The organism is Myxococcus sp. AB056, assembly GCF_006547365.1.
Taxonomy (GTDB): Bacteria; Myxococcota; Myxococcia; order Myxococcales; family Myxococcaceae; genus Myxococcus; species Myxococcus virescens.
On sequence record NZ_VHLB01000037.1, the window covers coordinates 1 to 57,671 of the forward strand.

The 57,671-nt window shown below is 68.8% G+C and carries 47 protein-coding genes and 1 pseudogene (1 of these 48 running past the window's edge); 26 read left to right on the top strand and 22 right to left on the bottom strand.

Annotated features, from left to right (window positions below; all coding sequences use genetic code 11):
- Positions 1 to 698 (top strand): hypothetical protein (locus FMP39_RS17720; protein ID WP_141591555.1); only part of this gene is annotated, 698 nt, incomplete at its 5' end.
- Here the strand turns inward: FMP39_RS17720 and hemH are convergent.
- The 6 genes from hemH to FMP39_RS17750 all read right to left on the bottom strand — a co-directional run bounded on the left by hemH (position 643) and on the right by FMP39_RS17750 (position 8,995).
- Entirely contained in the window at positions 643 to 1,737 is a 1,095-nt protein-coding gene (gene hemH / locus FMP39_RS17725; protein WP_141591556.1) for a ferrochelatase, read from the bottom strand. The genes FMP39_RS17720 and hemH overlap by 56 nt on opposite strands.
- On the bottom strand, positions 1,737 to 2,123 hold the full coding sequence (gene apaG, locus FMP39_RS17730; RefSeq protein ID WP_141591557.1) for a Co2+/Mg2+ efflux protein ApaG: 387 nt from the start codon (positions 2,121 to 2,123) through the stop codon (positions 1,737 to 1,739). Before apaG ends, hemH begins: the two co-directional genes overlap by 1 nt.
- A gap of 70 nt (positions 2,124 to 2,193) precedes the next feature.
- Entirely contained in the window at positions 2,194 to 3,144 is a 951-nt protein-coding gene (locus tag FMP39_RS17735) for a TerC family protein (RefSeq protein ID WP_090484325.1), read from the bottom strand.
- A gap of 128 nt (positions 3,145 to 3,272) precedes the next feature.
- Positions 3,273 to 5,414, bottom strand: coding sequence for a glycogen debranching protein GlgX (glgX, locus tag FMP39_RS17740; protein WP_141591558.1), 2,142 nt, complete (start codon positions 5,412 to 5,414; stop codon positions 3,273 to 3,275).
- Entirely contained in the window at positions 5,411 to 8,512 is a 3,102-nt protein-coding gene (gene treY / locus FMP39_RS17745; RefSeq protein ID WP_141591559.1) for a malto-oligosyltrehalose synthase, read from the bottom strand. The genes glgX and treY overlap by 4 nt, the downstream gene beginning before the upstream one ends.
- A 165-nt stretch (positions 8,513 to 8,677) precedes the next feature.
- Complete coding sequence (locus tag FMP39_RS17750; RefSeq protein ID WP_011551643.1) at positions 8,678 to 8,995, bottom strand: SWIB/MDM2 domain-containing protein; 318 nt, start codon at positions 8,993 to 8,995, stop codon at positions 8,678 to 8,680.
- 347 nt (positions 8,996 to 9,342) lie between these two features.
- Between FMP39_RS17750 and FMP39_RS17755 the strand changes: the two genes are divergently transcribed.
- The 5 genes from FMP39_RS17755 to FMP39_RS17775 all read left to right on the top strand — a co-directional run bounded on the left by FMP39_RS17755 (position 9,343) and on the right by FMP39_RS17775 (position 18,150).
- Positions 9,343 to 10,323 (top strand): NAD(P)-dependent oxidoreductase, encoded by a 981-nt coding sequence (locus FMP39_RS17755; protein ID WP_141591560.1) that lies wholly within the window; start codon positions 9,343 to 9,345, stop codon positions 10,321 to 10,323.
- 91 nt (positions 10,324 to 10,414) lie between these two features.
- Entirely contained in the window at positions 10,415 to 11,080 is a 666-nt protein-coding gene (locus FMP39_RS17760) for an HAD family phosphatase (RefSeq protein WP_011551641.1), read from the top strand.
- A 13-nt stretch (positions 11,081 to 11,093) separates the two neighbouring features.
- A complete protein-coding gene (locus FMP39_RS17765) occupies positions 11,094 to 12,704 on the top strand; it encodes a lactate racemase domain-containing protein (RefSeq protein WP_011551640.1) in 1,611 nt (536 codons plus the stop codon).
- 8 nt (positions 12,705 to 12,712) lie between these two features.
- On the top strand, positions 12,713 to 17,125 hold the full coding sequence (locus FMP39_RS17770; protein ID WP_141591561.1) for an AMP-binding protein: 4,413 nt from the start codon (positions 12,713 to 12,715) through the stop codon (positions 17,123 to 17,125).
- On the top strand, positions 17,122 to 18,150 hold the full coding sequence (locus FMP39_RS17775; protein WP_141255560.1) for an NAD-dependent epimerase/dehydratase family protein: 1,029 nt from the start codon (positions 17,122 to 17,124) through the stop codon (positions 18,148 to 18,150). Before FMP39_RS17770 ends, FMP39_RS17775 begins: the two co-directional genes overlap by 4 nt.
- Before the next feature lie 148 nt (positions 18,151 to 18,298).
- On the opposite strand, the gene FMP39_RS37450 is transcribed toward FMP39_RS17775, so the two are convergent.
- Positions 18,299 to 18,469, bottom strand: a complete 171-nt coding sequence (locus tag FMP39_RS37450) for a hypothetical protein (RefSeq protein ID WP_194858442.1) — start codon at positions 18,467 to 18,469, stop codon at positions 18,299 to 18,301.
- 3 nt (positions 18,470 to 18,472) lie between these two features.
- Entirely contained in the window at positions 18,473 to 19,354 is an 882-nt protein-coding gene (locus FMP39_RS17780; protein ID WP_026113815.1) for a GGDEF domain-containing protein, read from the bottom strand.
- A 255-nt stretch (positions 19,355 to 19,609) separates the two neighbouring features.
- Between FMP39_RS17780 and glgC the strand changes: the two genes are divergently transcribed.
- Positions 19,610 to 20,839, top strand: a complete 1,230-nt coding sequence (glgC, locus tag FMP39_RS17785; protein ID WP_011551635.1) for a glucose-1-phosphate adenylyltransferase — start codon at positions 19,610 to 19,612, stop codon at positions 20,837 to 20,839.
- Between the two features lie 7 nt (positions 20,840 to 20,846).
- On the top strand, positions 20,847 to 21,368 hold the full coding sequence (locus FMP39_RS17790; RefSeq protein WP_141591562.1) for a GNAT family N-acetyltransferase: 522 nt from the start codon (positions 20,847 to 20,849) through the stop codon (positions 21,366 to 21,368).
- Here the strand turns inward: FMP39_RS17790 and FMP39_RS17795 are convergent.
- From FMP39_RS17795 to add, 4 genes are all read right to left on the bottom strand, one after another.
- Positions 21,365 to 21,907 (bottom strand): hypothetical protein, encoded by a 543-nt coding sequence (locus FMP39_RS17795; protein ID WP_141591563.1) that lies wholly within the window; start codon positions 21,905 to 21,907, stop codon positions 21,365 to 21,367. The genes FMP39_RS17790 and FMP39_RS17795 overlap by 4 nt on opposite strands.
- A gap of 30 nt (positions 21,908 to 21,937) precedes the next feature.
- On the bottom strand, positions 21,938 to 23,362 hold the full coding sequence (locus FMP39_RS17800; protein ID WP_141591564.1) for an RtcB family protein: 1,425 nt from the start codon (positions 23,360 to 23,362) through the stop codon (positions 21,938 to 21,940).
- A 161-nt stretch (positions 23,363 to 23,523) separates the two neighbouring features.
- Entirely contained in the window at positions 23,524 to 24,303 is a 780-nt protein-coding gene (locus FMP39_RS17805; protein ID WP_141591565.1) for an SDR family oxidoreductase, read from the bottom strand.
- A gap of 81 nt (positions 24,304 to 24,384) precedes the next feature.
- Complete coding sequence (add, locus tag FMP39_RS17810) at positions 24,385 to 25,545, bottom strand: adenosine deaminase (protein ID WP_090484346.1); 1,161 nt, start codon at positions 25,543 to 25,545, stop codon at positions 24,385 to 24,387.
- 35 nt (positions 25,546 to 25,580) lie between these two features.
- Between add and FMP39_RS17815 the strand changes: the two genes are divergently transcribed.
- Positions 25,581 to 26,672, top strand: coding sequence for a PQQ-binding-like beta-propeller repeat protein (locus FMP39_RS17815; RefSeq protein ID WP_141591566.1), 1,092 nt, complete (start codon positions 25,581 to 25,583; stop codon positions 26,670 to 26,672).
- A 28-nt stretch (positions 26,673 to 26,700) separates the two neighbouring features.
- Here the strand turns inward: FMP39_RS17815 and FMP39_RS17820 are convergent, their stop codons facing one another.
- Positions 26,701 to 27,165 (bottom strand): hypothetical protein, encoded by a 465-nt coding sequence (locus FMP39_RS17820; protein WP_141591567.1) that lies wholly within the window; start codon positions 27,163 to 27,165, stop codon positions 26,701 to 26,703.
- A gap of 105 nt (positions 27,166 to 27,270) precedes the next feature.
- Entirely contained in the window at positions 27,271 to 29,619 is a 2,349-nt protein-coding gene (locus FMP39_RS17825; RefSeq protein WP_090484352.1) for an ATP-dependent helicase, read from the bottom strand.
- Positions 29,620 to 29,736: 117 nt separating this feature from the next.
- Between FMP39_RS17825 and FMP39_RS17830 the strand changes: the two genes are divergently transcribed.
- The 4 genes from FMP39_RS17830 to FMP39_RS17845 are packed head-to-tail and all read left to right on the top strand — an operon-like array spanning position 29,737 to position 32,724.
- Positions 29,737 to 30,222, top strand: coding sequence for a PaaI family thioesterase (locus FMP39_RS17830; protein WP_090484353.1), 486 nt, complete (start codon positions 29,737 to 29,739; stop codon positions 30,220 to 30,222).
- Between the two features lie 3 nt (positions 30,223 to 30,225).
- Positions 30,226 to 30,993, top strand: a complete 768-nt coding sequence (locus FMP39_RS17835) for an RNA polymerase sigma factor (protein ID WP_090484355.1) — start codon at positions 30,226 to 30,228, stop codon at positions 30,991 to 30,993.
- A complete protein-coding gene (locus FMP39_RS17840; RefSeq protein ID WP_141591568.1) occupies positions 30,986 to 31,540 on the top strand; it encodes a zf-HC2 domain-containing protein in 555 nt (184 codons plus the stop codon). Before FMP39_RS17835 ends, FMP39_RS17840 begins: the two co-directional genes overlap by 8 nt.
- Positions 31,541 to 31,551: 11 nt before the next feature.
- Positions 31,552 to 32,724 (top strand): AraC family transcriptional regulator, encoded by a 1,173-nt coding sequence (locus tag FMP39_RS17845; RefSeq protein WP_141591569.1) that lies wholly within the window; start codon positions 31,552 to 31,554, stop codon positions 32,722 to 32,724.
- Between the two features lie 50 nt (positions 32,725 to 32,774).
- On the opposite strand, the gene FMP39_RS17850 is transcribed toward FMP39_RS17845, so the two are convergent.
- Complete coding sequence (locus tag FMP39_RS17850; protein WP_141591570.1) at positions 32,775 to 33,962, bottom strand: hypothetical protein; 1,188 nt, start codon at positions 33,960 to 33,962, stop codon at positions 32,775 to 32,777.
- Positions 33,963 to 34,010: 48 nt separating this feature from the next.
- Complete coding sequence (locus FMP39_RS17855) at positions 34,011 to 34,679, bottom strand: RNA polymerase sigma factor (RefSeq protein WP_140788585.1); 669 nt, start codon at positions 34,677 to 34,679, stop codon at positions 34,011 to 34,013.
- A gap of 433 nt (positions 34,680 to 35,112) precedes the next feature.
- Here FMP39_RS17855 and FMP39_RS17860 point away from each other — a divergent pair, with 433 nt between their 5' ends.
- The 4 genes from FMP39_RS17860 (at position 35,113) to FMP39_RS17875 (ending at position 39,281) form a co-directional block, all read left to right on the top strand.
- On the top strand, positions 35,113 to 35,820 hold the full coding sequence (locus FMP39_RS17860; RefSeq protein ID WP_141591571.1) for a metallophosphoesterase: 708 nt from the start codon (positions 35,113 to 35,115) through the stop codon (positions 35,818 to 35,820).
- Between the two features lie 289 nt (positions 35,821 to 36,109).
- A complete protein-coding gene (locus FMP39_RS17865) occupies positions 36,110 to 37,879 on the top strand; it encodes a VWA domain-containing protein (RefSeq protein ID WP_141591572.1) in 1,770 nt (589 codons plus the stop codon).
- Between the two features lie 30 nt (positions 37,880 to 37,909).
- Positions 37,910 to 38,899 (top strand): hypothetical protein, encoded by a 990-nt coding sequence (locus tag FMP39_RS17870; RefSeq protein WP_141591573.1) that lies wholly within the window; start codon positions 37,910 to 37,912, stop codon positions 38,897 to 38,899.
- A gap of 10 nt (positions 38,900 to 38,909) precedes the next feature.
- Positions 38,910 to 39,281: a Mov34/MPN/PAD-1 family protein gene (locus tag FMP39_RS17875; RefSeq protein ID WP_225888602.1), complete on the top strand. Its 372-nt coding sequence runs from the start codon at positions 38,910 to 38,912 to the stop codon at positions 39,279 to 39,281.
- A 4-nt stretch (positions 39,282 to 39,285) separates the two neighbouring features.
- Here the strand turns inward: FMP39_RS17875 and FMP39_RS17880 are convergent, their stop codons facing one another.
- From FMP39_RS17880 to nfi, 3 genes are all read right to left on the bottom strand, one after another.
- On the bottom strand, positions 39,286 to 39,792 hold the full coding sequence (locus FMP39_RS17880) for a DUF2267 domain-containing protein (protein WP_194858443.1): 507 nt from the start codon (positions 39,790 to 39,792) through the stop codon (positions 39,286 to 39,288).
- A 107-nt stretch (positions 39,793 to 39,899) separates the two neighbouring features.
- Positions 39,900 to 42,245: a GMC oxidoreductase gene (locus FMP39_RS17885; RefSeq protein WP_141591575.1), complete on the bottom strand. Its 2,346-nt coding sequence runs from the start codon at positions 42,243 to 42,245 to the stop codon at positions 39,900 to 39,902.
- 196 nt (positions 42,246 to 42,441) lie between these two features.
- Complete coding sequence (nfi, locus tag FMP39_RS17890; protein WP_141591576.1) at positions 42,442 to 43,149, bottom strand: deoxyribonuclease V; 708 nt, start codon at positions 43,147 to 43,149, stop codon at positions 42,442 to 42,444.
- 413 nt (positions 43,150 to 43,562) lie between these two features.
- Between nfi and FMP39_RS17895 the strand changes: the two genes are divergently transcribed.
- The 5 genes from FMP39_RS17895 to FMP39_RS17915 all read left to right on the top strand — a co-directional run bounded on the left by FMP39_RS17895 (position 43,563) and on the right by FMP39_RS17915 (position 47,975).
- A complete protein-coding gene (locus tag FMP39_RS17895) occupies positions 43,563 to 44,504 on the top strand; it encodes a hypothetical protein (protein ID WP_141591577.1) in 942 nt (313 codons plus the stop codon).
- A gap of 143 nt (positions 44,505 to 44,647) precedes the next feature.
- Positions 44,648 to 45,955 (top strand): S8 family peptidase, encoded by a 1,308-nt coding sequence (locus FMP39_RS17900; protein WP_141591578.1) that lies wholly within the window; start codon positions 44,648 to 44,650, stop codon positions 45,953 to 45,955.
- Between the two features lie 163 nt (positions 45,956 to 46,118).
- On the top strand, positions 46,119 to 46,367 hold the full coding sequence (locus FMP39_RS17905; protein ID WP_026113817.1) for a hypothetical protein: 249 nt from the start codon (positions 46,119 to 46,121) through the stop codon (positions 46,365 to 46,367).
- 9 nt (positions 46,368 to 46,376) lie between these two features.
- Positions 46,377 to 46,949 (top strand): ThiF family adenylyltransferase, encoded by a 573-nt coding sequence (locus FMP39_RS17910; RefSeq protein ID WP_141591580.1) that lies wholly within the window; start codon positions 46,377 to 46,379, stop codon positions 46,947 to 46,949.
- 270 nt (positions 46,950 to 47,219) lie between these two features.
- Complete coding sequence (locus FMP39_RS17915) at positions 47,220 to 47,975, top strand: hypothetical protein (protein WP_228558078.1); 756 nt, start codon at positions 47,220 to 47,222, stop codon at positions 47,973 to 47,975.
- A 100-nt stretch (positions 47,976 to 48,075) separates the two neighbouring features.
- On the opposite strand, the gene FMP39_RS17920 is transcribed toward FMP39_RS17915, so the two are convergent.
- Positions 48,076 to 49,149, bottom strand: coding sequence for a PQQ-binding-like beta-propeller repeat protein (locus FMP39_RS17920; RefSeq protein ID WP_228558079.1), 1,074 nt, complete (start codon positions 49,147 to 49,149; stop codon positions 48,076 to 48,078).
- Between the two features lie 165 nt (positions 49,150 to 49,314).
- Positions 49,315 to 49,503, bottom strand: a pseudogene (locus tag FMP39_RS37970) (hypothetical protein); the annotation flags it as partial.
- Between the two features lie 167 nt (positions 49,504 to 49,670).
- Here FMP39_RS37970 and bla point away from each other — a divergent pair.
- From bla to FMP39_RS17940, 4 genes are all read left to right on the top strand, one after another.
- Positions 49,671 to 50,546 carry a subclass B3 metallo-beta-lactamase gene (bla, locus tag FMP39_RS17925; RefSeq protein WP_141591582.1) on the top strand — a complete coding sequence of 292 codons (876 nt, stop codon included), beginning with the start codon at positions 49,671 to 49,673 and terminating at the stop codon, positions 50,544 to 50,546.
- 457 nt (positions 50,547 to 51,003) lie between these two features.
- Positions 51,004 to 54,198 carry a tetratricopeptide repeat protein gene (locus FMP39_RS17930; protein ID WP_141591583.1) on the top strand — a complete coding sequence of 1,065 codons (3,195 nt, stop codon included), beginning with the start codon at positions 51,004 to 51,006 and terminating at the stop codon, positions 54,196 to 54,198.
- Entirely contained in the window at positions 54,195 to 55,073 is an 879-nt protein-coding gene (locus tag FMP39_RS17935) for a sigma factor-like helix-turn-helix DNA-binding protein (RefSeq protein ID WP_141591584.1), read from the top strand. The genes FMP39_RS17930 and FMP39_RS17935 overlap by 4 nt, the downstream gene beginning before the upstream one ends.
- A gap of 100 nt (positions 55,074 to 55,173) precedes the next feature.
- Positions 55,174 to 56,442 (top strand): matrixin family metalloprotease, encoded by a 1,269-nt coding sequence (locus FMP39_RS17940; protein ID WP_141591585.1) that lies wholly within the window; start codon positions 55,174 to 55,176, stop codon positions 56,440 to 56,442.
- Between the two features lie 438 nt (positions 56,443 to 56,880).
- Here the strand turns inward: FMP39_RS17940 and FMP39_RS17945 are convergent, their stop codons facing one another.
- Positions 56,881 to 57,671: the 3' portion of an FAD-dependent monooxygenase gene (locus FMP39_RS17945; protein WP_141591586.1), read on the bottom strand. Its footprint extends 688 nt past the window's final position; 791 of the gene's 1,479 nt are visible here — the last part of the coding sequence; the start codon falls outside the window, past its right edge — the gene reads right to left on this strand; the stop codon is at positions 56,881 to 56,883.

Sequence of the window (57,671 nt, forward strand, 5' to 3'; positions counted from 1 at the left end):
CCGCGGCCCCGCCCGGGCCCGTCACCTACTTCATGGAGCGGACCGACTCGGGTGACTACCGCCTCCGCGTCGTCCCCGTGGGGAGCAACGTCGACGCGGACACGGCCACGCTGAGCGAGCGCGGCTTCGTGCTCGACGGCCTGCAGGGCGCCACCCGCAACACCGCCACCCTGGTCCTGGAGCTGCCGAGAGATCCGGTGGGCACCGGTGACGCGTGGTCGCTCGGCACCGAGCTGATTCTCATGGAGGCGCTGGGGCCCCAGTTCCAGGCCGGCCAGCCCGAGCGGAGCAACCGCGTGAAGCTCGCCAGCCTGACGCCCGCCGACGGGGGCGAGCAGGTGGCCACGCTGGAGTACGACATCTCCGAGAAGCTGGCCGGCAAGGTCCGCGCGAAGGATGAGCCCGCCACCTCGCCCGCGCGCGCCGCGGAGGAAGACGCGGAGGCGGACGAGGCGGGACGCCCCCGGCCCCGGACCACGCCCGAATCCAGCGCCAGCGCCGAGGTGAGCATCACCGGCCGCGGCGAGTTCCTGGTGAAGGCCGGGCGGTGGCGCTCCTGGGAAGGCACCATCACGTCGGTGACGAAGGGCGGCTTCCCCGCCGCCGCGCTCCAGGTGCCCACCGGCGCCCTGAAGCTGCGCCTCACCGCGGTGGAATCGGCTCCCGCGCCAACGCCGACGGCCCAGCCACAGCAGTAGGCGGCCCGTCCGACTCGCGCACCATGCGCACCACGGCGTCCACCCAGGCCGGGTGGGCGTTGAGGGAGGGGACCAGCGTCAGCGACTCCCCTCCCGCCTCCAGGAACTGCTCCCGCGCGCGGAGGCCAATCTCCTCCAGCGTCTCCAGGCAGTCCGCCACGAAGGCCGGGCACATCACCGCCAGGCGCTTCACGCCCTTCTTCGCCAGCTCCGGCAACACCACGTCCGTGTACGGCTTCACCCACGGCGTGCGGCCCAACCGCGACTGGAAGGACACGCTCCACCCATCCGCCGGCAGGCCCAGCCGCTGGGCCAGCCCCCGCGCCGTCGCGTAGCTCTGCGCGCGGTAGCAGTGGCGGTTGGCGTCCGTCATGGCGTCACAGCATGAGGCGGTGGACAGGCAGTGCGTCCCCGTGGGGTCGCTCTTGCGCATGTGCCGCTCCGGCAGGCCATGAAAGCTGAAGAGGACGTAGTCGGCGCGCGCGTCGTCAATCACCGGCCGCGCCACGGCGGTGAAGGCATCCAGGAAGCCTGGGTGCTCGAAGAAGGCCGGTACCGCGCGCACGAAGGGCACGTCCCACGACTGGGCCAGCACCTCGTAGGTGCGCGCCAGCGAGGACGCGGTGGAGGACGCGGCCTCCTGCGGGTACAGCGGCAGCACGGTGAACTCCGACACGCCGCGCGCCTTGAGCGCCGCGATGCCGTCGGGGATGGAGGGCGAGCCATACCGCATGGCCAGCACCACCTCGTACTCCCCCGCCAGCCGCTCGGCCACCTGGGCCGCCAGGGCCTGGCTGTACACGAGCAGCGGCGAGCCCTCCTTCATCCAGATTTTGCGGTACGCCTCCGCGCTCTTCGCCGGACGCGTCGGGAGGATGATGAAGTTGAGCAGCGCCCAGCGACCCAGCGGGTGGATGTCGATGACGCGCGGGTCATTGAGGAACTCGCGCAGGTAGCGGCGCACGGGCCCCGTCTGCGGAGCATCCGGCGTCCCCAGGTTGACGAGCAGCAGCCCTCGCTTCGAAGTGGGCGTTGGCATCAGTGCAGGGAGTTGGGAAGAGTGAGCGCGAACTCGGCGATGCGCGCCTCGAAGTGCGCGCCGTCCGGCCGCACCATGTCATAGGTGCCGCGCATGGTGCCGAAGGGCGTGCGCAGCATGGCCCAGCTCGTGTACTCGAACCGCTCTCCGGGCCCCAGGTGGGGCTGGCGGCCCACCACGCCCTCGCCCCTCACCTCTTCCACCTTGCCCGTGGCATCGGTGATGACCCAATGGCGCGCCTTGAGCTGCGCCGGCGCGTCGCCCTCGTTGGCAATCTCCACCGTGTACATGAAGGCGAACTGCCCGGACTCCGGAGCGCTGCGCTCCGGCCAGTAGGCGGGCTTCACGGTGATGCGGATGCCGTCGGTGATGGCGCTGGAGGACATGCCCCCAGATTTGGCGGCAACGGCGGCCACTTGCAAGGAAAACGCTGGGTTGGAAGCCCCAGCGCCCTGCCTACGTCTTCGCGCTTTCCCGGTCCTGTCCCGGCTCCGGCTGCTTCGGCCACACCAGCGAGGCGACGATGGCCGCCACCAGCACGCCGGCAATCACGCCCAGGGAGATTCCGATGGGGACGTGGATGTCGAAGAAGGTGATGAGCATCTTCACGCCCACGAAGCCCAGAATCGCGCTCAGGCCCACCTTCAGGAAGTGGAACTTCTCCATCAGGCTGGCCACGACGAAGAACAGCGAGCGCAGGCCCAGGATGGCGCACACGTTGGACGTGTAGATGATGAAGGCGTCCTGGCTGATGCCCAGCACCGCGGGGATGGAGTCCAACGCGAAGAGCAGGTCCGTGGCCTCCACCACCAGCAGCACGATGAACAGCGGCGTGAACTTGCTGCGGCCATCCTCCTGCACCATGAAGCGGCTGCCTTCACCCAGCCGGGCCACCGGCAGCACCCGGCGCGCGAACTTCACGATGCCCTTCTGCTCCGGGTCCATCTCCTCGTCCTTGGACACCAGCATCTTCACCGCGGTGAAGACGAGGAACGCGCCGAACAGGTAGATGAGCCAGTGGAACTGCTTCACCAGCGCCGTGCCGGCGATGATGAGGCCAGCGCGCATGACGAACGCGCCCAGGATGCCCCAGAAGAGCACCCGGTGCTGGTGCTCGGGCGCCACCCGGAAGTAGCTGAACACCATCAGGAAGACGAAGAGGTTGTCGACGGAGAGCGCGTACTCCACCACGTACGCCGTCAACCACTGGAGCCCCACGGTGGGCCCCTGGTAGTGCCAGATGCCCGCGCAGAAAATCAGGCTGAGGGTAATCCACACCAGCGTCCAGAGGCCCGCCTCCTTCGGCGTCACCGCATGGTCCTTGCGATGGAACAGCCCGAGGTCCAGCGCGAGCATCGCGAGGACGAAGACGTTGAAACCCACCCAGAGCGCGACTTGCGTGTTCACGTAGCAATCCTGTTGCAGGGTATGACGGGGCGCACCCTACCGGCGGGCTGACTGGGCGTCGACCCCTCGCGTGAAACCCGCTGGACCTCCTGCTTTCGTCCAGCGGGCCCCTTCCGGCCCCGCGGGGGCTACTCCGTCGCCGGGCGGCGCAGCACCGCCAGGGAGCGGCCCACCACCTGCACGGTGCCCCCCGCCGGCGTATGCGTGCGAGGCGACTCCCCCGCCAACGCCGTGTCCACCACCAGCTCCCAGTCCGCGCCCCATTCGACAGCGGGCAGCCTGAAGGTGATGGGCTCGTGGTGGGCATTCATCAGCACCAGGATGGTGTCCCCCACAATCCGGTTCCCTTCATCGTCCGGCGCGGTGATGGCGTCACCGCCCAGCAGGAATCCCAGGGAGCGCACGTAGGGCTTCTCCCAGTCGTCCTTGCGCATCTCCTGGCCGTCGGGCCGGAACCACGCCAGGTCCTTCAGCTCGCTGTCCCACATATGGGCGCCGCGGAAGAAGCGCCGCTTGTGCAGCACCGGCTGCTCACGCCGCAGCTTGGTCAGGGCGCAGGTGAAGTCCAGCAGCGCGCGCTGCGCGTCGTTCAGCTCCCAGTCCACCCACGACAGCTCGTTGTCCTGGCAGTAGGCGTTGTTGTTGCCCTTCTGCGTGCGGCCCATCTCGTCGCCGGCCACCAGCATGGGCACGCCCTGGGACAGGAAGAGCGTGGCCAGGAAGTTGCGCTTCTGCTGTTCGCGCAGGGCGTTGATGTCGGCGTCGGTCGTCTCGCCCTCCACCCCGCAGTTCCAGGAGTGGTTGTCGTTGGCGCCGTCGCGGTTCTCCTCACCGTTCGCCTCGTTGTGCTTGTCGTTGTACGTGACCAGGTCGTGCAGCGTGAAGCCGTCGTGCGCGGTGACGAAGTTCACGCTCGCGGCGGGCTTGCGGCCGGACAGTGAGAACAGGTCCGAGCTGCCGGTGAGGCGGTAGCCAATCTCCGCCGCCTGCCGGTCATCGCCCTTCCAGTAGCGGCGGATGGTGTCGCGGTACTTGCCGTTCCACTCGCTCCACAGCACCGGGAAGTTGCCCACCTGGTAGCCGAAGTCGCCCACGTCCCAGGGCTCGCTGATGAGCTTCACCCGGCTGAGCACCGGGTCCTGGTGGATGATTTGGAAGAAGGCGGCGCGGGTGTCGTAGCCGTGCCTGTCTCGTCCCAGCGTGGTGGCCAGGTCGAAGCGGAACCCGTCCACGTGCATCTCCTCCACCCAATAGCGCAGGGAGTCGGCGACGAGCTTCAGCGCGTACGGGTGCGTGGCGTTCCACGAGTTCCCACACCCGGTGACGTCCAGGTAGTAGCGCGGGTCCTTCTCCGTGAGCCGGTAGTACGCCGCGTTGTCCACGCCCTTGAAGGACAGCGTGGGGCCCAGCTGGTTGCCTTCGCAGGTGTGGTTGTAGACGACGTCGAGCAGCACCTCGATGCCAGCGCGGTGCAACTGCTTCACCATGCGCTTGAACTCGTCCACCTGCCCGCCCAGCGAACCCGAGCCGCTGTAGCGCGCGTCCGGCGCGAAGAACCCCAGCGTGTTGTAGCCCCAGTAATTGACCTTCTCGCGCTGGATGAGGAAGGGCTCGTCGACGATGTGCTGGATGGGCAGCAGCTCCACCGCGGTGACACCCACCTTCTTCAGGTGCTCGATGCTGGCCGGGTGCGCCAGCCCCGCGTAGGTGCCCCGCAGCGCCTCCGGGACGCGCGGGTGCAGCTTGGTGAAGCCCTTCACGTGGACTTCATAGATGAGCGTGTCGTGCCACGGCACGCCAGGCGGGGTATCTCCCTCCCAGTCGAAGGTGTCCGCGCCCATCACCACGCCCTTGGGCACGGCGGCCGCGTCATCGCGCGTGTCGAACGCGAGGTCGTCCTCCTTGGTGCCCGGCGTATAGGCGTAGATGGGGGCCTGGTAGTCCACCTGACCGTGAATGGCCCGGGCATACGGGTCCACCAGCAGCTTGTGGGGGTTGAAGCGCAGCCCCTTCTTCGGCTCGTAGGGCCCGTGCACGCGCAGTCCGTAAAGAGCGCCCGCGGCCAGGCCAGGCACGTAGCCGTGCCACACCTGGTGCGTCGTCTCCAGCAAGGGAAAGCGGCGCGTCTCCTTCGCGGGGTCCTCCGGGTCGAAGAGACAGACCTCGACCTTCTTCGCGTGCTCGCTGAAAACGGCGAAGTTGACACCGTGCCCATCGAACGTGGCGCCCAGGGGATACGGCTTCCCTGGAAGCACCTCGGCCCTCCTCATCCGGCGCTCCTCTCCAGCAGAATCACCGGAAACTCCGCCAGGAGCGGCCCCAGGGGCAACACCGCACCACCCGGTCCACGCTCGGGCCGCACCTGACGGCCGGTGAACACATTGCGGAACATCATGCCCGCATATGCCTCCGGAAGGTCCAGGAACGTGCTGCCGTAAGCGCCCGCCAGCCCTTCGGGGGACTGCAGGGCGGACAGGGTGTAACGCGGCGCGCAGGCCACCAACACCGTGTCGCCGTGCTCGCGGGCGAAGGCCACCGCCGCTTTCGCCCGGGCGCCGGTCAGCTCGAGCGCCCGGTAGCCGCCCTTCCGGAAGAGGGCCGCCTGCCGCTGGCGCAGCCGCAGGGACTCCGCCAGGACGTAGAGCTTCACCTGGCCGTCATCGAGGTTCGCCGCCAGCCGTGCGCTCAGCGCGGCCCGGTCCTTCTCCGCCTCGGCGTCCAGCGTCTCCAGCAGCCGCGCGCGCAGCCCGAAGTCCACCGGCCGCCGGTTGTCCGGGTCCACCAGCGACAAGTCCCACAGCTCGCAGCCCTGGTAGGTGTCCACCACGCCGGGTGAAGCCATCTTCAGCACGAGTTGCCCCAGCGCGTTGTACTGGCCCGCGCGCTCGATGGAGCGCTTGAATTCCCGCACGTCCGCCAGGAAGGAGCCCGTCACCTTCGAGTCGAAGCAGGCGTCCACGTAGCGCGCCACTGCGTCGTCATAGGCGCTGTCGGGGTTGGTCCACGAGGTGCGGACCTTGGCCTCCTTGAGGGCCTTGCCCATGTACTCGCGCACCCGGCGCTGGAAGTCCGCCAGCTCCTCCGCGGAGTGGGCGTCGCCCATGGGCCACGCCCCCACCACCGTCTGGAAGAAGAGGTACATGTCATTGGCCGTGGGCGCCGGACCGGACGGCAGTTGGGACACCGCCTTCTCCGTCTGGCGGGCCCACTTCTTCACCCGCTTGCGCCACTCCTCCGGCACCTCCGTCAGCACGTTGATGCGCGCGCGCACGTCCTCGCTGCGCTTGGTGTCATGGGTGCTGGAGGTGAGCTGGCTGGACGGCCACCGCTCCGCGCGCTCCTGGTTGCGCAGGTGGAAGGTGTTGGCGTGGACGCCGAAGCGCTCCGGCTCGCCGCCCACCTCGTTGAGGCTCACCAGCCGGTTGTAGATGTAGAAGACGGTGTCCTCCAGGCCCTTGGCCATGACGGGTCCCGTCACCTGTTGCAGCTTCATGGCGAAGCGCAGCATCTCCGCCCGCTCGCGCGCATCCGCGTGCTCCGGGTAGCGGCGCAGGAGGATGTCGCGCAGGAAGTCGAAGATGGACGCGTTGGTGGTGGCGTTGCGCTCCTTGGCGCGCTGGATGGTCCACTCGATGTACTGCACGTCGCGCCCGTCCAGCTCCGGGCGCCAGCCGTCCACGTAGGTGCGGTAGACGGGGAACAGGGCGATGAACTCCACCAGCGCCCGCCGCAGCGAGTTGAGCGTGAAGTCGCGCGTGCGCCGGTTCATCTCCGAGATGCCGTTGAGCGCATGCGCCAGTACGTTGATTTCGCTGGCCATGGACACGCGCATGATGAGCAGCTTCTTCTGGTAGACGAGCTCGGCGAAGTCCGCCTGCCCTCCCACGAAGCGCTCGTATGTCTCCGTCAGCGCCTTCTCCGCGTCCGGCTGGACGAACACGCCGCTCACCGCGTTGGCGTAGCGGTAGCCCGTGGTGCCGTGCACGGCCCAGGATTCGGGCATGCGCTCGCGGCCGCCCTGAATCTTCTCCACCACCACGTACAGCGCCTTGCGCAGCCGGCTGTCCGGCTGCTGCGTCACCTCCGCGCGCCAGCGCTCGCGCAGCGTGGACTCCACCGCCGGCCAGCGCGTGTCATCCTCCGCATGCGTCTGGAGAAATAGCGCGTGGGCCCGCTCCACGAAGTACGCCTCCTGCAGGTCCAGGAAGTAGGCGGTCGGGTCGAAGAGGCCGTCCGGGTGGTCGATGCGCAGCCCCGTGACGAGCCCCTCGCGCAGCCAGCGGAAGATGAGCGCATGCGCCTCCTGGAAGACGTCCGGGTCCTCCTCGCGCAGCGCGGCCAGGCCGTTGATGTCGAAGAAGCGCCGGTAATTGATTTCCTCGCCCGCCACCCGCCAGTGCGCCAGCCGGTAGCTGCACGCCGCCAGCACCGAGTCCAGCAGGTCATAGGAGCGCGGGTTGCCCGGCTCGCCATTGAAGACGCGGACGTTGTCCTCGATGTAGGCCAGCATCTCCGGGAACTCCGCCGTCACCGCGGCCAGCCGGCGCTTGATGACCTCCTTCTCCCGGTGGCGCTCCACCACCTTCGGCCGCTCCACCTCGGTGCGCGAGGGCAGGTAGTCGATGGCGGTGAGGATGGACAGGAACTCCAGCATGCCGGGGTGCTCCCCCCCCAGCCGCGACTCCAGCCGCTCCAGGCCATGGCGGAGGATGCGGGAGTACTGGCGCGGCGCCACCGGCAGCAGGTGGTCGTAGTAATGGAGGAAGAAGGCGCCGTCGCGGAAGGACAGCTTCAGCTCGCCTCGCTCCAGGACGATGCCGTACTGGTCCCCCAGAATCGGCAGCAACACCCTGTCCCGCAGCTCCTCCTTCACCGGCGACCAGTCGATGTCGAAGAACTTCGCGTAGATGGAGGACGGGCCGTTCTCCAGCACGTCGAACCACAGACGGTTGTCCCGCTCGATGCCCATGTGGTTGGGCACCACGTCCAGCACCTGCCCCATGCCCTGCTCGCGCAGGGCCGCGCAGAGCGCCGCGTGCGATTCGGGCGTCCCGACTTCGGGATTCAACTGTTGGTGGTCCACGCAGTCGTAGCCGTGCGTGCTTCCGGGCGTGGCCTTCAGATAGGGCGAGGCATAAAGGTCACTCACCCCCAGGCGGGCCAGGTACGGCACCACCTGCCGCGCGTCCTCGAAGGTGAAGCCCTGGTGGAACTGCACTCGGTACGTGGACAGGGGCGTGTGCGGACGCGCATCCAGCTCCGCCTGGATGCGTGCGTAGAGCCCTTCGGCCAGGGCCTCCGCCGTCATCGTGGCGCCACCCGCCCCATTCGAGGCGGACCCCTCTTCTTCCAAGGCGTCGAGCAACATGTGGCGCAGAGGTAGGCCGCCCGACCGCCGACCGCCAGCACGCAGAAACGCGTCCGCCCTCTATCCAACGCTCCGCGCCGACACGCCAACCCCTGGAAATGCAAAGGGCCCGCCGCTTGTCGCGGCGAGCCCCGAGTACGGCCACCGGGAGGCCCCGGCCAATGCTCAGCTCAGCTGCTTGTTCACCAGCGCCGTCATCTCGAACATGGTGACGCTCTTCTTGCCACCAAAGATGGGCTTGAGCTTGTCGTCGGCGTTGATCTGCCGCTTGTTCTTCGCGTCCTGCAGGCCCTGCTTCTTGATGTAGGCCCAGAGCTTCTTGACAACCTCGGTGCGCGGCAGCGGCTTCGCGCCGACGATCTCAGCGAGCGCGGCAGACGGCGTCATCTCCTTCATGAACGACGCGTTCGGCGTGCGCTTCTTCGCAGCGGGAGCCTTCTTCGCGGCGGGAGCCTTCTTCGCAGCAGCTTTCTTGGCGGCCATTCGTCTTGAGTCTCCTCCCCTCCGAAGGGGACGTTGTACGGCTTTGCTTATGTGAAGCGAGAGCCGTTGCGGCGTAGAAGTAGCACGCCCAAGCCCGAAAAACAGCCCTCTCCTGCGTTTTTCCCTCTGAGCGCTCCTCTACGAACGCGGCTGGAGCCCGAGAATCAGCCTCCGGAGCGCTCGGCACCCTCGCGCGCCTTCTCTTCGGAACGCGTCCGGAGCCCGAAAATCAGCCTCCGGAACGCTATCTTCCCTCGGGAAACCCCTTATCGGCGTGGATCACTCCCGGAAGCGGTCGCCGGATTCTCCTTGCCGTCATGGTGTGTTTTTTTGGATGAAACCCCAACATGAGAGCCCTCATCACCGGTGCAGGCGGCTTCCTGGGAATGTGGTTGGCCAAGGCCCTGGCCGCGCGGGGAGACAGCGTCACATGCCTGTTGCGCCCGGGAGGAGATGCCTCGGGGCTCGCGGGGTTGACCTACACGCGGGTGGAGGGCGACGTGACGGTGCCCGCCACGCTCGCCGCCGCGGTGGCGGGCCAGGACGTCGTCTTCCACCTGGCGGGCGCTCGCCGCGGCGCGACACGCGACGACTTCATGCGCGTCAACGCGGAGGGCACCCGCCACCTGTGCGAGGCCATGGTGGCCGCGGGCCACCGCCCCCGGCTGGTGCTCACGGGCTCGCTGGCCGCCTGCGGTCCGTCCACGCCCACCCGCCCGCACGTGGAGGAAGACGCCTTCCAGCCCCACGAATGGTATGGGGAGAGCAAGGCGGAGGCGGAGCGCATCGCCTTCTCCTATGGAGACCGGCTGCCCGTCACGGTGTCCCGGCCACCGCGCATCCTGGGGCCCGGGGACCGGGAGAACCTTCCCTTCTTCAAGATGGCTCAGCGCGGCATCCGGCTGGAGCTGTCCGGCGGCCCTCGCCCGTTGACCATGGTGGATGTGGAGGACGTGGTGGACATCCTCTTGTTGCAGGCCACCCACCCGGCGGCCATTGGTGAGGCCTTCTTCTGCACGGGCCCCGGCGAGCCCCTGTCCTTGGAGAAGGTGCAGGACCTGGGCGCGCAGGCCCTGGGACTGACGCCCCGCACCGTGCGCGTGTCCCCCGCGCTGCTGCGGGCCATGGCCACGGCGGCGGACGGCGTGTCCCAGTTGACGGGCCGCAAGCTGGCCCTGAGCCGGAAGATGGCGAAGCAGTTGTTGGCGCCTGCCTGGACGTGCTCCGGGGCCAAGGCCGAGCGGCTGCTCGGCTTTCACCCCCAGCGCGACCTGGCGGACTCCATCCGTCGCAGCGTGCAGTGGTACCGGGAGCAGGGCTGGCTGTAGCCCCTTCTCCCCCCGAGCCGCCGGGAGGCACGCCAAACTCCCGGCATCATTGACCTCCCCCCCCTCGAAGTGTCAGGAAGCCCGCAGCCCCATGTCCTCGAAAGCTGCCTTCTTCGATGTCGACGGGACGCTCGTGAAGACGAACGTCGTCCACGTCTACGCGTACTACGCGATGAACCGCGGCTCCGTCCTGGGCATCGCGGGGCGGACCCTGAGCACCGCCCTCAGTGTGCCGCTCTTCGGTGTCATGGACGCGGTGGACCGCAAGACGTTCAACGAGTTCTTCTACCGCTACTACGCGGGCCTGAGCGAAGACCGCCTGGTCACCATCGCCGAGGACATGTTCGAGGACGTGCTGCAGCCCGCCCTCTTCGAGCAGACGCAGGACCTCATCGACCAGGCCCGCCGCAGCGGCTGCAAGATTGTCCTCGTCACGGGCGCGCTGGACTTCACCATGCGCCCGCTGGCGCGCCACCTGGGCGCCGACGACATGATCGCCAACAAGATGCAGTTCGTGGGCGGCAAGGCGACCGGCAAGGTGATTCCGCCCATCATCGAAGGCGCGAACAAGGCGAACGCCATCCGCGCCTACTGCACCAAGGAAGGCCTGTCGCTGGACAAGTGCCACGGCTACTCCGACAGCGCCTCTGACTACGCGATGCTCGCGGTGGTGGGCCGTCCCACCGCGGTGAACCCGGACCTGCGGCTGCGCTCCATCGCGCGCGCCTACAACTGGCCCATCCTCGACCTCAAGTAAGAGCCCCCACGCCATGCGCCCGTTCAAGACGCTCCAGAAGCTGTACGACGAGGAAAGCCAGGTCGTCATCACCGAGAAGGGCAGCCCCCCGCGCGTGCTGTTCCACGGTGAGAACTTCCTGCAGGAAGACCTTCCGGTCGGCACGCGCGTCATCTTCCCGCGCCCGCCCCTGGCCGGCGTGCCCAACGTCAAGGCCGCCATCCGCTACGCCATAAACAACCCGGAGGGCATGGAGCCGCTGCACGCGCTCCTCAAGCCGGGCATGCGCCTGACGTGCGTCATCGACGACATCAGCGTACCGCTGCCGCCCATGGTCACGCCGGACGTGCGGCAGACCATCCTGGAAATCGTCCTGGAGCTGGCCGCCGACAGCGGCGTGGACGACGTGCACCTCATCATCGCCAACGCCCTGCACCGCCGGATGACGGAAGGCGAGATGAAGCGCATGGTGGGCGAGAAGATCTTCGACGCCTACTACCCGGACCGCTACTACAACCACGACGCCGAGGACCCGGACGGGATGGTCGCGCTGGAGCGCACGTCCCACGGTGAAGAGGTGTCGGTGAACCGCCGCGTGGCGGAGAGCGACCTCATCGTCTATGTGAATGTGAACTTCGTGCCCATGAACGGCGGGCACAAGTCCATGGGCACCGGCGTGTCCAACTACGCGTCGCTGCGCCACCACCACAACCCGAAGACCATCCGCGCCTCCGACAGCTACATGGAGCCGAAGACGAGCGCGCTCTACAAGAGCAACGAGCGCATCGGGCGCAACATCGACAAGCACCTGAAGGTCTTCCACATCGAAACGGCGCTGAACAACCGCATGTTCGGCGGCCCCACCGACTTCCTGGCGAAGAAAGAAGAGGACTACACGGAGGCGGACCGGCTGAAGTTCCAGGCCATGCGCTTCGCGTTGTCCAAGCTGCCGCGCGCGGCGGCGCGCAAGGTGCTCAACTCCGTCCCCGCGCCCTATGACGTCACGGGCGTCTACGCCGGCGCCACGGAGCCCACGCACGCGAAGACGCTGGAGACGAGCTACAAGCAGTACGTGGTGCCGGTGGAGGGGCAGAGCGACATCGTCATCTTCCCCATCCCGTTCATCTCCCCGTACAGCGTCAACTCCATCCTCAACCCGCTGCTGGTGCAGGTGATGGGGCTGGGCTACTTCTACAACCTGAACCGCGGCGTGCCGCTGGTGAAGAAGGGCGGCGTGCTCATCCTCCTGCACCCGGCCTACGACGAGTTCGACCCGGAGCACCACCCCAGCTACATCGAGTTCTTCCACCGGCTGCTGCCGGAGACGCGCGACTCCATGAAGCTGGAGCACAAGTACGAGCGCGAGTTCGCGGAGAACCCCAGCTACGTGCACCTGTACCGCAAGGGCAACGCCTACCACGGCGTGCACCCCTTCTACATGTGGTACTGGGGCGAGAATGGCCGCCAGCACGTAGGCAAGGTCATTGTCGCGGGCGCGGAGAACAACCACGTCCCCGCCCTGATGGGCTGGGACCGCACTGACACGCTCACCGAGGCCATTGAAGAGGCCCGCGGGTTCATGGGCCGCTCGGCCACCATCAGCCTGCTGCGCATCGCGCCCACGGTGATGGTGGATGTGAAGTGAGGACGCCCATGGCCGCCCTTCCCGAGCTGAACGTCACCCAGACCTTCACCGGCAAGCGCCTGCTCTTCGCGGGCGCCACCGGCTTCGTGGGCAAGGTGACGCTGTCCATGCTCCTGACCCGCTACGGGCAGGACCTGGACAAGGTGTACGTGCTGGTCCGCAAGGGCAGCGCCGCGTCCGCCGAGCGCCGCTTCTTCGACAAGGTCGCCACCAGCGAGCCCTTCCAGCCGCTGCGAGACAGCCTGGGGGATGAAGGCGCGCTGGCCTTCATCCGCCAGAAGGTGGAGGTGCTGGACGGCGACATCACCGACCCGTGGATGGGCCTGGAAGAGCCCCAGGTGGAGGCGCTCACCGGCAAGGTGCACGCGTTCATCAACTGCGCCGGTCTGGTGTCCTTCAACCCGTCGCTGGAGGTGGGCCTCAACGTCAACACCCACGGCCTGAAGTTCGCCGCGGCGCTGGCGGTGCGCTGGTCCGTCCCGCTGATTCACATGTCCACGGCCTTCGTGGCCGGCAACCGCAGCGGGCTCGTCTTCGAGGACGAGGAGGTTCGCGGCTACTTCCCCAAGCGGGAGGAGATGGACGGCCGCGACTTCAGCCTGGAGCAGGAGCTGCAGGACGCGGCGCGCATCGTCGCGCGGCTGCGCGAGCAGGCCGAGGACCGGGCCCTCACGTCCACCTTCCGCAAGAAGGCGCTGGACCGGCTGGAGGAAGAAGGCCGCGACCCCAACGACGAGAAGACGCTGCGGCTGGCGGTGGGCCGTGAGCGCAAGCTGTGGCTCAGCGGCGAGCTGGTGCGCGCCGGCATGGAGCGCGCCGCCCACTGGGGCTGGCCCAACACGTACACGTACACCAAGTCCCTGGGCGAGCAGGTGCTCGCGGCCACGCCGGGCCTGCGCTACTCCATCGTCCGGCCTTCCATCGTGGAGAGCGCGCGGCACTTCCCCTTCCCCGGCTGGAACGAAGGCTTCACCACCTCCGCGCCCCTGGCCTTCGCGGGCATCAAGGGCCCCGGCGGCATCCCCGCGGGCGAGAACACCATCCTGGACATCATCCCGGTGGACCAGGTGGCGGGCGCCACCATCGGCATCACCGCGCATGCCATGGACGTGGAGGAGCGGCGCACCTACCAGCTCGCCTCCGGCGATGTGAATCCCTTCTACGCCGGCCGCTCCGTGGAGCTGGTGGGCCTGTACCGGCGGCGCTACTACCGCAACCGCGAGTCCGGCAACGCGCTGATGAACAAGCTGCGCTCGCGCGTCGAGCCGCAGCCGGTCAGCAAGAAGGAGTTCGAGCTGTTCAGCGCGCCCATGCTGTCGCGCGGCGCGCGCTTCCTGAAGAAGGCCATCGACGAGGTGCGTCCCGCGTGGGGCGCTCCGGCCGTCCAGGCCATGCTGGACAAGGCGAAGGTGTCGCTGGACGAGGTGGACGACAACGCCCAGGGCATCATCGCCCTGACGGAGCTGTTCCTCCCCTTCCTCTACGAGAACCGCTACGTCTTCCGCTGCGACAACACCCGCTCCGTGTATGCGCGCATGGCGCACGCGGACCGGTTGAAGGTGCCCTGGGACCCGGAGCACATCGACTGGCGCGACTACTTCCTGGGGACCCACCTCCCCGGCCTGGAGAAGTGGGTGTTCCCGGGCATGGAGTCGGAGCGCGAGAAGCGCACCGTCATCCCCGCTCACCGCGACCTGCTGGAGCTGATGGAAGCCACGGTGCACGCGTACCGGCACCGCGTGGCCTTCCGCATGGTGGCGGGCGAGAAGGAGGAGCGCTTCACCTACGGCGAGGTGCACCGCTATGCCGCGCGCGTGGGCAGCTTCCTGCTTGCCGCGGGCATCAAGCACGGCGACCGCGTGCTGCTGGTGTCGGAGAACCGGCCGGAGTGGGGCATCAGCTACTTCGGCATCCTGCGCGCGGGCGCCACCGTCGTTCCGGTGGACCCGGGCTTGAGCGAGGCGGAGCTCGTCAACATCGCCCGCCGGGCGGACGCGCGCGCGTGCCTCGTCTCCGAGGACGCGGCCCGGGACTTCCCCGGCCTCTTCGCCGCGCTGGGTGACGGCGTCACCGTGGCCAGCCTCGCGGAGGCGATGACGGGCGACCCGGCGCACCCGGACCGCATCGGGCCGGTGCGCAGGTCCGCCGCGGCGGATGACCTGGCCAGCATCATCTTCACCTCCGGCACCACGGGCACGCCCAAGGGCGTCATGCTCACCCACCGGAACTTCGCCGCGCTGGTGGCGAAGCTGGCGGGGACCTTCGACATCGGCGTGGGCGACGGCGTGCTGTCCGTCCTGCCGCTGCACCACACCTTCGAGTTCGCCGCCGGCTTCCTCACCCCGTTCTGGCGCGGGGCGGAAATCACCTACATCGACGAGCTGACGTCGGACCGGCTGGGCGAGGTGTTCGAGACGGGCCGCATCACCGCCATGGTGGGCGTGCCGGCGCTGTGGCAGCTCTTGCACCGCAAGATTACGCAGGAGTTCGCCAGCCGCCCGCCGTTCATCGAACAGGCGCTCAAGGCGCTGATGGCCACCCACGGCGAGCTGCGCAACCGCAACAACATCAACCTGGGCAAGCTGCTGTTCTGGCCGGTGCACCGCAAGTTCGGCGGGCGCATCAAGGTCATCGTGTCGGGTGGCTCGGCGCTGCCGGACGACGTGCACAAGGCCTTCCACGAGCTGGGCTTCAACATCACGGAGGGCTACGGCCTGACGGAAGCCGCGCCAGTGCTGGCGGTGACGAAGCCCGGCAACAAGCGCCAGCCCGGGACGGTGGGCCGCGCGCTGCCCGGCATCGAGCTGCGCATCCTCAATCCGGACAACGACGGGTTGGGTGAAGTGCTGGCCAAGGGCCCCAACGTCATGCCCGGCTACTTCGGCGACCGCGAGGCCACCGAGGCGGTGCTCAAGGACGGCTGGCTCCACACGGGCGACTTGGGACGTCTGGACGCGGAGGGCCACCTGTACCTGGTGGGCCGCGCGAAGGACGTCATCATCGACCACAACGGGAAGAACATCTACCCGGACGAACTGGAGGAACTGTACCAGGACCACACGCACATCAAGGAGCTGTCCATCGTCGGCCTGCCCGACGACGCGGGCGGTGAGAAGGTGGCGTGCCTGTGTGTGCCCGACTACGCGGACCGCCCACGCGAGGAAGTGCGCCGCGAGTTGGAGGAGCACTTCCGCAAGGTGAGCGCGGGCATGCCCTTCTACCGGCGCGTGAAGGTGCTGCGCCTGTGGGACGGCGAGCTGCCCCGCACCGCCAAGCGCAGCGTGAAGCGCAAGCAGGTGGTGGAGGAGCTCAAGCGCCAGGAGCGCATGGCGGCCAGCGCCAGCAAGGCGCGCGAGAAGGCGGCCAACCCCACCACGGGCGGCATCGCTGACTGGCTCTTCCCGCTCGTCGCGGACGTCAGCCACCGGCCGGTGTCCGACGTGCGTCCGGACGCGCTGCTCAGCGGGGACCTCGGCTTCGACTCGCTGATGCTCACCGAGCTGTCCTCCGCGCTGGAGGCCTCCGGCGTGCCGCTGCCCGCGGTGGAGGACCTGACGCAGGTGCAGACGGTAGAGGACCTGCGCAAGGTGGTGGCGTCCTCCGGCAAGCGCCCCGCGGTGGAGACGCGCGCGAAGGAAATCTCCAAGGAGAACGAGCGCGCGGAAGAGGTGGAGATTCCGGTGCCCGACGTGGTGGCGGACGTGGGCCGTCAGCTCCTGTCCTTCGGGCAGAAGGTGCTCTACGGCGGCGTGTTCGACGTGAAGGTGACGGGCAAGTCCTTCATCCCGCAGAACCGCAACTTCCTCGTCATCGCCAACCACTCCAGCCACCTGGACGCGGGCCTGGTCCGCGTGGCGCTGGGTGACCAGGGCGAGCGGCTGGTGTCCCTGGCGGCGCGTGACTACTTCTTCAACACGCCGCTCAAGCGCGCCTGGTTCGAGAACTTCACCAACCTGATCCCCATTGAACGGCAGGGCTCGCTGCGCGAGTCGCTGCGGATGGCGGGCGAGGCGCTGCGCCAGGGCTTCAACGTCCTCATCTTCCCGGAGGGCACGCGCTCCACCACCGGTGAGCTGATGGAGTTCAAGTCCACGCTGGGCTACCTGGCGCTCACCTTCAACATGGACGTGCTGCCGCTGTACATCGGCGGCGCCTTCGACGCGCTGCCCAAGGGCAGCGTGCTGCCCAAGACGAAGACGCCCCTGCGGGTTAACATCGGTCCGGCGCTGGGCCACGCGGACCTGCGCACGCGGGTGCAGGGCATGGCGCGCTCGGAGGGCTACCGTTACGTCACCCGCATCGCCGAGGACTCGATGCGGGCGCTGCGCGACGGCCGGGTGCTGAGCCTGGAGCGCGTGGACCTGCCTCCGGCCGGGGCCAGTCCCCGCGCGTCCACGTCCACGGAAGGGAAGGACTCGTGAAGCTGCTGGTGACGGGAGGCACGGGCTTTCTGGGCACGCACCTGGTGCCCAGGCTGGTGGCGGCGGGCCACGAGGTGCGGCTCATCGGCCGCTCGCAACCTTCGGGCGCCCCCTACGCGGGCACGGAGTACGTCCCCGGTGACTTGAAGAACCGGGACGCGGTGCGCCGCGCGCTGGAGGGCGTGGACGCCGTCTACCACCTGGCGGGGCTCGTCTCCTTCCAGCCGAAGGACGCGCGGAAGATGTTCGAGCTGCACGTGGACAGCACGCGCGAGCTGCTGCGGGACGTGCGCGAGGCCGGCGTGAAGCGCGTGGTGCTGGCCTCCACCTCCGGCACCATCGCGGTATCGAAGGAGGCGCACGTCCGCGACGAGAGCGCCGACTACCCGATTACGGTGGTGGGCCAGTGGCCCTACTACCTGTCGAAAATCTACGAGGAGAAGCTGGCGCTCGCGTACTGCCGCAAGCACGAGATTCCCCTGGTGGTGCTCAACCCCAGCCTGTTGATGGGGCCTGGGGATGACCGGCTGTCCTCCACGTGGACGGTGGTGAAGTTCCTCAACCGCGAGATTCCGGCCATGCCGGGCGGCGGCATCTCCTTCGTGGACGCGCGCGACGCGGCGGACGCCTTCGTCCAGGCGCTCACCCGGGGCGAGGTGTACGGCCGTCACCTCATGGGGGTGAATCTGTCCATGAAGGACTTCTTCCAGCGGCTGGAGCGCCTGTCCGGCGTGCCCGCGCCGAAGCTGAAGCTCCCCTCCAAGGTCAACGTGCTCGGCGGGAAGCTGCTGGAGCGCTGGGCCAAGGTGCGCGGCACCACGCCGACGCTGGACCCGCAGGAAATCGACATCGGCGAGCACTGGTTCTGGCTGGACGCATCCAAGGCGGAGGCCGAGCTCGGCTTCCGCGCGCGCGACATCCAGGAGACGCTCTCCGAGACGGTGCAGCACATCTACGGGAAGATGCCGCCCCAGAGCCTGCCGGGCACCAAGGGCCGGCTGGCGGAGCTGCGCGAGAACACCTGAGCGAAGCTCACGGCGGGAGCTTCCGGGCACCGGACTCCCGCCCCTGGCTTGGCCGTAGGGATCGCACCGCAGCCCGGCGTCGCGCCGCTACCGGAGCCGCCCGGGCGACGCCGCCCGGCCGCACCGCGCGAGGCGCGCCACCTCACCCCTAGCGCTGCGACACACCCACCGTGCGCAGGGCGTTGTCCACCAGGCGCGCGGCCCAGGGCTCCGCGCGGTGGCTCCACACCCAGGCCGCGCCGAGGAAGGCGCAGCCCAGGAGCACGAGCACCAACCGCGCGAGGAAGGACGGACCCGCTTCGCTTGCGCTGGCGGCCACGGCCTAGCCCACCACGCGGTTACGGCCCGACTTCTTCGCCTTGTACAGGTTGGCGTCCGCCACCTTGATGAAGTGCGTGGGCTCCAGCATGTCCGACGTCTGCTCGGCCACGCCAATGGAGATGGTGACGGGGATTTCCTTGTCGTCGTAGACGAAGGACTTGCCCTCGATGAGCCGGCGAATCTTCTCCGCGAACAGGCGCGCCTTGTCCGGGCCGTCCTCCGGGAGGACGACGGCGAACTCCTCGCCGCCGTAGCGGGCGAAGCACTGCTCGCGGCGCACCAGGCGCTTGATGGACTGGGCCAACTCCCGCAGCACGTAGTCCCCGGCGAGGTGGCCGTGGACGTCGTTGATCTGCTTGAAGTGGTCGATGTCGAACATCATCAGCGTGAGGGTGCGCTGATAGCGGGTCGACCGGCCCATCTCCTTCTCGAGGTACTCCAGGAAGTACCTCTTGTTGTTGATGCCGGTGAGGCCGTCCGCGATGGTCAGCGTGTAGATGGTCTCGTGGTACTGGGTCTCGATGTTGTCGCCGTCGAGGAACTTGAAGATGGAGCCTCCGACCTTGACCAGGTCTCCGCTGCGCAGCGGAGAGGCCTGAAGCACTTCCTGGTCATTGAGGAAGGTACCGTTGGTGGAACCCAGGTCTTCAACGAGCATCTTCCCCCCACGCCCCAGAATCCGGGCGTGGCGGCGGGACACGTTGTCCAGGTCCACGACGATGTGGTTGTGCTGATCCCGCCCGATGGTGAGCTCGGCATCCTCGATGAGGTACTTCTTGCCGAGCTCGGGGCCATGAATCTGCACGAGACAACACTCCGTGCTGCGGTGGGCATGCACGTTGAGCGTTGAGATCTTGGTGACGCGGGTTTCGTCGCCGGCCATCGGAAACGAGGCTAGCACGATAGCCTCGGCAGACGCCATGCAACGCAGCGGGGGCCGGTTCTTCGGCCCTTTGCGGCGCTTCTCCCACATGCCACCCGGGAGCGGCCTCCGGGCGAGGCCCGGCAACCCGAGGCGTCGGGACGTCCAGCGCCGGTCAGGACACCTGAACAGGCGGTTCGGCATTCAACGATGGCTGGCAGGCGGGCACACGTGCCCTTGCCGGCCCTCCAGGGACGACTAACGTCCGGAACACCTATGTCCAAAGTCCTGGCGATGATTCTGGCTGGAGGCGCTGGCACGCGCCTCGAGCCCCTGACGCGCGAGCGCGCGAAGCCCGCTGTCCCCTTCGGCGGCCGCTACCGCATCATCGATTTCGTTCTCTCGAACTTCGCCAACTCCGGCGTGTACCGGATGAAGGTGTTGACGCAGTACAAGAGCGACTCGCTCAACAACCACCTGTCCCGCGCGTGGCGGATGACGGCGTTCCTGGGCCACTACGTGGAAGCCGTCCCCGCGCAGATGCGGACGGGGTTGGACTGGTACAAGGGCAGCGCGGACGCCATCTACCAGAACCTCAACATCATCACTGACGAGGAGCCGGACTACATCTTCGTCTTCGGCGCGGACCACGTGTACCGGATGGACACGCGCCAGATGCTGGACTTCCACTGCACGAAGAAGGCGGCGTGCACGGTGGCCGCGATTCCCGTCCCCATCGAGCAGGGCCGCGAGTTCGGCATCATCGACGTGGGGCCGGACGGGCGGATGCGGCAGTTCCTGGAGAAGCCCAAGGACCCGCCGCCCATGCCGGGCAACCCGAAGATGTGCCTGGCATCCATGGGCAACTACCTCTTCTCCACCGACGTGCTGGTGCAGGAGGTGGTGCGGGACGCGGCGAACGAGGCGAGCGCGCACGACTTCGGCAAGTCCATCATCAGCGAGCTGTACAAGCGCGCGCCGGTGTACGTGTACGACTTCGCCCAGAACGAGGTCCCCGGCCAGGAGGCCAAGGAGCGCGGCTACTGGCGGGACGTGGGGAACATCGACGTCTACTACCAGTCCAACATGGACCTGGTGGAGGTGGACCCGACGTTCAACCTCTACAACGACCGCTGGCCCATCCACACCCAGCCCAACAACTACCCGCCGGCGAAGTTCGTCTTCGCGGACGAGCAGAACCACCGTGTGGGCCACGCCATGGACACGCTGGTGGCGGAGGGCTGCATCATCTCCGGCGGCAGCGTGCGGCGCTCGGTGCTGTCGCCGAAGGTGCGCGTCAACTCGTACTCGGAGGTGGAGGACTCCCTCTTGTTCGAGAACGTCACCATCGGCCGGCGCTGTCGCATCCGCCGGGCCATCATCGACAAGAACGTGGAGATTCCGCCGGGGATGACCATCGGATTCGACCCGGTGGAGGACCGGCGGCGCTTCCACGTCACGCCCGGGGGCGTCGTGGTGATTCCCAAGGGCATGAAGGTGACCTGAGACGGCCATGGGCGCGGAAGGACTCCTCCTGAGGCCCGCGAAGGAGTCCGACCGCCGCACGCTGTGGCGCATCCACACCCTGGCCGTGGAAGCCCTGTGCCTTCGCGCGTACGCGCCGCACGAGGTGAGCACCTGGGTGCGGCTCTTGAAACCGGAGGGCTACCTGCGGCCGGAGCGTCCGCGCACGGTGCTGGTGGCGGAGCGCGGCCGGCGCGCGGTGGGCTTCGGCCAGGTGGACGCGGCGCTAGGTGAGTTGGAAGCGCTCTACGTCGTGCCAGACGAGGCGGGCCATGGCGTGGGCCCTGCCCTGCTGTCAGCCCTGGAGTCCGCCGTCTGGCGGGGCAGCGCGCCGCTGCTGGGGCTGGATGCCAGCCTGAACGCCGAACACTTCTATCAGCGGCACGGCTATGCCTCCGTCCACTCCTCCCGGCGCCCACTCACGGTCGACGTCCAGTTGGCGTGCGTGCGGATGCAGAAGCAGCGGCCGGCCACGGCCATGGGGCGATGGCCGGCCTGGCGCCGCGGCTAGGTGAAGGCCGCCTTGACCTCCGGCTTGTTGAGCACCACCAGGGCCCAGATGCCCACGGGGATGCCCAGACAGGCGCAGGGGCCGCAGCAGGGGATGACGGAGATGATGGCGGCGGTCATCGCCAGCCCGTAGTTCTGCAGGTTCTTCATCTTCAGCGCGCCGAAGAAGACGAGGCCGTTGAGCACCAGCGTGGGCAGCGCGAGCATCAGCTTGCCGCCCGTGGTCGTCATGCCCGCGAGCAGTTGCCGGGCCCCCTCGGGCAGCTCGGGGTTGTTGAGCGCCTCCTCGACGGCGGGGTCCGTGGCGCCAAACGCCTGGAGCACGTTGATGAGTCCCAGCAGCACGGTGATGGCGGAGAGGACCATCAGCAAGATGGCCGGCAGCGACACGGCCTCCTTCGCGCCCGCTCCGCCGGGAGAGTTCATCGTTCCGTAGGTGTTCTCCATGGTCCCCAGTTCCCCTCGATGCCGCGTGAGATGCCGTGCGGGCAGTGGGCCCGCCGCGCGGCCATTCCACTCGCAGACGGGGGAGCACGCCAAGTGAAATGACGTGCCCCCTTCCCTCCCTGCTCAGGCCTTGAAGGTGAGCAGGGGGGAGAGCCGGGCGACCTCCCGGACGATGCCGGCCTCCACCTGGGCATCCACTACCGGGCGGATGGGCTTGTACGCCGCGGGCGCTTCCTCGACGCGGCGCTCCGCGCGAAGGGTGATGCAGTCCACGCCGGTCAGCCCCAGGGCGGCCTCGCTCTGGTCCGCGCCGCCCCGCGACAGGGAGAAGCGGGAGCGCGCGCGGCCCGCGCCGTGCGACGCGGACTCCAGCGCTCGCGCATCCCCACACCCCACCATGAGGAAGGACGTGGCCCCCATGGAGCCGGGGATGATGACGGGTTGCTCCGCCCCCGCTGGGCATGCGCCCTTGCGCGCCAGCCAGCCGCCCTCGTAGGGCAGCGTCAGGTTGTGGGGCACGTCGTAGACGAGCGGCGCCTCCACGTCCCCGAAGAGCTCCCGGAGCGTCTGGCGCAGCAGCTCCGCCAGCAGCAGGCGGTTGAGGAAGGCGTAGTTGGCCGCCGTCGCCTCCGCCTCCAGATACTCGGTGACGAGCCGCGCATCTCCCAGGGGGAGGATGCCGCTGGCCGGAAGCGGCGTTCCCGCGGGCCACGCCTGACGCGCACGGTCCTGCCAGGCCACGCCCACGTGCTTGCCCACGTCCCGGCTGCCAGAGTGAATCATGAACGCGAGCTGTCCCTCGCGCACGCCCCAGTCCCACGCCCGCGCCCGGTCCTCCACGGCCTCCACGCGCTGCACCTCCACGAAGTGGTTGCCGCCGCCAATGGTGGCCAGGCCCGCGTCGCGCACCAGCCCCTCGCGCGTGAAGGATTCGGGCGCCCAGCGCGGATGGCCCTTCAACCCGCCGCCCAGGTGGATGCGCGACACCTCCGCGTCGAGCTGGGCCAGGTCGGCCCGTCCCGCGCACCCCAGCGGCTGCTCCAGCGTCTCCAGGAGCCAGCCCTGCACGCCGTCGCGCAGCAGTGCCTCGGAGGCCCGCGAGTCCATGGTGACGTCACGCGTCCCGAAGAAGTAGTGGCCCTTCATCCGCTCGACGAAGGCCGACCGCTTCGCCAGGAAGTCCTCCACGGAGATGTCCGCGACGTGCAGCCGCATGCCGCAGTTGATGTCGGTGCCAATGGCGCCGGGCACCACCAGCCCGCGCGTGTGGAGCACCGAGCCAATGGCCACCCCGGAATCTCCCGGGTGGAAGTCGGGCGTGGCACGTACCCGCAGCACCTCGCCACCACCGGGGTGTCTCAAGGCCGCGAGCTGGGCGAGTTGTTGGAAGGCCTTGCCCTCCACGGGCAGGTCCGGTGGGAGGAGGACTTCGGCGGGCGGCGCGTGAGCGTCACCCAGGAGGCGGACGGAATAGAGGCGGCCGTCATAGGCGACCTCGAGCCCCTCGCGGGCGAGCGCCCGGAGAAGCCGGTTCAGTTTCGGCTGCATGACCCAACTCAGGAATGCCCCGGGGCCCGAAGACGGGCACACCCAGGGGGACGTGACGGAGAGATGAGGGACCTGGGGTCAGCAGCCGCGGTCGCCAGACGGCGCGAAGCCGTCTTCATCATCCACACACGGGCACCCGGCCCGTTCCTGACGAAGAGAAATCAGACGGCCGCGGACAGGCCGCCATCCACGTTGATGGCCGCGCCGCTGATGTAGCCACCACGGGGCGACAGCAGGAAGGCCACGGTGTCCGCGAACTCCTCCGCCTTCCCCACCCGGCCCAGCGGAACCCCAGCGTGACGCGCCATCTCCTGCTGGAAGGACTCCACGGGCTTGCCCACCTCCTTGGCACGGCGCGCCCACTGGCCACTTTCGATGATGCCCACCAGCACCGCGTTCACCCGGATGGCGTGGGGGCCCAGCTCCTTGGACAGCGCCTTCGTCAAGGCGAGCCCCGCCGCGCGAGACACCGACGACGGCGTGGAGTTCGCGCCGGGCGTCTTCGCCGCGATGGCCAGCACGTTGACGATGGCGCCGCTCCCCGACTCCTTCAGGAAGGGCAGCGCCTGCCGCGAGGCGCGAATCGCCGCGAAGACCTTGAGCTGGAGGTCGGCCTCCCACTCCGCGTCACTCACCGAGGCGAAGGGCCGGCCCGCCGCGGTGCCCGCGTTGTTCACCAGCCCGTCGATGCGCCCGAAGCGCGCGTGGGCGGCATCCACGAAGTGCTCCACCTCCCACGCACGTGACACATCGGCCTGGACGGTGAGCACGTCCCCACCCTCGGCGCGCAGGGCCTCGGCGGTGGCCTCCAGCCGCTCCGCTCCACGGGCACAGAGCGCCACCTTCGCGCCCTCCCGGACGAGCCGCCGAGCCACCGCGGCGCCCAGCCCCTCCGAGCCACCCGTCACCAGTACCACCTTGCCACCCAGCTCCAGGTCCACGTGCCACCTCCTCGCGGCCTGCGCCGGCCCGTGCGAGGCGACTGCACCTCGCACGGGGCCGGGACGCCGGACGTCACGTCATCAAGCGGGCTGCTTCACCAGGTGCCGCTTCTGGTCGAAGGCCGCCAGCGTCTGGGCGATCTCCTCGTTCACCGCCCGCAGCATGTCCTGCTTCTCCCGGAACGGGAGGAAGGCGCTCTTGAAGCCGGAGACGAGGATGGTGGTCAGGTCCTCCAGCGACAGGCCCAGCGCGGAGTGCGCCGTCCACAGCTCCTTGGTCACCGTGGTGTCGGTGATGAGGCGGTTGTCCGTGTTGATGGTCACCCGCAGGCCGTAGTCGAAGTAGAACTTCAGCGGGTGCGCCGACAGGCTCGTCACGGCGCCCGTCTGCACGTTGGAGGTGGGGCACACCTCCAGCGGGATGCGGTGGTCGTTGACGTAGTTGAGCAGGTCCCCGTCCTCGCGCAGCCGCGTGCCGTGGCCGATGCGGTGCGCGCCCAGGTTGTGGATGGCCTGGGAGATGGACTCGGGGCCGTAGGCCTCGCCCGCGTGCGCGGTGCAGTTGACGTTGTTCTTGAGGATGAGCTGGAAGGCGTCCCGGTGGTCCTTCGCCGGGAAGCTCGCCTCCGCGCCGGCCAGGTCGAAGCCGATGACGCCGCGGTTCTTGTAGGCCACCGCCAGCTCCGCCAGCCGCATGGACGTCTGCGGGTTGATGTGGCGGATGCCGCAGACGATGACGCCGCACTTGATGCCCGTCTCCCGCTTCGCGGCGCGCAGGCCCTCCAGCACGGAGTCGATGACCGTGGTCATCTTCAGGCCCTTCTGCAGGTGCAGCGCGGGCGAATAGCGGACCTCCAGCCAGCGCACGTTCTCCGCGGCGGCGTCCACGGCCAGCTCGTAGGCGGCGCGGTAGAGGGACTCGGCCGTCTGGAGCACGGAGAGCGTCACGTCGAAGGCGACGAGGTACTCCTCCAGGCTCTCACACACCTCGCCCATGTGGATGGCCTTGGCCAGCCCATCCTCGGTGTCGGCGAGCAGCTTGATTTTCTGCTGCTCGGCCAGCTCCAGGATGGTCTTCAGGCGCATGGACCCGTCCAGGTGGCAGTGGAGGTCCGTCTTGGGCAGTGCGCGCAACAGCTCTTCCGTCACCGCCAGGGTGGGCGGCGGCACGAAGTCCGTCCGACGGGCGGACGAAGGAATGCCGGTGGCGCTGGGAATCTCGTCATCACGAATGGTAGGCATGGTCCAAGTTCCTTCCTTGCGTCATCCTCCAAACCATGTCGTCTCGCGCCTGTCCATGCACGCCCTTGCTGCCCGCCCTGGCGCTGACATTGGTGGCCGCCATGGGGTGCCGGGAGCCCGCGACGAGCGACTTCCGCCATTCCACGGACGCCTCATCTCGAGCGGGGCTGGTGGCCCTGCCGGACGGCGTCCTCACTGCCAATGAGGCGGGCACCGTCGTCCGCCTGGAGCGGACCGGCCAAGTCTCCTGGCGGGCCGCCCTGGACAGGGAGGTGGCCACACGCCCGGCCCTGCTGGGAGACAGCGTCATCGCCGGGACGGTGGGCGGAGACCTGGTCCGGCTGAGCCTCGCGGACGGCGCGGTGCAATGGCGCCTCACCGGAGAGCCCCCTGTCCTTACCGCACCCGTGGCGGATGCGGAGGGGAAATTCGTCTTCCTGGTCGCGCCGGATGGGTCCGTCCGCTCCCTCTTCACGGACACGGGGAAGACGGACTGGGAGCGCCCCCCACCCGGAAAGCCCGAGGCGACGGCCGCGCCCCGTGGATTTCCCGTGCCGGTCCTCCAGGACGGCCTGCTGGTGGTGGCGCTGGGTGACGCGGGGCTGATGGCCCTGGCCACCCAGGATGGGGCGAAGCGCTGGCAGCGGGACCTCCGGGACGTGCTGGGGATGACGTTGTGGCGGGACACGCTCTACGTGAGCACCCGCCAGGGCCACGTCCTGGCGCTGCGGCTCGGGGACGGCACGTCCCTGTGGGAGCAGGCCCCCGCGGCGGCTCTGAGCAGTCCCCCCTCGCTGGCGCTGGGAACGGTGTGGGTCGGCACGGCTGGAGAAGTCTCCTCGCTCGTCGGCCTGTCCCCTTCGGATGGAAAGGAGGTGGCGCGCGTCACGCTGCCCGACCCGCTCGTCTCAGAGGTGACGCCGGTAAGAGAGAACCTGCTGCTGGTGCCCACCAGCGGGCGTCAGGGACGGCTCATCGCGTTGAACACGAGGACCTGGGCGCAGGCCTTCTCGGTCCGCGCGGACACGCCGCTGCGCACCCGCCCCGTGGTACTCGGCGACCAGGTCATCGTCCTGGGACTGGATGGCCGCGTGCTGTCGTGGCGGCTGCGCAAGGCCGACCCTTGAGCCTTCAATCGGGACGCCGCCGCGGGCTTCACCACGCCCGCAGTGTCGACAGTGAGCGCTCCACGCGGGCGGACAGCGTGCCGTAGTCACGCTCGGGCGCGGAGAAGGTCACCAGGACGAAGCCGTCCTTCCTGGGCACGAAGTACACCATCGTGCGCGCGCCGCCCGTCTGTGAGAATTCGTAGCGCGCCACGGGCCCCGCTGGGAGCGTCCCCTCCGTGTCCTGAAGCAACTTTCCGGGCGCCTTCAACCCCGCCGCCGCCAGCACGGCCTCCGGGCCTGCGTCCAGGGCAGGCGCCGCGCCGCGCACCGAGCGCAGCTCCAATCCCCCGTCAAAGCGGGCCAGCGCCGGGGGCCCGGCCTCCACGGAGCGCAGGTCCATGCCCGAGGGCGGCTCGTACTGCACGCCGAGGTCCTGCGAGGAGAAGCTTCGCGAACAGCCGAAGCCACACCACACCAGCAGGAGGCACCAGGTCAGCGAGGCGAGTCTCACGCGCCGGACTCTGCCACCCGCGCATTCGCCCTGTCAGGCGCGCGGGCTTTCTTTTGTCGCTCCCACACGCCTCCAAACCGGCTTGTCCACTCGGGTGCCCGCTTCTCAGCCCGGCATCAGGAAACGGGCGATGATGCGTTTGAGACCCACGCCTCCGCCGAACTCCACCGTCACCTTCGCGTTGGGGCCGTTGCCGTCCGCGGACACCACGCGGCCCACGCCGAACTGCTCGTGGCGCACGCGCATGCCGCGCACGTCCCCGCCCACGCCGTCCATGTCCGACGCCTGCGAGTACGAGCGGTCGATGCGCGGCCCGTCGTCCTCATCCCAGGTCCGCTTGCGCGGCGTCGAGGGCACCATGGGCCGAGGCGCTTCAGGGACTTCCTGCTCGCTGATGCCAAACAGCGCCGGCGGCACATCCCGCAGGAAGCGGCTGGGCGCGTTGTAGCGCAGCTCACCGAACAGCGAGCGACACTGCGCCAGACTCACGAAGAGCCGCTTTCGCGCGCGCGTGAAACCCACGTAGCAGAGGCGCCGCTCCTCGGCCATCTCCTCCGAGGGCTCCCCGTCCGCCGAGGCAACCTCGTTCAGGAACGTGGACTCGGACTTCACCGCGCGCGAGTGCGGGAAGACGTTCTCCTCCATGCCGGTGAGGAAGACGGCGTCGAACTCCAGGCCCTTGGCCGCGTGCAGCGTCATCAGCGCCACCCGGCCCTCGCCCACCTCCGCGTCCGCCTCGCCCACCAGCGAAATCTGCTCCAGGAAGGCCTGCAGCGCCGGCACGTCCGCCGTCAGCGGGGCCGCGTCCACTTCGGGAGGAACGTCGCTGGGGGGATTCGCCGCGGCCGCCACCGCCGCGGCCGCCCGGTTCAGGTCGAATTCCTGCGCCGCGCCCAGGAACTCGCGGAGGTTCTCCGCGCGCGTCTGAGACTCGTCGCTGCCCTCGGCCTGAAGCGTCTCCACCAGCTTCGTCTCGCGCAGCATCTGGTCCACCGCGCCCGCGGCTTCCTCGTTCGTCTGGGCGAATGCCGTCAGGGACTCCAGCAGGTTGCGGAAGCCCTTGAGCCGCTTCACCGCGGCACCATTGAGCGCGGGAATCTGCTCCGGCTGGGACAAGGCCTCGTAGAGGCTCACTCCGCGCGCGTTGGCGAAGTCCGTCACCCGCTCCACCGTGGTGTCGCCAATGCCACGCGCCGGGATGTTGATGATGCGCAGCAGGTCCGCGTCCGAGCGCGGGTTCACCATCAGCCGCAGATACGCGGAGGCATCCCGCACTTCCGCCCGGTCATAGAAGCTGCGTCCGCTCACCAGGGTGTACGGGACGCGCGCCAGGCGCAGCGCCTCTTCCAGCACGCGGCTCTGCGCATTGGCCCGGTAGAACACCGCCATGCTGGAGAGCTTGATGAAGCCCTCCCGCTGGAGCGCCAGAATCTGCCGCGCCACCTCCTGCCCCTCGGCCCGCTCATCGCGGTTGAGCATCAGGTTGAGCGTCTGGCCCCGCTGGCGCTCGGACCAGAGCTTCTTCTCCATGCGCCGCGTGTTCTTCCGGATGACCTCATGCGCCGCGTCCAGGATGTTCTGGTCGGAGCGGTAGTTCTGCTCCAGCTTCACCACCTTCGCGCCGGGGTACTGCCGCGGAAAGCCGAGGATGTTGTCCACGTCCGCGCCACGCCACCGGTAGATGGACTGGTCGTCGTCGCCTACCACCACCAGGTTGGCGGAAGGGGGCGGCGCCAGTTGCTTCAGCAGCGCGTACTGCACCGGGTTGGTGTCCTGGAACTCATCCACCAGCACGTGGTGGAAGCGGCGCCGGTAGTTCTCCAGCACGTCCGGCCGGGTGCGGAACAGCGTCACCAGCAGGAGCAGCAGGTCTCCGAAGTCCACTGCGTTGGCCGCGCGCAGCCGCTCCTGGTAGGCCGCGTACACCTTGCGCACCAGTTGGCCCCGCTCGTCGCCGGGCGCGACCTGCATGTGCTCCGGGAGCCGGGCCGCGTTCTTCTCCTGGTCGATGCGGTGGAGGATTTCGCGCGGCTGCATGGACTCGATGCCCGCCTCGCGCATGGCGCGCTTCACCACGTTGAGCTGGTCCGAGTCGTCGTAGATGACGAAGGAGCGGGTGAGCCCCACGTGCTCCGCCTCTCGGCGGAGAATCTGCGCCGCCGCCGAGTGGAAGGTGCTCACCACCAGCTCGTTCGCCTGGGCCCCCAGCAACTGCACCAGGCGCTCGCGCATCTCCCGCGCCGCCTTGTTGGTGAAGGTGACGGCCAGGATGCGCCACGGGTAGACGTTGTGGACCTTCACCAGATACGCCACGCGCCGGGTGATGACACGCGTCTTGCCGCTGCCCGCCCCTGACAGGACGAGCAGGGGGCCGTCACCATGCAACACGGCCTCGCGCTGTGGCGCATTGAGGTCTTCGAGGAGGGCGGATTCGTGTGGGTTCGCGGGAGACATTCGGGAGGGAACCCATGCTTCTAACGTCTTTCCCCCACCAATGGGCGCCCTTCCGCAGTCCCGCCCGGCCGCTCGGCCCCCAAGGCATGCGGTGCGCTTATATAATGGAGCGACTCCATGTCCGACTCCACGTCCGGCGCCCCTTCGAGGCCTTCCCAGGCTGACCTGGACCGTTACGCCGAGCAGTTCTCCCAGAGCCTCACCCTGCGCCTCTTCGGCGCGCAACTCAGCTTTCCGGAGGGCCGGAAGGTGGTCGTCACCATCCCCGAACTTCGGCCCGAACACCGGGGCGGCGCCGGCAGCGCCAGCGCCGTCAACGGAGGCATCCTCGCCGCCCTCTTCGACTACGCCGTGGGCTGCACCGGCGCCCTGGTGGACCCGGGCCGGCGCTGCGCCACCGTGCAGCTCTCCATGAGCTTCGAGCGCGCTGTCACCGGCGACAGTCTGCGCGTGGAGTCCGAAATCGACAGCCAGACGGTGTCCCTCCTCTTCGCCACCGCCCGGGTGTACGACGGTGAAGGCCGTGTGTGCGGCCGCTGCCAGGGCGTGGTGAAGCTCTCCAACCTCCGCTGGGCGTCGGGAGACAGTCCCGCCGTCAACTGACCCTTGCCCACCCCGCCCCACATCTTCCCTGCCCCCATCGATATGTCCGCGCCGGACACACGTTCAGGGGACACCGGGGAGGAGGCGTGCTCCCCGGACGCCTCTGAGCGACGGGAAGACGGCATGAGTGCAGCCGTGCAGGGCCTGCGGATGACGACGCTGCGATTGTCAAAGGAAGCCGACGAGCCGGCCGAGGCGACGGCGCCCGGGGAGGACGAAGCCCTCCTCGCGCGGCGCGCCCTGGCGGGTGAGAGGGCGGCCTGGGACGCGCTGGTCGCACGCCATCACCGGCGGGTCGTGGTATCGCTGCTCGCACGTGGCGTCCGGGTGGACCGGGCGCAAGAGCTGGCCCAGGAGACCTGGGCGCGGCTCATCCAGCAACAGCAGCGCGGGCTGCTGACGGAGCTTCGCCTGCCCAACCTCGCCCTCACCCAGGCGGCCTTCCTGGCCGCGGACGACGCACGACGGGCCCGTCGCGAGTCCATTGCCGGGGCGGTGGATGAACTGCCGGAGCGTCACCACCCGGTGGACCCGTCCGTGTCCGCGGAGCGGCGCCTGCTGACCGAGGAGCAACTCTCCCGCGCACATGCCGCGCTGGCGCAGGTGTCTCCCAGCGCACGAAACGTCTTCCTCCTGGCCTGTGACGGCCAGGAGCTCCCTCATGCCGCAATCGCCTCACGCGTTGGCCTGTCGGTCCAGCGCGTGCGGCAAATCCTGTGCGAGGTCCGCAAGAAGCTGCGCACCGCGCTCGAGGAGGAAACCCATGCTTAAGCCCCACCTCACCCGCGACTCCGCGGAGCAGTACATCCTGGGGGCGCTGGCACCCGAGAAGGCCGCGAGCCTCGAGGCGCACACGCTGGAATGTGATCCGTGCGCCCGCCTGCTCCAGGAAGAAGCCCTGCTGTCGGAGCAACTCCACGAAGTCGCCAACACCTATGCGCCCGCCGTCCACGTCCTCCGCCCGGCCCACTGGGAGACTCGACGTCTCGCGGCCGGCCTGGCCGGTGCCGCGCTGGCTGCGGCGGCGGCCTGGGCCTTCGTCGTGTTGCCCGGTGGACGGCAACCGCCCGACGCGCCCAGGACGCTGGCCCTTCATGTCGAACCGCCCTCGGTGGAATTCGAGACAGAGGTCGCCGAGCCTCAGTCCATCGTCGTGGCGTGCCCGGACCTGGCCACCCAGGCGTCCTGCACCCAGGCTGCCGAGGAGCGTGGGCTGCTCGTCCAATATCCCTGGGGCTCGGGTGAAGTCCCGCGCTATGAGGCCCGCACTGGCCTCCCCGAGGGTGCGCTGAGCGCGCGCCGCCCCGTGTCGCTGTGAGGATTCCCGTCATGGACTTCCGGAAGAAACTCGCCGCCCTACTGCTCGCGCTGGCCTCCACCGGGGCCGGTGCGCAGCCGTCGGAAGGCGCCCAGAAGCTGCCAGTCGGCTGGTATGTGACGGAGAGCGCCCCCAAGCGCTACGAGGCCGGCGTGGACAGCAGCGCCACGTGCGAAGGCAACCGCAGCGCCTACCTCCGCTCGCTGTCGCTGGATGAGAATGGCTACGGCACCTTCATGCAGGCCTTCGGCGCGCATGACTTCCGGGGCAAGCGGCTGCGCTTCTCCGGCGCGCTCCGCATCAAGGACGTGGAGGGCTGGGCAGGCCTGTGGATGCGCGTGGAAGGGCCCGACCCGAAGCAGCCCCTGGCCTTCGACAACATGCAGTCGCGCGCCCTGGTGGGCACTGCGGGCTGCAAGCGCTACGACGTGGTGCTGGACGTCCCGAAGGAAGCCACCACCATCATGGCCGGCCTCATCATGAGCGGTACGGGGCAGGCCTGGCTGGACGGCGTGCGCTTCGAGGTCGTCGACACGTCCGTGCCGGTGACGGACCTGCTGGCCTCGCGGCCGGTGGTGGCCGCCGCCGGTCCTTCAGGACTGGAGGCCCCCCCCGCGCCGGTGGCGAAGAACGACCAACTGCCACTGGGCCGCGTGGGTGACGTCTGGTTCAACCACGGCCGCATCGCCGCGGACAAGCCGTACACCCGGCGCAAGGACGGCGTCTGGGTGAGCATCCTCGGTGAGGAAGTCTACGAGCACGGCATCGCGGTGACGGGCACGCTGGGACAGCGCGCGCTCGAGCTGAAGCTGAAGGCCGGTGGACGGCGCACCCTCATCGAGGGGACGTGGGGTGAGGAGCCCGTCAACATCCAGCTCACGCCAGAGAAGCTCACCATGCGCTGGGGCCGCAACATGCGCGAGATGGCACGACACCTGGACCCGCAGGTGGGGGCCACGTGCAACCGCTACCAGCGCACCGAAGGCCCCCGGGTGATGGACCAACTGGACGTCTGCGGCGCGGCGCTCGGCACCCGCCCACCCAACGCGCAGCTCATCATCTCCTTCCTGGTGAATGGCTTCAGCCCCACGTTGCCGGCGGGGAGCCTTCCCATTCCGCGGCCCCCCGTGCGCAGCCGTCAGGCGCTCGACACGCAGCGAACCGCAATCCCCATGTCCCCCTGAGCGCGGAGGGCCCGTGACCACGGGCCCCGGCGCGAAACGGGGACCTCCCGTCAGAAGGCGAAGTCGCGCTCCAGGGTTTCGCTCCCCGCCTGCACGGACAGGTGGGCAGAGCGCGCGCCGGTGGACGACGCGGACGTCAAATCAAAGGCGATGCCCTCCGGCCCATGGGCCGGCTTGAGCGAGGGACGGCCAGGGCTCAGGAACACCGCCGCCGTCACGGTCCGGCCAGACAGGGGCAGCACCAGCAGGCGCACGCGCTGACGCTCGCGCACCAGCACCACGCGAAAGTCGCGGCGCTCATCCAGCACCTCGCGCTGCTCCGGCAGGCGGGCGGCGTGAGCGCGGTGGGAGACAGGCGCGCGCGAGGTGCGCGCGGAGCGGGCCACCGTCCCGTCCTCCTCCATGTCCAGCGCCTCTTCGATGGCCGCCTCGCCCTCGTCCAGCGCCAGCACGGCCTGGGCACACTCGCCACAGCGCGCGGTGTGCGCATCCAGCCGGGTCCGCTCGTCCTCGGACAGCAGCCCCATGTCGAGGCGCCAGAGGTCGTCCGCGGTGAGGTGCCGGCGGGGGGGCATGTCCACGGGCGCGGCATCCGCCATGTCCGCGCGGCACGCGTCGCAGTCCTGAAGATGGGCCGTCAGCGTCTGGGGATTGGCCGTCCAGGTGGCGACCAGGTCATCGCAGCTGGCGCGCGCGGAGAACCACCAGGCGGCGTCCTGCTCGGCGGGCTCGAGGAGGTCGAGCTCCTGCCGGCGCTGCGGATTGAGTGGGATGAACCAACGGGCTCGGGGACGGAGTGCTGAGTCCAGACTCTGGAGCGCAGCGAGAAAGCGGTCTCGAAGCTGCGCGGACTCGCCGTCGAGGGCACCGTGAAAGCCCTCCCAGACGGCCAAGGCGTGTGCGGCGGAGGCGGCCCGGTCGCGAGCGGAAAGTCCCTCCAGCGCGGAGACCCGCCACATGTCTGCCTCTTCACCACCGTCGAGCGCCACCTCGACAGCTTCTTCCGCCGCCCTCAGCAGCACCGGCTGCAGCGACTGGGGCTTCTGCGCTTTCAACCAGGCTTCCACCTGAGGTCGACCCAGGCCCCGCAGGGCGGCGTCCACACCTTCGGTCTCCAACCGGGAGCGGCGGCGCAGCAGGTCACCCGCCGCCTCGAGCACTTCACCGGGAGAAGCCGTGCCCGACAGGAGCTGCGAGCGGCGGGCGGAATAGCGGGACAGCGTATCTCCAACAATCATGGGTTCATTCCTCCTGGGTACCCCGGGTGTGGCGGGGAAGGAGGCGGCTCACGCTTCCTCCCCATGCGACTCGCGATGAAGGTCCAGCAGGTAGAGCTTGAGGTAGGCCTGGGCCCGGCTGACGCGCTTGTAGCTGTTCACCACGGTGATGTTCAGGCGCCGGGCACATTCTTCGTGATCCTCGACGTCTTCGTGGTGGTACAGGTCCCAAGCCGAAGCTTCCTTCGGGTGCTCCTGCTGGAGGCGGGCAAATGCCGCCCAATACAGCTCCTGGGCTTCGGCGCGCTCTTCACGCCGCTTCCCGAACTCGACGGCGCGAGCCACCTCGGAGGGTGGCTCTTCCATGGCGTCATCAGGGTCCGACGGAGGCGCCGCGAGCTCCTCGCGGTGCTTCCGGTAGAAGTCGATGGCCACGTGCTTGACGATGCGCAGGAAGAACGTCTTGGGAGACGCGCTCCGGCCGGGCATCTGCTCCGACACGCCGCGGAACTGGTCCAGACCCCGGTCGATGAACTTCCCGACCGCGTCCTGGAAGAGCTCGTCCGCGTCCGCTGGGGAACCACGGCCGTAGCTCGCCTGAATCTTGCTGATGACGTACCGCGAGGGCCGGGCCCACCGCTGCACCAACGCCCCAAGCGGGCCTCCAACAGGCTCGCCAGTGGCGCGGCGGCGGACCACCTCCGCGAACAATTCGTCATCCGTGAGCTGCTCGTACACCGGAAGGACCTGGGGGCTGCGCCGGGGAAGTCGCCCCGGGATGTTGGGTTACGGGGATGTGGCGCGGCAAGGTACCACGTTGGCATCCGCAGGCAGCCTCCGAGACAAGCAGGGGGCGCCAACCCGGCGAAATCACCGGACAATTGGCACCCGCGAAGTCGGACGAAAGCCGCATGGCGTTCCTGACCGGATTTATAGAGCAGGCGTCAGAAACCAGGCCCCGGAAAATCACCTGTCAGGAACAGCGGGGGCCCGCGTCTTCGCCCCCATCGCTTTCGAGCGCCCGGCCGAAGCGGCCCTACAAGCCGTGGTTCGACTCCACACATATGCCCCATGGGCGTATGCCGACGGGTGGTCCGTCACTGATCCTGGAATCAGCCAACTGGCTTCTTCACTCGGGCGCTCAACCTTTTCCTTCTTGAGGATTCGCGTCATGTCCCGCCGCACCATCGTCATCGGAGACCTTCACGGCTGCTACGACGAAGCCGTGGAGCTGCTCGGCAAGGTGGGCGCGACCTCCAGCGACCGGATCATCTTCGCGGGTGACCTGGTGGACCGGGGCCCGAAGCGCCGCGAGTGCGTGGAGTTGGCCATGCGGCACGAGGCCATCCTCGGCAACCACGAGGAGAAGCACCTCCAGCAGCGCCACCGGGCGGACGAGCGGTTGCATCCCGACCACCTTGAGACTCGCCGGGTGCTCCAACCCGGGCACTACGACTGGATGGCCCGGCTGCCTCGCTACCTGCGGCTGCCGGAGCACAACGCCATCGTGGTGCACGCCGGCATGCTGCCGGACATCCCCGTCGAGCGACAGGACCCGTACCACCTGCTCCATGCCCAATGCATCCGCCCCCCGGCGGCCAAGAGCTACTGGCCGTCCAAGGCGCCAGAGGGCTGGACCTTCTGGACACACCACTGGACGGGCCCGGAGCGGGTCATCTTCGGTCACACCGTCTTCGACGCGCCGCTCGTCACCGAGCACGCGGTGGGTATCGACACCGGGTGCGTCTACGGACGGTCGCTGACGGCGGTGGTGCTCCCCACCTGGGAGCTCGTCTCGGTGCCGGCCCGGAGTACGTACCGGGGCGGCAAGGACGTGGCCCGGATTCCGGTCCACGGCGACGTGTCCGTCTTCTCGTAATCGATTTCGCGCCCGGCCGACGGGGTCCAACACGCAATACAGCTGTCGCGGGTTCGAATCCCGCCGGAGCCATTCGTGGCTCCGTAGCTCAGCGGTAGAGCACTGGGACCGTTAATCCAAGAACGGCCTCGTCACTCGGGCGCACCTTTTCCTCCCCATCCTCACTTCGCACGGGCCGCCTTCGCTGAAGCGCTAGGCACTCGTGCGTCCACGCGCGGTGCACTCCGCTCGCTTCGTCGCGAGTGGTCCGCCACGCGCCTGACCCGCGGCACGTCCCTAGGGGGACACCATGACGACCCAGACGCAGAACCCGAACGCGCTGCTGCCCGAGTCGCAGCGCGGTCCCGCCGAGCGCCTGCTGGACCTGGTGCTCGGAGGCTCCGCCCACCTGTGGCACAACCGGCCTGGCCTGGATGTGAATGGCACCTGGCACGCGGCGGCGCACGCCACGCCGTTCCAGCGTGAAAAGGGGCGTCCGGTGAAGCCGGGCCTCTTCGTGCCCGCCGCGGTGAAGCTCTACCGGCAGCTCCTGGACATCTACCGGCTCAACGCGGAGCTGATGGCGCACTTCGCGTCGTACGCGCTGACCCAGACGGACTGGCGCGACCTCAAGGTCGCGACGTGCGCGCTCATGCTGGTGCAGGAGCACGCGGGTCAGCCCGTGCGCGACGAACAGGGCGGCGTGGCGTTCCATGACGACGACTGGCGAGCCATTGGCGAAGCGATGGTGCTCCACTACGAGCGCAAGTCGACGCGCATGCTCACGCCCAAGGCGGTGCTGCGCGTGGCGGAGCTGCTGGAGCATCCGGAGATCGCTCGGCTCAACCGCGAGGCGGGCTTTGGCGACCCGGCATCCCGAAAGGCGCCGCTGGGCCGCTGGAAGCGCGTGGCGTCGAAGTGGCTGGCTGCGCGTGAGGCCAACATGCCCATGCTCCAGGGCCTGGTGAAGGCGGGCTACAAGGAGACGCTGAAGAAGCTGGCGCGCAAGGCGGGCTATAAGCCGCGCGCGCAGGGCTTCTTCGAGGTGCTCGGCTGGAAGCAGAAGCAGTCCGCGCAGGGCCACCGCGAGGTGGGCCTGAATGGGCTGACGCTGGTCAAGCGCGAGCGCTTCGACGGCCTCTCGGAGGCGGAAATCTGCGAGTGGATCGACCTGGAGCGCCTCTCCTACAAGGAGGTCGTGGGCCGACTGCCGAAGGACGTGGGTCTCACGCCGGCCATCATGGCGGCGCTGCTGCCCTCGTTGTCGGACCGTGACCTGCGGCTGATGACGCCCACGCTCGAGGAACTGGGCCTGCTGACGGACCCGGCCATCCGCGCGCGTTGGGAGAAGGCGGTGCACACGGCCACGGACCAGCGGGCGCTGAACATCGCGAAGAACGTCCGCAGCGCGGTGCTGCGACGCAAGCTGGAGGAGGCCAGCGACAACGCGGCACGGCAGGCGGTGGCGGAGGCGACGGCGGAGACCGACGTGCGGGTGATGTTCCTCATCGACAAGTCGGGCTCCATGGAGGGGGCCATCGAGAGTTCAAAGGAGGCGCTGTCGCGCATCCTCGCGGGCTTCCCGATGGACAAGCTGCACATCGCCGCGTTCGACACCCTGGGCACGGTGCTGCGTCCCAAGGCCGCCAACCGCATCGCCGTCCAGCACATGCTGACGGGGCTGCGGGCGTCGGGAGGGACGGTGCACGCCTCCGCGCTGTACGCATTGCATCGTGACGGCGTTCGCGTGCCGGAGGACGCGAAGCTGGTGGTCATCGTGGTGGGAGACGAGGCCGGAGAGGCAGGCGACCAGTTCGCCCGGGCATTCCGTGACCTCCACATCCCGGTGTCAGCGATGGCCCTGCTGGTGTCGGTGGCACATGCGCGGGGCTCGACGGTTCGAACCTGCGCCGCGCAGCTGCGAGTGCCCTTCAGCGAGGTGAACGTGGACCAGTTCGAGGACCCGTACCAGGTCCCCCGGGTTCTCAAGGCGCTGATGGATGCGCCCACGCTGCCCGGAACCGCCCAGTCCGGCTGGGTGGAGCGGGTGATGCGCACGCCGCTGCTGAAGGTGGCGTGAAGCCAACGCAGTGAGGAAGGAGGAGGCGTCGTGGACTACCGGAAGTTCCTCGGGAAGGTGGAGTCGGTGGTGCTGCCGTATCTAGGCGGTGGCACCGTGGATTCCGCCTCGCGACGCCTCCGTGTCACCACCCCGGTCACCCCGGGGTGGTGGCGCTTCGATGTGAAGGGACGAGACGCCACACCGCGTGAGCCCTCCGAGCCCGAGCGCCTGGAGGCGCTGCCGCGCGTGCGGGGCCATGCCTGGGGACGCCGGCTGGTGCGAGAGGGCGCCGTGGCGGAGCCCCTGGAGCTGATGCCGGAGGAGGAGCCGCCGCGCCTGGCGCCGGTGAGCGCGCGCCGATGGTTTGACGGCACCCTGCTCTTCGAAGGCGTGGAGTTCGAAAGCGAAGCCGAGGGCGCGGCACGCCTCGCGCTGGAGCAGAACCACCCCCTCGCCCACATTCGGGGCGTGAGTGCCCCCCTGCGGGCCGCGTTTGGCTACGCCCTGCTGGAGCGTGTCTCGCACGACGTGGGCATCCGCTTCGCACCCGCCGAGGTCCGAGGCCGGATACTCGCGGTGGCGGAGGGGGGCCGCGTTCCGGCGGAGGATTGCCTGCGGCGTCTGAACCACGAACGTGAGGCCCAGGCGGCGCGGACGCGACAGGAGCGAGAGGCCGCCGAGCGGCGAGCCCGGTCCGCGGAGTTGGTTGAGGAAGCCCAGCGACGCATGGCCCGTCTGGCGACGCGGGGCGTCCGCGGGAATCCGAGGGAGGACGGCATGCAGCGCGCACAGCAGGCGCTGCTGAACGCGGGCGCTCGTCCGCTGGACCTGCGGCGGCTCGCGGGCCAGCGATTGGAGGTGACGTATGCCTTCATGGGGGAGCGCTTCGTCTCCATCGTCGCGGCGGACTCGCTCCAGGTCCTGGACGCGGGCATCTGTCTGGCCGGTGCGGACGGAGATGTCACGCTGGAGAGCCTGCCATCCGTCATTCGCGAGGCCATTGAAACGGATGTCCTGGTGGTGACCCGGCATGCCTGAGGAGACGGCCATGTCCACACGAGAGGTCTGCCTGCTCATCGGCCACGGCGGCGAAGTGCTGTGGTGCGACGCGTCCGACAGCCCGAATCAACTGCCCGACTCACGCGCCCGCTGGGAAGCCATCTGGCGACTGCGTGACGTCCTTGAAGAGGTGGCGCACAGCCACCCCGACGGTCCACTCGGCTTCTCCGCCGAGGATGAAAGCACCATGGCCGCGCTCACCTCCGCGCTCGGGAAGCCCCTGCGCTTCTCCGTCGTGGCGCCCGAGGGCATGGTGGCGCGGCTGCGAGGCCGAGACGTCCTGGTCGCGGCCGAGCCCTGGTGGGCCGAGGCGCTTCGCAGCGCCTCCGGCATCCGCCACACCCCCAGCGGCCTTGCTTGAGTCTTCAGACGGTGCGCGTCCACAGGTCGCGGATGTCCGGCGGGAGCTGGCCCATGACGTCCTCGGACTCCCCTTCGGTTATCTGGTGGCGGACGGCATCCATCACCGCGCGAACCACCGGCTCCACCGCGTCTGGATGAAGGCTCAGGTCCTCCCCGACCCGACGCAGAAGGTGCTCGCGGTGGAACTTGGGAGGCAGCTCTTCCTCGTGCTTCTCACAGCGGTGCAGCAGCAGGGTCAGCTTGCGAGGAAGCTGGTCCTCCAGGTCGCTTGCCTCCTCACTGAGGATTCGCTGTTCCAAAGCGCAGAGGACGGACACCGCGGCCTTCTCGGCCACGGCGGGTGACATGCCGCCTCGCTCGCACAGGTGCTTGATGAAGGCCGCGTACGTCTGGCTCGTGCGTGACTCGTGCCGCAGCCGCCTGCGGACCTCGATGGGCGTATCCCGGCGGCTGGTCTGACGCTCGCTGCCCTGCGGAGCGCCCTTTCCCTGCTCACGGTCATTGGGCATGGGCTGTCCTTCCTTCATGAAATGGCGTGTGCGCCTCACGGTGCCCACGCCATCCAGAAGGAGCACGACATAGCGGTACGAAAGCCGTGCCGCCGCCTCCCCGCTCGCTACGCGGCCTTGCTGCGCACGTACGTCTCGAAGAGTTCCCCAAAGAAGAAACGCCCGAAGCGGGCGAGCGCGGCCAGCCGCTGCACCGTGCCCTGGGCATGGAGCACCCGCAGGGTGGAGAGCTGCACGGCGAAGTCCTTGGCGTTCAGCCGCAGGTAGCCCCGGAAGATGCAGGGCCCCGAAGCGTCCTCGCCACGGTAGATGGACACCAGGAGCCGCGTGGTGTCCACCCACAGGTCCGGACCGTCGTCATCATGGACGTCCTTGTAGCCGTCGACGAAGAAGCGCTCGCCGGACTCGGAGACCAGCGGGAGCTGGTAGCGCATCCGCCGCCCGCCAGGACGAGCGCCCTCGTGGGTCATCAGGTGCAGCACGCCCTGCTCCACCGTCATCGGACGGGAGGACAGCACGGGCGCCACCACGCAGCCCGACAGCTGCATGGGATGCAGCGGATGCGCGAGCGTCTCCTCCAGGTCCCGTGAGTCCACCGTGACAATGAAGCGGAACGGCGACGTATCCCTGCGCGCGGGGTCCCCGGCTCGCAGGAAGTCCTCGTCGGCCCCCGCGGAGATGTAGCCGTACATGGTCTCGGTGAACTGCACGGCCAGGGGCTGCGTGGGCCGCGGCCCCGGGGCCTCCGGAACAGGCGAATAGTCCACGCTCCAACCGTGCCGCCGGGCCATCAGCGCCACGGTGCGCTCCGCCACCGCGGAGATGGTGAGCAGCGGGTTGATGCCCAGCGGCCTCGGAATCACGGAGCCGTCGCTGACGTAGAGGCCCTCGTGGACCTCCGTGCCCTCGGGTCCCGCGAAGACGCGGCCCTCGTGGTCCACCACGCCCTCCTCCGCGCGCTCGCCCATGGCGCACCCGCCCAAGGGATGGGTGCACAGCAGTTCGTGGCCGGTGAGCTTGTTCCAGAGCGGATTGCGCACGAAGGTTCCGCCCAGCGCCTCCGTGGCGCGGCGCAGGCGTTCATCCACCCGCGTGAAGACAGCCTGCCTCCCCGCGTCCGGCCAGTGGACGCGGACCCGGTCGCCCGACAGGCGCAGTTCACCCGCGCCGTCGTCATGGGACATCACGAGGAACGTCTGCGTGTTGCGCATGGCCCCGTGGTACGGGCCACGCACGGCACTGTCCGCGATGCGCGCCAGTTCCCCAACCCGGTCGATGGCGCCCCGGTCCGTGTCCTGCCCGGCGATGGCCGACGCAGCGGCGAGCAGCGCCGTCACGGGACGCGCGAGCGCGGCGGGGATCGCGCCGTTCTCGATGATCATGCCGTCTTCCTGCCGCAGCGTGGCCCGGTCATCGATGATACCGGTGATGGTGGGGCCCACGGGCTCGCGCCCCGCGGAGGGCGCCTCGCCCAGACCCACGCCATGGACAGGGACGTCCGTGTTGTAACCGAACGCCATCACGTCCCCGTTGTTGCTGAAACGCTGGCCCAGACGCCCGGAGAGGGACAACCCCAGCGCCTTCGAGCGAAGCAGGAGCTCCGCGGTGCCCATGGTCCCCGCCGCGAGGATGACCCGGTCGGCGGTCAACCACAGGTCTGGCGCATCGAACCGCTCGCGGCCGGCGTTCATCGGCCGGTAGTACACGCGCCACCGGGCACCATCGCGCGCCAGGTAGCGCACGCCCACCTCGGTGAAGAGCTTCGCCCCATGGCGGTGCGCGTCCGGCAGGTAGTTCATCAGCACGGAGTTCTTCGCGCCGAAGTTGCAGCCCGTCATGCAGTCACCGCACAACGTGCAAGCACCCTGACGCACCCCCGCGGCGTTGACGCCCTCCTCGAAGGTGACGGTCAGGGGTGGCCGGCGAAAGGTGCCGCCCAGCTTCTCCGCCGATTTCGCCAGCGCCGACAACGTGGCCAGCGGCGGCGCGGACTCCGGATAGGGCAACGGCCGCAGCATGTGCTCGGCCCAAGCGAAGCCGTCCTCCAGCAAGCCGTCCACGTCGGCGCGGAACGCGTCCGGCCAACGCCCGTCCAGGAACACGCGAGGGTCCGGCCGCATGGCCACGTTGGCATTGATGAGCGACGTCCCGCCCAGGCCGCAGCCCGTGACGACGGAGACGTCCCCGCCCCGGTGGAGCTCGAACAAGGCCGTCGGACTGCCCACATCGCCGGCGGCCTCGGGATCGAAGTGAACCTGGAACTCGGACATGAACTCGGCGTCCGTGCGCGGGTAGTCACCGGGCAGGAGCTCCCGGCCTCGCTCCAGGACACAGACCTGCTGGCCCGCGCGTGCCAACCGGCTGGCGGTGATGGCCCCTCCGTACCCCGAGCCCACCACCACCACGGCGTAATGCGACGCCAGCTCACTCCAAGGTGACGACAACCTCCGCATTCGCGCTCCCAATGACATCTCCCGCCCTGGCCCCAGCCCCTTTTCGCGGCCTGAGGTGCTACCGCCAGTACGGGCTGGCGGGAAGGACGGACAGGGAGACAGACGCCCGAGCCGCCGTTCCTTGAGGCCCCAAGCGAGGGAGCCACCTCCGGACATAGAGTCGGTTGGGACGGCGGTCAAAATCAGGGGCCGGCACCTACTCCAGTTCGGCGCCCTCTCCGTCGGCGCGACGGAGTGCGTTGACCAGCCGGTGCGCATGCCGCGTGGTCTCCGGCTCGCGGTACTTCGGGCTCACCTTGAGCACCCACTCCACCGCCGTGGGCAGGTCCATCAGGTGGCCCGGGGACACGTAGACGGGCTGCACGCCCTTGCGCGTACGCACCGCCATGCCCACGACCTCGCCCCGGTGCATGAGGGGCGCGGTGGAGCCTCTCGCCTCGCCCAGCGGTCCATGCGTCCCCACCAGCAGGGACTTGGCACAACCGATGGATGGCACGCCGAACAGCAACCCTCCGTGGCACGCAATCCCCATGCGCCGGGGATGGGCGGTGCCTTGTCCATCGAAGATGACCACATCGGGGCGCACCGTGAGCCGTTCCCAGGCAGCGGCGATGATGGGCAGCTCGCGAAAGGACAGCAGGCCCGGCACGTAGGGAAAGTGCAACGTCACCACGGCCTCAGACTGGGCCACCGGCGCCAACGTCTCCACGTCCAGGACGACGAACCCACCAAACCCGGTGTCCTTCCCCTTCTCCGTGGAGATGTCCGCGCCCGCGATGCGCTCCACCTTCAGCCCAGGGGGCGGCCGGAGCACCAACTGCTCACGCAGCCGGCGCTGCAGCTCCACCGCCTCCGAAGGCGTGACGTCCCACCGGCTCACCTCGGGCTGAAGCTCCATGCACACGCAACCTCCACTGCCAATCTGAAGGCTCTGACCTCAAGGGCAACCCATGACGTCCCTTCAGCGTGGACTGGTGAACGGGCCGTGCCCCTTTGGAACCCGCGACCCTCCACGCGCGAGAAGAAACCGCTGAGCCTGTCCTGGCGACCGGCGAGCCCACCGGATGACCTTGGCCCTACGCGTGCGTGCTCAGCTCTCCGCCCATGCCACGACCCACCCACGCCCGCTTCCGCCGGACGGGCCTTCCCCTCCTGGCGCTCTGTGCATGCCTGGTCGGCAGCGCAAGAACGGAGAGCCCGGTAGGGAGCGACCATGCGCCGCCCCGCCCTCCTTCCGCATCCCAGGGACACGGGCAGCTCTCCTCAGCCGCGCTGGACGCACTGGAACAGCGCATCCTCGGCAAGGGGTGCGAGACGATGTTGCTCGGCGATGCGAAGCGCCGCTTCGTCGAGTCACAGCTCCTCTGCGATGGCCACCTGTCCTTCATCCTCGTTCAGGCGGCGCTGGACGGCCATCCCCTGCCGGACACACAGCGACGACTGCATGCGCTCCTCGCGGACGCGCTGGGACGTGCCCGGGCCCCCTTCATGCGCGGTGGGACGGACGTCGTCCTGGGCCACGCCCTGCCACGGAGCATCCTCTACCGGGGCTATGTGCTGCTGATGCTCGCGGGCATCGAACGCGCGGGCATGCAGGACGCTGCGTCCACGGCGCTCTTCGATGCCCTGGCCAGCCAGGTCGTGAAGGCGCTCGAACACCAGTTGCTGCTGCCCAGCTTCAGTACCTCCATCTGGCCGTGTGACAGCGCGCCGGCCGCCGCGGCGCTGCTGCTCCATGGCCGGCTGCGAGGCCATGCGCCCTCCGAGGCCGCGGCGGAGCGGCTCATCGCGCGACTGGTGGAACTGTCCGCCCTGCCCTCGGGCTTTCCCACCCGGGTCGACGCGAAGGGACGCGTCGTGGAGCGGACGCAGCGGGCCACCACGCTCGCGTGGACGGGCGCCTTCCTCGCCATGGCCGCGCATCCCGCTGCGGGAACCTTCACCGCCACCCTGGTGCGAGATTACTGCGCTCGGCCCGCGGGCGCGCTCCTACCGCTGGCGGCCTGCCGGGAGTGGCCTCGCGGAGTGAAGGGGAAGGAGGACTCCGCCAGCGGTCCGCTCGTCTTTGGCGGCTACTCCGTGGGCGCGAGCGCGCTGGCCATCGCCGCGACTCGACTCTCCGACGCGCACGGCACGTGGCATGCCCACCTGGTGAACGCAGCACGAGAGATGGGCATCAACGACATCCTGTCACGCCCCGGGAAACGTCCACTCGAAGCAGTCTTGTACGAATGGGGAACCACCATTCGTCCTTGGTAGGTCATGGCCAGACATCGCGCCTTGGAGCGCCATGGCATGTTCAATCACGGACCGCCGTCTCATCCCTCCGGGTTGATTCATGAATAAGCCGTTTTTGATGTACACCCGTTTTACCCATCACAACCATTTCCTCTGGGTAAAACATGAATCGACACACACTGAAGCTGTTCGTCTCCGTGGGCATGATGTTGCTGATGGGGGCGTGCGCATCGCGGCAGGTGCCCTGCAAGGACCGCACGGCCAGCAGGCCCACGATGGGCCAGAAGCAGACCGGCAAGTTCATCACTGTCCGAAAGAAGATTCCGGGTGAATACATTGTCGTCCTGAAGTCGCCCGCACAAAGCCTGGAACAGGTCGAGGTCCAGCAAGCCACGACGAGCCTCATCACGGCTTACGGCGGCACTGCATTCGCGATGTATGAGAATGCGTTGCGTGGTTTCGCGGCCAAGATGACGGAAACCCAGGCGCGGGCCATGGCGAACGACCCCGCAGTGGACTACGTGCAAGAGAATGGCGTGGTCAAAATCGCCGAAAGCCAGCAGGGTCCCACGTGGGGCATCGACCGGATGGACCAGCGCAAGCTCCCGCTGGACAAGGTCTACACCTTCACCGCGACGGGCCAGGGCGTGCACATCTACATCCTGGACACCGGTGTGCGCTTCTCGCACCGGGAGTTCGGTGGCCGGGCCTCCATCGGCTACGACGCCATTGGCGACAGCATGCGGGGCAATGACTGCAACGGCCACGGGACACACGTCGCGGGCACGGCGGCGGGCGCCTCCTACGGCCTCGCCCGCAACGCGATTGTCCATTCCGTCCGCGTGCTGGGCTGTGACGGCTCCGGAGCCACCTCGGGCGTCATCGAGGGCATCGACTGGGTGACCCGGAATCACATCTCGCCCGCCGTCGCGAACATGAGTCTGGGCAGCGACGAGGACCCGGCGCTCGACGACGCGGTCCGCCGCTCCATCGCCGCGGGGGTCACCTACGTCGTCGCCGCAGGCAACGAAGACAACGACGCCTGCAAGCACTCCCCCGCCCGTGCGCCGGAGGCCATCACCGTTGCCGCCACCGACAGCAAGGACAAGCGCGCCACCTTCTCCAACTGGGGGGACTGCGTGGACGTCTTCGCGCCGGGGAACAAGATCAAGTCCTCCTGGCACTACGGCGACCGCGAGAGCCGGGAGATGAGCGGCACCTCCATGGCCACCCCTCACGTGACGGGACTGGCCGCGCTGTTCCTCGAGGTGAATCCCACAGCGAAGCCCGAGACGGTCGCCAACGCGGTGTTCACCAACGCCACCGAGAACACGGTGTCCAACCCGGGCTGGTGCTCGCCCAACCTGATGGCGTACTCGGGCTTCATCACCGCGCTCCCAGGGCTGCCCGTCGTGCAGCTCAAGGACTTCCTGCCCAAGCCCGCCGTGGTCAGCAGCAGCGAGCCGCGGTAGGCGTCTTCCCTGGCGGCCCGGCTTCCCGTGAGGGGAGCCGGGCCCCGGTTGGCAACACCGCTGGCCGGTATCGTCAGGAGCCTGCCCCCATCGCCGTCCCGGCGTGAGTCCCACGGGGCGCACCCTCGTGCTCCGCCGGGCGCGTGAGGAGGCGCACACGACGATGGCCACGCTCAACATCACCTACGACGGAATGTCCGCGGACGTCCCGGTGGAGCTGGACGGCCCCGTGCCGGACACGGACATCCGCCGCATCGCGACGGAGCTGGTTCGTTCGGGCGGAGTGCCCGGCCTTCACCTGAGCCAGCTTCGCGACGACGCGTTCGCCCACTTCGTCGTCGACCGGTTCCGGGGCGCACGGGGTGAGGAGCGCATCTACCTGCGTCCCAAGGTCCCCTTCGGGGCCCGGTGAGACACCGCCATGCGAATCCTCTTCTGTGGCGTGGGCGCCATCGGCTCCACCGCGGCGGTGCTGTGTCGCAACCTGGAGGCCACCCTGGTCTTCATCGACTTCGACCGGGTCGAGACCAAGAACCTGCTCGCCCAGGCCTACGTGAAGCCCTCCGTCGGGAAGAACAAGGCCGAGGCGCTCAAGCTCCAACTCCTCAACCTGCACGGGGTGAAGGCGGAGTCCCACGGCGTGCGGCTCACCCGGGACAACGCGGAGGCCCTCTGCGGTGGCGCGGGCCTGCTGGTGGACTGCATGGACAACCAGCACAGCCGGCAGGTGCTCATCGACTACGCGCGCCGGACGGGAAAGCCGCTTGTCCACGGCGCGGTGAGCGCGGATGGCACCTTCGGGCTGGTGCGCTGGGATGAGCGCTTCACCCCGGATGCCGAGGATGCCCAGGGCCAGGCCACCTGCGAAGGAGGCGCACACCTCCCCTTGCTGGGGCTGCTCTCCGCGACACTGGCCCGCGCCATCCAGGACTTCGTGAAGCACGGTACCCGGCGTGATTCGCTGGTGAACCTGAGTTCGGTCCTGTCCCAGTGACTCACGGGCGCGTGCGCCAGACTCGGCGCCGCTACGCGCCTGGCGTCTCGCGAAGTGACGATTGAAGTCCTTGGTGAACGCGCTCTCCGTCTCCTCGCCGACGCGGTTCGCGACATCACGGATGGCGGCCGGCTCCGCGGCGAGCGTCGTCGCCTGCGACTCGCAACACGCCTCAACGCTGCGTGCGCAGGAGGTAGAGTTGCCCCCGTCAAATCGGCGACGCTCCTCTTATGCGGCTGACAGAGCGCACCGCCGCAACCTGCGATTCACGTGCTCGGAGGTTCGATGGCGACCGGAGAACTGCTTGCAGTGAAGTTGTGGAACGAGTGGGGGCGCGCCATCGCGGCGAGTCGAGGGCTGACGGCACTCGACCTGTCCGCGCAGGTGCCACTCATTCGCGCCAAAAAGGCGGTCACACGCGTACTGGTTTCGCTCACCAGCTCGCCGCGAGGGGGGCTCGGGGCCGAGCTGCAGGTTCGCTTCGAGAAGAAGACGCCAGTCGAGCTCGAGTTCATGGGCACGACATACGTGGCATCGAAAGAGCTCGTCATCGCCGAAGGAGCGGGCACCCAGCAGGGGGGTCGCGTCAAGCTGGCTTCGAACGCCCTGAAGTTCACGCTGTGGGCCAACGGGGTGGCCCGTATCATCCCCTCGGTGCTCGAAAAGTCGCCGTTCATGGGGCGCGCGGATCGCTACCTGCGCTGCGGTCGAATCGAACAGCTCGCATATGGGCACGATGTCGAGCTCGGGCCCCTGAGGGAAATCGATGGCAACTTCACCGCCGACGCAGACGAGTTCGAGCTGCTCACCCGGCTGGGGCTCACGTGCACGGACGAAGCCGACAGCAAGAGCACGATCCTCACCCACGAGGAATGGATGGAGCGTAGGGACGAAGACTACGCGCGGATGGTCCACACCCCGAAAATCGTTTGGCGCGACGACGACGGGGGCCGCATCGAGCCCAATTCGAGCTTGCTCAACGTGAAGTGGGGCTACCGCGGACCGAAGCTCCGGACTGTCTGGTAGCTGTTCAGGCATGTCTCGTGCGTATAGACGGGATAGAGGCCATGTTGAGGCGCGGCAGGGGCCTGGGCCTGCGAGTCATGTGGAAGCCGGGCGGCCGACGCTACCCCAGCGCGACGATCGCGCGGTCACAGCCCACGTAGACCGTGCCGTCGGCGACGAGCGGTGCGGTCGACACGCGGTAGGGAGCCTTCCACCGCCAGCGCTCGGTTCCCTCCCGGAGCGTCCAGGCGTGGACGACGTTGCCGGCCCCCATGTAGACGACGCCACCTGCGATCGTCGGTGAGACCGTATCCTTCGGGGGCTTGTCGAGCGCGACCGACCAAATCTCTTTCCCGGTATCTTGGTCCAGCGCGTGGAGAATCCCGTGATAGCCGGAGAAGCACACGACGCCGTCCGCAACGGCGGGCGTTCCCCACAGCGCGCCGCCCGTCTCATACAACCAACGCTCTTTGCCACTGGCGAGGTCGAGCGCGCGAAGGCACTTCCCCAGACCGGACAGGGCATAAACCGTGTTGCCTTCGATCGCGGGCGCTCCGCCGTTGGCCATCGCACCGGCCTTCGCCGACCATCGCTCGCCCCCCGTAGCGCGGTCGAGCGCGACGATGTGGCCCTCGACGAAGTCGCGTCTGGTCCCGACGACGACCTGATCGCGCGTCACGCTGACCGCGGACCCCACACTCTCACCACAGCGTAGCTGCACGCGCCATCGCTCGACTCCCGTTCGCGCGTCGATGGCGACCACCCCACCGAGCCGCGTTCCCACGTAGACGTCGTCGTCGACAACGATTGGCGAGGAGGTCGCCTCGGAGTCACACGAGACGCTCCAGCGGATGGCGTGCGTGCCAAGATCGACGGCGTGACACTGCCCGCCACCGACGACGAAGAGCAAACCATGCGCAACCATCGGATTCGAGATGCTCTCAGAGACGCGCCCCCCGACCCGCACGCTCCAGAGCTCTTTTCCCTTCGCGAGGTCAAGCGCGTAGAGCTTGTCATTGTCGAAGTTCGCGAACAGCACGCCATCGTGGATTGCAGGCGTGTTGCGTGTGGTCGCAAGCGTGCCCGGCTTGAACTTCCAGCGGGCTCGCTTGACCACGAGCGGCCCCGTTCCCTCGAAGTGTCCGGTCCGCGCAGCATTGGCGCCAAAGAATACGGAGCGAGATGAATCCGACATGGGTAGATCCCTTTTAGCAGCCCGGCAGATGGCGTTCGTCGCGACGACCCTCGTCTGGAAGCGGAGGCATCTCGGACCAGTCGCCTTGAAGTTGGCTGCACGAATGCGTTCGGTCAACTTGGTCTGCCCCCAATTTTCGGACCAGTTGAAGCGTGAGAGAGTCCTCGCGACCACGAGGACTTCGGACAAGTCTCTGTAGGATTCGAGCATGCGCTCCGGATTCGCCACGTCCGATGGAAGGGCGACTCGCAGCCACTCTTCCGACTCAGGAGGCCGGAAGACGTTGAGCTCGGCAATCTTCCGTTGCCGCTCGCTGATGGCGAACTCGTCCAGCAGCCGCGAGAGGAACGGAGCTTGCTCTACTTGGGGAAACCACGAAGGCTAAAATTATCAACAACACATGAAAATCCGCGCCGAGCAGGAGGGCAATACGGACGATTTTCGCTTGTCACAATGAAACTGCGAAACACCCGTTCAGGTCAGTGGTAGCGTCTCTTCACCTTCCCACATCCTCATTCGCCATGCGTTTCCGGACAGTCACCTGCGCCCTCTCCGCCTGCCTGCTGCACTCCGCTACCGCCAGTGGCGCGCCGCCGACGCTCCCGCAGCTGCAGGCCTATACCGTTGATGCGTCCTGGTTGAAGCCCATGCAGCCGCTGCGCATCGCCGACCACACCTGGCAGATTGGCACCGAGGAGCTGACCGCCCTGCTGGTGGAAACCAAGGACGGCGTCGTGATGCTCGATGGTGGCATGCCCCAGATGGCCGACCATCTGCTGGCCAACCTGCGGCGTCGCGGCTTCGCGCCGCAGGACCTGCGCCTGCTGCTCAGCAGTCACGCACACGCCGACCACGCAGGCCCCTTCGCCGCACTGAAGCGCCGCACCGGCGCGCGGCTCGTGGCCAGCGCCGAGTCGGCGGTGCTGCTGGCGCGCGGAGGCAGCGATGATCTGCACTTCGGCGATGACATCACCTACCCGCCAGTCGTGGCGGATCGCGTGGTGATGGACGGTGAGGTCGTCTCACAGGGCGGCGTCGACTTCACCGCGCATTTCATGCCGGGGCATACCCCGGGCAGCATCGCCTGGACGTGGAATGATACTCGCGATGGCAAGCCGGTACGCATTGCCTACGTCGACAGCCTCAGCGCCCCCGGTTATCAACTGGTGGCCAACCCGCGTTATCCGAACATCATCAGCGACTACCGGCGCAGCTTCGCCACCGTGCGCGCCCTACCTTGCGATGTGCTGCTGACACCGCATCCGGGCTCCAGTGGCTGGGAATATGCAGCCAGAGACGCGGCCGGCGCCAAGGCGATGAGCTGCAAGGCCTACGCGGATGCTGCCGAGCGCGGGTTCAACACGCAACTGGCCGAAGAGCGCCGCAAGGCCCGTTGAAGCACGCGCAGGCGGCGCCCGTCCGGCACTTCAGTCGCTCCCGCGTGGCGACTTCGCGCCGGGACGCGTGCGGCTTCCGGGGGGCCACCTTCGTCCCCCAGTGGGGCGAAGTAGCAACCCGCGTCTCCGTCCAAGGACATTTGCCGAGCCCGACCTCTGGACTCGGCAAACCTCGCGACGGCACCAGGTTCGGAGGGAGTCGCGTATCCCATCTCCACCGAAACACACGCAGGCGCCCCACAAATCTCGGCCCGGACATCATCCCCAGACAGGCCCCCCAGGACACCCAAGAGGGCTTGCTACGCCCGCAAGCCAGAGCGTGTCTGCCTTTCGCGACGGGCAACAAGGCACCGCGCAACCCCCTTCGCGCAGCCCCCGGTAGAAGCTCGCCTCACTGGCGACGTACTCTTTCCCGGTGCGATGAGTTTGCGGCTGGGTCGGTCTGACGGACTTCCTCATGACTCCGTGTCCTGACGAGAACGAGCTGCTGGACTGGGAGCAGGGGCGCCTGTCCGCGGATGCCGTGGCCCGTCTGGAGGCCCACCTGGATGGCTGCGCGGCATGTTGCGCGGTGGTGGCAGGCCTCAGGGGAGCTGGAGTCCCGTCCCCGGAAGGCAGGGGGCCCCTGACGGCACCTCGGCTGAGAGGTACGCCGGAGCCTGGAGCACGCGTGGGGCGCTACGTGCTGCTGCGCCCCGTGGGCGAGGGGGGCATGGGAATCGTCTTCGCCGCGTATGACCCGGACCTGGACCGGGAAGTGGCGCTCAAGCTGGTGAAGCCCGGGGCGGTGGCGGACGCGGAGGCTCGCGGGCGGCTGGTGCGAGAGGCGCAGGCCCTGGCCCGGCTGTCCCACCCGAATGTCGTCACCGTTCATGACGTGGGGTTGGATGGCGACACCGTCTTTCTCGCCATGGACCTGGTGCGTGGGCGGACGCTGCGTCACTGGCTGGCGGAGCGGCCGCGGCCGTGGCACGAGGTGCTCTCGCGTTTCCTCCTCGCGGGACAGGGACTGGCCGCCGCACACGCGGTGGGGCTGGTGCACCGCGACTTCAAGCCGGACAACGTGCTGCTCGGGGACGACGGCCAGGTGCATGTCACCGATTTCGGCCTCGCCCGCGCGGAGCCCTCTCTCCTGACTCCACGGGAACCGTGGGGCGAAGATGCCCCCGCCAGACAGCTCCTGGCGACCGACGGCGACACCCGAACCGGCGTCCGGCGGGGCACGCCCGCGTACATGTCCCCGGAGCAGTGGCGAGGCCTTCGCGCGGACGCCCGCAGCGACCAGTTCAGCTTCTGCGTCGCGCTGTACGAAGCCCTCTTCGGCCACCGGCCCTTCGCGGGAGGAACGGCGAGCGAGCACGTCCGGGCCCTGCGTGAGGAGCGAGTGACGCCGCCGCCCCGCGGCTCGCGCGTGCCCGGCGCCGTGCGCCGCGCCGTCCTGCGGGGCCTGGCCGCCGAGCCATCCTCGCGCCACCTGACCCTGGCCGCGCTCCTCGCCCAGCTCGAGTCGGGCGCACACGCGCGCCGCTGGCGCTGGGTGGCCGCGGTGCTGACCACAAGTGTGGCGGCCAGCGCCGCCGCGGGCTTCGGCATGGCACGCGGTGACGCCGCGCGGGCGTGCACCGGCTTCGAGAGCCGGCTGGAGGACGCCTGGGGCGCGGCACACCGGGTCCGGCTGGAGCAGCGCTTCCGTCAGGGAGGGCCGCCGGTGCCGGGGGACGCCTTCGAGTCCACCACGCGGGCGCTCGACGCCTATGCCCAGGCGCTGGTGGCTCAGGAGCGGCAGTCGTGCGAGGACACGCGCGTGCGACAGGCGCAGTCCGAGCGGCTCATGGACTTGCGCGCCGCGTGCCTGGATGGCCGGCACCAGGCGCTGCGGGTGTTGGTGGAGCTGCTGGAGCGAGGTGAGCGAGAGGCGCTCACGCGGGCATCCGAGGCCGCGCGGCAGCTCCCCTCCCTGGCCGCGTGCGCGAACCGGAACGCACTCGCCCGCGTGGACCCACTGCCAGAAGCCCCGGAGGCCCGGCGGGAACTGGCGCGCCTGCGCCAGGAGTTGGACGGACTGCGCGTGCAGGGCGCGGCCGGATTCCATGAACGCGTGCTGCCCCGGCTGGAAGAGGTGGTGGGGACACTGCGAGGACTGAGGCACCGGCCCACGCTGGCGGGAGCCCTCCTCCTGCTGGGCGAGCTGCGAGGCACCGCCGGGAGCTTCGCCGCAGCGCGTGAGGCATTGGAGGAGGCAGTGCGCGTAGCGGAGGCAGGACACGATGACGAGACGGCCGCGCGCGCGTGGAATCGCCTCCTCTATACGGAAGTCCAGGGCATGGGCCTGGTCAAGGAGGCCCAGCGCACCGCGCGCATGGCGGAGGCCGCGCTGGAAAGATTGGGTCCCGAAGCCTCCCTGGAGGTGGCCGCGGAGCTGCACCGCGTCCTCAGCAGCCTCAGCTACCGGCAGGGCGAGTACGCGCGCGCGCTCACGGAAGCCAGCAAGGCCCTGGCCCTCCTTGAGCGGGCGCGCGGGCCTCGGGACGTCGCGCTCGCAGATGTCCTGACCGGCACGGGTGTGGCCCTCAACGCGCTGGGGCGTCACGCGGAGGCGGAGCAGCACCATGCCCGCGCCCTGGCGCTCATCGTGGCGGTGTACGGCCAGGAGCACCCGCTAGGCGCCGTGCACCTCAACAATGTGGCCACCGCGCTGAGGCTCCAGGGGAAGGTGGGCGAGGCGGTGGCGCGCCATGGCGAGGCGCTCGACCTGAGCGAGCGTCATTTGGGCGCGGAGCACTCCAACACCAGCATGATCCGGGTGAACCTGGGCGACGCGCTCGCACGACAAGGCCAGTTGGAGAAGGCGATTCCCCACTACGAGCGCGCCCTGGCCAGCCTGCGCAAGGGCGGGGACAGCGAGCAGCTGCGGGTGGCAACCGTGTTGCTGAGCCTGGGCAATGCACGGGCGGATCTGAGTCACCTCGCGCAGGCGGAGGCGGCCTACCGAGAAGCACTCCATATCCAGGAGACGCAGCTGGGTCCCCGGCACCCGGACGTAGCCCTGTCGCGAAACAACCTGGGTTCGGTGGCGATGGACGCGGGCCGCCTGGAGGACGCACGCGCCCTCTTCGGCGCGGCGCACTCGCTATGGAAGGCCACGCTCGGCCCCGACCACCCGAAGGTGGCCAGCGCGCTCTACAACCTGGGACACGTGGAGCTGAGACTGCGAAGAGTGCGCCCGGCGCTCGTCCACCTGCGGCGGTCGCTGGAGGTGCGCGAGAAGGCGCTTGGAGCGGAACACCCCCGGGTAGCGCAGACGCTCGGGCTGCTGGGCGAGGCGCTGGTGGAGGGCGGCCGGCTGCGTGAATCCCGTGAACCGCTGGAGCGTGCGGTGGCGCTCGGCAAGAAGGTGGAGCTGGCCCCGGCCGAGCTGGCCCGAGCGAACTTCGCGCTCGCCCGCGCCCTCTGGCAGTCACAGGAAGAGCGGCCCCGGGCGCTCGCCCTGGCGCGAGAGGCCCAGACGGCCTATGCCCGAAGCGCGCCCATCCACGCGCCTCGCGCGCACACGGTGCGCGTCTGGCTGTCGACCCACGGCGCCCCCTCGGCCGAGGCGCCCCGTCTCTCTCCCAGCCGCGTGGGTGGGATTGTCGGTGGAGGTGTTCCGTGACGTCCGAGCTGACCGAATCCTTCCTGTCCCGGGCGCCGCACGCGCTCGTCCCAGCGCTGAGAGCGCTTCCCGACCTGGAGGATGTCCTTGCTGCGCTGGTGCGGGAGGCACGCGAGGCGTGGCCGGAATTGCGCATGGACGCGGAGTCCTTCGTGGCGCACGTGGCGCAACGGCTGCCCTCTACGAGAGCGGCACACGAGGTGTTCGCGAGCCTGCGCGCGGCGGATGTCTTCCTCGCCTTCGCCTGTGTGCAGGGGGAAGCGAGGGCGCACGAGGCGCTCGACACGCATGTGCTGTCCCAGGTGGGGACGTGGCTGCCAAGGGAGGCGCCCACCCTCGTGGACGAACTGCGGCAGGCATTGCGCCAGCGGCTTCTGGTCCCGGTGAATGGCGCACCGCCGAAGCTGGCCTCCTACTCCGGGCGCGGTCCGCTTGAGCAGTGGGTGCGGGCGGTGGCGCTGCGGCTCCACATCGACCAGCAGCGCGCCGCACCGCGCGAGTTGCTGGAGCGGGCCCCGGTGGCGCTCGCGGAGCGGCTGGGCGCGGATCCCGAGCTGGCCTTCATCCGTGAGCGGCATCAGGAAGACTTCCGCGTGGCCCTCCGCGCCGCCCTGGGTCGTCTGGGGGCCCAGGAGCGCAACCTGCTTCGGTTGCACCACGTGCATGGAATGGCCATGGACGCCGTGAGCGCCACGTATCAGGCGCCCCGCTCCACCGTGGCACGCTGGATTGCGCGCGCGCGCGAGCGGCTGATGGAACTGACCCGCGAGGAGCTGATGACGCGGCTGAGGCTGACGCCCGGCGAGTTGGACAGCCTGCTGCGCCTGGTCCGCAGCCAGCTCGACGTCAGTCTGCGCCAGTTCATGGCGGACTGATTTTTCCGCCGTAGTCATCGTTGCAGTTTTTTCGGTTTCCCATGAGACGAGCGGCACGCGTCTCCGTCCTTCAGGCGTGTTCCAACCCGGAGGAGAGAGCATGCGCGAAGCCAGTCCCAAGAAGACCGCGATGACGATTCATCCCAAACGCTCCTGGCTCGTGCCCCTGGCGCTCCTGGGTGCGCTGGGGTGCACCAACGACGGGGTCGAGGAACCGGCCCCACCCGTTCAGCAGGACGTGCAGGTGACGGCGTGGGTGCCCGGCACGCCCCCACCCTCCCACACGCACGTTGAAGGAACGGAGCATTCGCTCGTGATGGACTGGGTCCGTGAAGAGGGCTCGATTGAGGACCTGACCGACCACTCTGCGTTGATCATCAACGGCCAGGTGGAGTCCACGCGTTTTGACGTCATGCGCGCCTATGCGCAATCCAAGGTGGAGGGGCAGCCCACCGGCGAGGAGAGCGGCACCTACAGCGACCTGCCGGTGACCATCGCGACCGTGCGGATCGACGACATCGCGCGCGCATTGGTGGGGCTCAAGAGCGCCTCGGGCGGCGTGGTCGCCCAGGGCAGCACCGTGGACGTCGTGTTCCCCGGCGGCCTGCTCTCTGACGGGTGCATGCTCGCGCCGACGGACAACCCGCTGCCGAAAATGGGCGAGCGGGCGGTGTTCTTCCTCACGCCGCAGGGAGGCGACAAGCCCGTGGCGGCGAGCGCCAGGACCGAACTCTACTCCGTGACCGGCGGACCGCTGGGACGGGTCCTGGTGGAGGACGGCCGCGCCCAGGGCGGGACAGTCGACGCGCTGCTCGCACGTGTCGAGGCCCGTGTGAGCAGCGCTCAGTACATGGGCCCTGACACGCAACCGGAGACCCTGCTCAAGGCGGACTCCGGCACGGTGACCGCCCAGAGTTGGTGCGGGCTCGCACGCTTCGGCTACAAGTGGTGCCGCAAGCCGACGAACGTCACGTTCACGGACTACACGGGCACGCGTTGGCCCGTCGGCGATGCCATGAACGCGTGGATGTACACGAACATCAGCAACAGCCTCTATCTCTACTGGCGCTCCAGCGGCGCCTCCGACGTCATGGTGTACGAGGCCTGGTACGGCGCCACGGGCTGGTACGCGTACGCGACGAACTCCTGGTCGGGCTCCTGCATGACCCGGAGCACCATCCAATTGAACAACACGTACCACCGGGGCGCGCACCACGCGAAGACTGTCGCCATCCATGAAGTCGGGCACAGCATCGGCTTTGCCCACCACGGGAACTGCAACTCGATCATGTACACGGACCCCACCGTGTGCGCGGCCACCACATCGTCCTGCGACGCGCAGGCGGCGGCGGAACTCTATCCGTACTGAAGGCGGCTGAACGACGGTTGAACCCACGCGCGCCTCCCGGCTCCTCGCCGCGGAGGCGCGCGTTCGAATCCACCGTCGGTCAAAGAAAGACAAGGGCTGTGCCTACCCAACACTCGGTCGCTGCGTCATGCGTACGTCAAGGCGAGTGAGCGCGGTGAGCACGAGGCTGGCGAATTCCCGTAGCGGCGAAGCAGACAGCTCACCCGTCATGCCGCTCCTGAGAGCCCCCCTAGAGCGCCAAGACTCCGCAGAGCGCCCGCCCCTCGTGGAGCTGCCGGGCCCCTCGGGGGGCCCCCCTGTCAAGCGACACGCACGGCGGCCCCCTATGCGACCGCAATGCTGACCCGGGAGGTCTTCCGGAACAGGCCTCCGGAGCTCATGCTCCTCCTGGGACGCTCGGCGCTCGCTCCGCGTCTCCCAGGAGGCAAGCGAAACGCGTTACGTCGCACGCGGCGGCCCGAACCATCGGGTCAGGGCCTCACGCAGCCCCTCGTCCGTGCCCTCCCCGACCCACGCCACGTGTCCGTCCGGTCGAATCAGCACCGCAACGGGCGCCGTGACCGCGCCGAGCGCCGGGAGCTCCCACTCCCCCGTGTAGCGAGCAGCGACACTCCGAACCCGGTCCCCCCAAGGCGTGATGTCGAGAGTGCCGGGCTCGCCCAGGTTGAGCAGCACTGGCCGCGCGTCGTGCAACAGGTGGAACACGCGCCGCGGGCCGTCGGCGGTGACCAGGTCGAGGTCCGGCATGCGGCGCCCGAGCAGCGGGTGTCCGTTGCCCAGGTCGTAGTGGACATCCAGCCCCGACATCATCGCCGCGTACTGCTTGCGTGGCCCGTCCATCTGCAGCAGCTCAGCCAGCGTCTCGCGCACGGCGTCCATCCGCGCGTCACCGCGACTCAGCGCGGTCTGCGCCATGGTCTTCCGCAGCGCACGGGCCGCGACGGGGTGCCGCTCGGCCTGGTACGTGTCGAGCAGGTTCTCCGGCGAGACGCCGCGCACGACCTGGGCCAGCTTCCACCCCAGGTTCACGGCATCCTGCACACCGAGGTTGAGCCCCTGTCCGCCCATCGGCGAATGCACGTGGGCCGCGTCGCCGGCCAGGAGCACCCGCCGGTCCCGGTAGGACGCCGCCTGCCGCGTCATGTCGGTGAACCTCGAGAGGTGCGTGGCGCTGCGCAGGCCGTAGTCCGTCCCGTAGAGCGCAACGAGCCCCTCGCGCAGCCCCTCGA

Bases quoted from the DNA above. Each gene is read 5' to 3' on its own strand.
- FMP39_RS17885 (WP_141591575.1), bottom strand. From the start codon at position 42,245: ATGCGGAGGTTGTCGTCACCTTGGAGTGAGCTGGCGTCGCATTACGCC.
- FMP39_RS17880 (WP_194858443.1), bottom strand. From the start codon at position 39,792: ATGCCCAATGACCGTGAGCAGGGAAAGGGCGCTCCGCAGGGCAGCGAG.
- FMP39_RS17780 (WP_026113815.1), bottom strand. From the start codon at position 19,354: ATGGCCGGCGACGAAACCCGCGTCACCAAGATCTCAACGCTCAACGTG.
- FMP39_RS17875 (WP_225888602.1), top strand. From the start codon at position 38,910: ATGTCCACACGAGAGGTCTGCCTGCTCATCGGCCACGGCGGCGAAGTG.
- FMP39_RS17765 (WP_011551640.1), top strand. From the start codon at position 11,094: ATGCGCCCGTTCAAGACGCTCCAGAAGCTGTACGACGAGGAAAGCCAG.
- add (WP_090484346.1), bottom strand. From the start codon at position 25,545: ATGCCTACCATTCGTGATGACGAGATTCCCAGCGCCACCGGCATTCCT.
- treY (WP_141591559.1), bottom strand. From the start codon at position 8,512: ATGTTGCTCGACGCCTTGGAAGAAGAGGGGTCCGCCTCGAATGGGGCG.
- FMP39_RS17845 (WP_141591569.1), top strand. From the start codon at position 31,552: ATGGACTTCCGGAAGAAACTCGCCGCCCTACTGCTCGCGCTGGCCTCC.
- FMP39_RS17850 (WP_141591570.1), bottom strand. From the start codon at position 33,962: ATGATTGTTGGAGATACGCTGTCCCGCTATTCCGCCCGCCGCTCGCAG.
- FMP39_RS17895 (WP_141591577.1), top strand. From the start codon at position 43,563: ATGTTGCTCGGCGATGCGAAGCGCCGCTTCGTCGAGTCACAGCTCCTC.
- bla (WP_141591582.1), top strand. From the start codon at position 49,671: ATGCGTTTCCGGACAGTCACCTGCGCCCTCTCCGCCTGCCTGCTGCAC.
- FMP39_RS17750 (WP_011551643.1), bottom strand. From the start codon at position 8,995: ATGGCCGCCAAGAAAGCTGCTGCGAAGAAGGCTCCCGCCGCGAAGAAG.
- hemH (WP_141591556.1), bottom strand. From the start codon at position 1,737: ATGCCAACGCCCACTTCGAAGCGAGGGCTGCTGCTCGTCAACCTGGGG.
- FMP39_RS17790 (WP_141591562.1), top strand. From the start codon at position 20,847: ATGGGCGCGGAAGGACTCCTCCTGAGGCCCGCGAAGGAGTCCGACCGC.
- FMP39_RS17800 (WP_141591564.1), bottom strand. From the start codon at position 23,362: ATGCAGCCGAAACTGAACCGGCTTCTCCGGGCGCTCGCCCGCGAGGGG.
- FMP39_RS17920 (WP_228558079.1), bottom strand. From the start codon at position 49,149: ATGTCGGATTCATCTCGCTCCGTATTCTTTGGCGCCAATGCTGCGCGG.
- FMP39_RS17905 (WP_026113817.1), top strand. From the start codon at position 46,119: ATGGCCACGCTCAACATCACCTACGACGGAATGTCCGCGGACGTCCCG.
- FMP39_RS17930 (WP_141591583.1), top strand. From the start codon at position 51,004: ATGACTCCGTGTCCTGACGAGAACGAGCTGCTGGACTGGGAGCAGGGG.
- glgX (WP_141591558.1), bottom strand. From the start codon at position 5,414: ATGAGGAGGGCCGAGGTGCTTCCAGGGAAGCCGTATCCCCTGGGCGCC.
- FMP39_RS17770 (WP_141591561.1), top strand. From the start codon at position 12,713: ATGGCCGCCCTTCCCGAGCTGAACGTCACCCAGACCTTCACCGGCAAG.
- FMP39_RS17940 (WP_141591585.1), top strand. From the start codon at position 55,174: ATGCGCGAAGCCAGTCCCAAGAAGACCGCGATGACGATTCATCCCAAA.
- glgC (WP_011551635.1), top strand. From the start codon at position 19,610: ATGTCCAAAGTCCTGGCGATGATTCTGGCTGGAGGCGCTGGCACGCGC.
- apaG (WP_141591557.1), bottom strand. From the start codon at position 2,123: ATGTCCTCCAGCGCCATCACCGACGGCATCCGCATCACCGTGAAGCCC.
- FMP39_RS17755 (WP_141591560.1), top strand. From the start codon at position 9,343: ATGAGAGCCCTCATCACCGGTGCAGGCGGCTTCCTGGGAATGTGGTTG.
- FMP39_RS17860 (WP_141591571.1), top strand. From the start codon at position 35,113: ATGTCCCGCCGCACCATCGTCATCGGAGACCTTCACGGCTGCTACGAC.
- FMP39_RS17760 (WP_011551641.1), top strand. From the start codon at position 10,415: ATGTCCTCGAAAGCTGCCTTCTTCGATGTCGACGGGACGCTCGTGAAG.
- FMP39_RS17910 (WP_141591580.1), top strand. From the start codon at position 46,377: ATGCGAATCCTCTTCTGTGGCGTGGGCGCCATCGGCTCCACCGCGGCG.
- FMP39_RS17840 (WP_141591568.1), top strand. From the start codon at position 30,986: ATGCTTAAGCCCCACCTCACCCGCGACTCCGCGGAGCAGTACATCCTG.
- FMP39_RS17900 (WP_141591578.1), top strand. From the start codon at position 44,648: ATGAATCGACACACACTGAAGCTGTTCGTCTCCGTGGGCATGATGTTG.
- FMP39_RS17815 (WP_141591566.1), top strand. From the start codon at position 25,581: ATGTCGTCTCGCGCCTGTCCATGCACGCCCTTGCTGCCCGCCCTGGCG.
- FMP39_RS17830 (WP_090484353.1), top strand. From the start codon at position 29,737: ATGTCCGACTCCACGTCCGGCGCCCCTTCGAGGCCTTCCCAGGCTGAC.
- FMP39_RS17865 (WP_141591572.1), top strand. From the start codon at position 36,110: ATGACGACCCAGACGCAGAACCCGAACGCGCTGCTGCCCGAGTCGCAG.
- FMP39_RS17825 (WP_090484352.1), bottom strand. From the start codon at position 29,619: ATGTCTCCCGCGAACCCACACGAATCCGCCCTCCTCGAAGACCTCAAT.